Source organism: Candidatus Accumulibacter necessarius (assembly GCF_036625085.1).
In genome coordinates, this window is record NZ_JAZKUM010000004.1 from 229,632 (window position 1) to 285,295 (window position 55,664).

Annotated in this window: 53 protein-coding genes and 5 pseudogenes (2 of these 58 cut by a window edge); 25 read left to right on the plus strand and 33 right to left on the minus strand. The window is 64.1% G+C overall.

The window, feature by feature from the left end:
• The 10 genes and pseudogenes from V5B44_RS12175 to V5B44_RS12220 all read right to left on the minus strand — a co-directional run.
• Positions 1-162, minus strand: the 5' portion of a protein-coding gene (locus V5B44_RS12175) for an arylsulfatase (protein ID WP_434735441.1). 1,476 nt of this gene lie to the left of the window's left edge; 162 of the gene's 1,638 nt are visible here — the first part of the coding sequence; its start codon is at positions 160-162; the stop codon falls past the left edge of the window.
• A gap of 13 nt (positions 163-175) precedes the next feature.
• Positions 176-673, minus strand: a complete 498-nt coding sequence (locus V5B44_RS12180; protein ID WP_332359293.1) for a hypothetical protein — start codon at positions 671-673, stop codon at positions 176-178.
• A gap of 278 nt (positions 674-951) precedes the next feature.
• On the minus strand, positions 952-1,437 hold the full coding sequence (locus tag V5B44_RS12185; RefSeq protein ID WP_332359294.1) for a DUF1269 domain-containing protein: 486 nt from the start codon (positions 1,435-1,437) through the stop codon (positions 952-954).
• A gap of 101 nt (positions 1,438-1,538) precedes the next feature.
• The gene (locus tag V5B44_RS12190) at positions 1,539-2,402 is read right to left on the minus strand and encodes a peptidylprolyl isomerase (protein WP_332359295.1); all 864 of its coding nucleotides are present in this window, start codon (positions 2,400-2,402) and stop codon (positions 1,539-1,541) included.
• A gap of 106 nt (positions 2,403-2,508) precedes the next feature.
• The gene (locus V5B44_RS12195) at positions 2,509-3,543 is read right to left on the minus strand and encodes an HAD family hydrolase (RefSeq protein ID WP_332359296.1); all 1,035 of its coding nucleotides are present in this window, start codon (positions 3,541-3,543) and stop codon (positions 2,509-2,511) included.
• A 120-nt stretch (positions 3,544-3,663) separates the two neighbouring features.
• Positions 3,664-5,318: pseudogene (locus tag V5B44_RS12200) on the minus strand (arylsulfatase).
• The gene (locus V5B44_RS26665; RefSeq protein WP_434735442.1) at positions 5,243-5,545 is read right to left on the minus strand and encodes a response regulator transcription factor; all 303 of its coding nucleotides are present in this window, start codon (positions 5,543-5,545) and stop codon (positions 5,243-5,245) included. The pseudogene V5B44_RS12200 and the gene V5B44_RS26665 overlap by 76 nt, the downstream one beginning before the upstream one ends.
• Positions 5,542-7,386 carry a sensor histidine kinase gene (locus V5B44_RS12210; RefSeq protein WP_332359297.1) on the minus strand — a complete coding sequence of 615 codons (1,845 nt, stop codon included), beginning with the start codon at positions 7,384-7,386 and terminating at the stop codon, positions 5,542-5,544. The genes V5B44_RS26665 and V5B44_RS12210 overlap by 4 nt, the downstream gene beginning before the upstream one ends.
• Positions 7,387-7,571: 185 nt before the next feature.
• Complete coding sequence (locus tag V5B44_RS12215; RefSeq protein ID WP_332359298.1) at positions 7,572-7,967, minus strand: response regulator transcription factor; 396 nt, start codon at positions 7,965-7,967, stop codon at positions 7,572-7,574.
• Positions 7,968-8,084: 117 nt separating this feature from the next.
• A complete protein-coding gene (locus V5B44_RS12220) occupies positions 8,085-8,291 on the minus strand; it encodes a hypothetical protein (RefSeq protein WP_332359299.1) in 207 nt (68 codons plus the stop codon).
• Positions 8,292-8,587: 296 nt separating this feature from the next.
• Here V5B44_RS12220 and V5B44_RS12225 point away from each other — a divergent pair, with 296 nt between their 5' ends.
• The 7 genes and pseudogenes from V5B44_RS12225 to V5B44_RS12255 all read left to right on the plus strand — a co-directional run bounded on the left by V5B44_RS12225 (position 8,588) and on the right by V5B44_RS12255 (position 17,018).
• Entirely contained in the window at positions 8,588-8,722 is a 135-nt protein-coding gene (locus tag V5B44_RS12225; RefSeq protein WP_332359300.1) for a hypothetical protein, read from the plus strand.
• A 55-nt stretch (positions 8,723-8,777) separates the two neighbouring features.
• Positions 8,778-10,487 carry a cation:proton antiporter domain-containing protein gene (locus V5B44_RS12230; protein WP_332359301.1) on the plus strand — a complete coding sequence of 570 codons (1,710 nt, stop codon included), beginning with the start codon at positions 8,778-8,780 and terminating at the stop codon, positions 10,485-10,487.
• Positions 10,484-11,401 carry a universal stress protein gene (locus V5B44_RS12235; protein ID WP_332359302.1) on the plus strand — a complete coding sequence of 306 codons (918 nt, stop codon included), beginning with the start codon at positions 10,484-10,486 and terminating at the stop codon, positions 11,399-11,401. The genes V5B44_RS12230 and V5B44_RS12235 overlap by 4 nt, the downstream gene beginning before the upstream one ends.
• Complete coding sequence (locus V5B44_RS12240) at positions 11,398-12,321, plus strand: sodium:calcium antiporter (RefSeq protein ID WP_332359303.1); 924 nt, start codon at positions 11,398-11,400, stop codon at positions 12,319-12,321. The genes V5B44_RS12235 and V5B44_RS12240 overlap by 4 nt, the downstream gene beginning before the upstream one ends.
• A gap of 11 nt (positions 12,322-12,332) precedes the next feature.
• Complete coding sequence (locus tag V5B44_RS12245) at positions 12,333-14,996, plus strand: cation-translocating P-type ATPase (protein WP_332359304.1); 2,664 nt, start codon at positions 12,333-12,335, stop codon at positions 14,994-14,996.
• A 331-nt stretch (positions 14,997-15,327) separates the two neighbouring features.
• Positions 15,328-15,639 (plus strand): annotated as a pseudogene (locus V5B44_RS12250) (cation:dicarboxylate symporter family transporter); the annotation flags it as partial.
• A 101-nt stretch (positions 15,640-15,740) separates the two neighbouring features.
• Positions 15,741-17,018 (plus strand): glycerate kinase type-2 family protein, encoded by a 1,278-nt coding sequence (locus V5B44_RS12255; protein ID WP_332359305.1) that lies wholly within the window; start codon positions 15,741-15,743, stop codon positions 17,016-17,018.
• A gap of 131 nt (positions 17,019-17,149) precedes the next feature.
• Here the strand turns inward: V5B44_RS12255 and V5B44_RS12260 are convergent, their stop codons facing one another.
• The 3 genes from V5B44_RS12260 to fabR all read right to left on the minus strand — a co-directional run bounded on the left by V5B44_RS12260 (position 17,150) and on the right by fabR (position 20,204).
• On the minus strand, positions 17,150-18,604 hold the full coding sequence (locus V5B44_RS12260; protein ID WP_332359306.1) for an SPOR domain-containing protein: 1,455 nt from the start codon (positions 18,602-18,604) through the stop codon (positions 17,150-17,152).
• 269 nt (positions 18,605-18,873) lie between these two features.
• Complete coding sequence (locus V5B44_RS12265) at positions 18,874-19,503, minus strand: NAD-dependent dehydratase (protein WP_332359605.1); 630 nt, start codon at positions 19,501-19,503, stop codon at positions 18,874-18,876.
• A gap of 17 nt (positions 19,504-19,520) precedes the next feature.
• Positions 19,521-20,204 carry an HTH-type transcriptional repressor FabR gene (gene fabR / locus V5B44_RS12270; RefSeq protein ID WP_332359307.1) on the minus strand — a complete coding sequence of 228 codons (684 nt, stop codon included), beginning with the start codon at positions 20,202-20,204 and terminating at the stop codon, positions 19,521-19,523.
• Positions 20,205-20,435: 231 nt separating this feature from the next.
• Between fabR and V5B44_RS12275 the strand changes: the two genes are divergently transcribed.
• Positions 20,436-22,259, plus strand: coding sequence for an acyl-CoA dehydrogenase C-terminal domain-containing protein (locus tag V5B44_RS12275; protein ID WP_332359308.1), 1,824 nt, complete (start codon positions 20,436-20,438; stop codon positions 22,257-22,259).
• 127 nt (positions 22,260-22,386) lie between these two features.
• Entirely contained in the window at positions 22,387-25,050 is a 2,664-nt protein-coding gene (locus V5B44_RS12280) for a bifunctional acetate--CoA ligase family protein/GNAT family N-acetyltransferase (protein WP_332359310.1), read from the plus strand.
• A gap of 41 nt (positions 25,051-25,091) precedes the next feature.
• On the opposite strand, the gene V5B44_RS12285 is transcribed toward V5B44_RS12280, so the two are convergent.
• The 5 genes and pseudogenes from V5B44_RS12285 to V5B44_RS12305 all read right to left on the minus strand — a co-directional run bounded on the left by V5B44_RS12285 (position 25,092) and on the right by V5B44_RS12305 (position 30,245).
• Positions 25,092-26,333 carry a hypothetical protein gene (locus V5B44_RS12285; protein WP_332359311.1) on the minus strand — a complete coding sequence of 414 codons (1,242 nt, stop codon included), beginning with the start codon at positions 26,331-26,333 and terminating at the stop codon, positions 25,092-25,094.
• Between the two features lie 185 nt (positions 26,334-26,518).
• Positions 26,519-27,121, minus strand: a pseudogene (locus V5B44_RS12290) (L-serine ammonia-lyase, iron-sulfur-dependent, subunit beta); the annotation flags it as partial.
• A 290-nt stretch (positions 27,122-27,411) separates the two neighbouring features.
• Entirely contained in the window at positions 27,412-27,807 is a 396-nt protein-coding gene (locus tag V5B44_RS12295; RefSeq protein WP_332359312.1) for a hypothetical protein, read from the minus strand.
• Positions 27,808-27,830: 23 nt separating this feature from the next.
• Complete coding sequence (locus V5B44_RS12300) at positions 27,831-28,496, minus strand: OmpA family protein (RefSeq protein WP_332359313.1); 666 nt, start codon at positions 28,494-28,496, stop codon at positions 27,831-27,833.
• 122 nt (positions 28,497-28,618) lie between these two features.
• A pseudogene (locus tag V5B44_RS12305) lies at positions 28,619-30,245 on the minus strand (hypothetical protein).
• Positions 30,246-31,005: 760 nt separating this feature from the next.
• Here V5B44_RS12305 and V5B44_RS12310 point away from each other — a divergent pair.
• The 6 genes and pseudogenes from V5B44_RS12310 (at position 31,006) to V5B44_RS12335 (ending at position 36,709) form a co-directional block, all read left to right on the plus strand.
• Positions 31,006-32,354 (plus strand): annotated as a pseudogene (locus V5B44_RS12310) (DUF2339 domain-containing protein).
• Entirely contained in the window at positions 32,354-32,596 is a 243-nt protein-coding gene (locus V5B44_RS12315; RefSeq protein ID WP_332359314.1) for a hypothetical protein, read from the plus strand. Before V5B44_RS12310 ends, V5B44_RS12315 begins: the two are co-directional and overlap by 1 nt.
• A complete protein-coding gene (locus V5B44_RS12320; protein WP_332359315.1) occupies positions 32,545-33,282 on the plus strand; it encodes a DUF2339 domain-containing protein in 738 nt (245 codons plus the stop codon). Before V5B44_RS12315 ends, V5B44_RS12320 begins: the two co-directional genes overlap by 52 nt.
• On the plus strand, positions 33,279-34,691 hold the full coding sequence (locus V5B44_RS12325; protein ID WP_332359316.1) for a DUF3999 domain-containing protein: 1,413 nt from the start codon (positions 33,279-33,281) through the stop codon (positions 34,689-34,691). The genes V5B44_RS12320 and V5B44_RS12325 overlap by 4 nt, the downstream gene beginning before the upstream one ends.
• A gap of 243 nt (positions 34,692-34,934) precedes the next feature.
• A complete protein-coding gene (locus V5B44_RS12330; protein ID WP_332359606.1) occupies positions 34,935-35,627 on the plus strand; it encodes a CHRD domain-containing protein in 693 nt (230 codons plus the stop codon).
• Between the two features lie 263 nt (positions 35,628-35,890).
• Positions 35,891-36,709 (plus strand): PEP-CTERM sorting domain-containing protein, encoded by an 819-nt coding sequence (locus V5B44_RS12335; RefSeq protein ID WP_332359317.1) that lies wholly within the window; start codon positions 35,891-35,893, stop codon positions 36,707-36,709.
• A gap of 68 nt (positions 36,710-36,777) precedes the next feature.
• Here V5B44_RS12335 and V5B44_RS12340 read toward each other — a convergent pair whose 3' ends face one another.
• On the minus strand, positions 36,778-38,457 hold the full coding sequence (locus tag V5B44_RS12340; protein WP_332359318.1) for an IS1634 family transposase: 1,680 nt from the start codon (positions 38,455-38,457) through the stop codon (positions 36,778-36,780).
• Between the two features lie 435 nt (positions 38,458-38,892).
• On the opposite strand from V5B44_RS12340, the gene V5B44_RS12345 reads away from it, so the two are divergent.
• On the plus strand, positions 38,893-39,528 hold the full coding sequence (locus tag V5B44_RS12345; RefSeq protein ID WP_332359319.1) for a sterol desaturase family protein: 636 nt from the start codon (positions 38,893-38,895) through the stop codon (positions 39,526-39,528).
• Between the two features lie 174 nt (positions 39,529-39,702).
• Here the strand turns inward: V5B44_RS12345 and V5B44_RS12350 are convergent, their stop codons facing one another.
• The 6 genes from V5B44_RS12350 to V5B44_RS12375 form a co-directional block, all read right to left on the minus strand.
• Positions 39,703-39,879, minus strand: coding sequence for a hypothetical protein (locus V5B44_RS12350; protein ID WP_332359320.1), 177 nt, complete (start codon positions 39,877-39,879; stop codon positions 39,703-39,705).
• Between the two features lie 71 nt (positions 39,880-39,950).
• Positions 39,951-40,931, minus strand: a complete 981-nt coding sequence (locus V5B44_RS12355) for a helix-turn-helix transcriptional regulator (protein WP_332359321.1) — start codon at positions 40,929-40,931, stop codon at positions 39,951-39,953.
• A gap of 19 nt (positions 40,932-40,950) precedes the next feature.
• Positions 40,951-42,240, minus strand: coding sequence for a type II toxin-antitoxin system HipA family toxin (locus tag V5B44_RS12360; RefSeq protein ID WP_332359322.1), 1,290 nt, complete (start codon positions 42,238-42,240; stop codon positions 40,951-40,953).
• On the minus strand, positions 42,237-42,551 hold the full coding sequence (locus V5B44_RS12365; RefSeq protein ID WP_332359323.1) for a helix-turn-helix domain-containing protein: 315 nt from the start codon (positions 42,549-42,551) through the stop codon (positions 42,237-42,239). The genes V5B44_RS12360 and V5B44_RS12365 overlap by 4 nt, the downstream gene beginning before the upstream one ends.
• Before the next feature lie 181 nt (positions 42,552-42,732).
• Positions 42,733-43,689, minus strand: coding sequence for an HNH endonuclease (locus V5B44_RS12370; protein ID WP_332359607.1), 957 nt, complete (start codon positions 43,687-43,689; stop codon positions 42,733-42,735).
• Between the two features lie 119 nt (positions 43,690-43,808).
• Positions 43,809-44,198: an HIT family protein gene (locus tag V5B44_RS12375; protein WP_332359324.1), complete on the minus strand. Its 390-nt coding sequence runs from the start codon at positions 44,196-44,198 to the stop codon at positions 43,809-43,811.
• A 129-nt stretch (positions 44,199-44,327) separates the two neighbouring features.
• Between V5B44_RS12375 and V5B44_RS12380 the strand changes: the two genes are divergently transcribed.
• The 3 genes from V5B44_RS12380 (at position 44,328) to V5B44_RS12390 (ending at position 45,655) form a co-directional block, all read left to right on the plus strand.
• Positions 44,328-44,600: a hypothetical protein gene (locus V5B44_RS12380; protein WP_332359325.1), complete on the plus strand. Its 273-nt coding sequence runs from the start codon at positions 44,328-44,330 to the stop codon at positions 44,598-44,600.
• A 108-nt stretch (positions 44,601-44,708) separates the two neighbouring features.
• Positions 44,709-45,077 carry a hypothetical protein gene (locus tag V5B44_RS12385; RefSeq protein ID WP_332359326.1) on the plus strand — a complete coding sequence of 123 codons (369 nt, stop codon included), beginning with the start codon at positions 44,709-44,711 and terminating at the stop codon, positions 45,075-45,077.
• A 212-nt stretch (positions 45,078-45,289) separates the two neighbouring features.
• Positions 45,290-45,655, plus strand: coding sequence for an AAA family ATPase (locus V5B44_RS12390; protein ID WP_332359327.1), 366 nt, complete (start codon positions 45,290-45,292; stop codon positions 45,653-45,655).
• A 52-nt stretch (positions 45,656-45,707) separates the two neighbouring features.
• Here V5B44_RS12390 and V5B44_RS12395 read toward each other — a convergent pair whose 3' ends face one another.
• Complete coding sequence (locus V5B44_RS12395) at positions 45,708-46,388, minus strand: DUF4239 domain-containing protein (RefSeq protein ID WP_332359328.1); 681 nt, start codon at positions 46,386-46,388, stop codon at positions 45,708-45,710.
• Here V5B44_RS12395 and V5B44_RS12400 point away from each other — a divergent pair.
• The 3 genes from V5B44_RS12400 to V5B44_RS12410 all read left to right on the plus strand — a co-directional run bounded on the left by V5B44_RS12400 (position 46,381) and on the right by V5B44_RS12410 (position 48,281).
• Positions 46,381-47,112 (plus strand): hypothetical protein, encoded by a 732-nt coding sequence (locus tag V5B44_RS12400; protein WP_332359329.1) that lies wholly within the window; start codon positions 46,381-46,383, stop codon positions 47,110-47,112. The genes V5B44_RS12395 and V5B44_RS12400 overlap by 8 nt on opposite strands.
• Positions 47,113-47,211: 99 nt before the next feature.
• Positions 47,212-47,691 carry a mobile mystery protein A gene (locus tag V5B44_RS12405; protein WP_332359330.1) on the plus strand — a complete coding sequence of 160 codons (480 nt, stop codon included), beginning with the start codon at positions 47,212-47,214 and terminating at the stop codon, positions 47,689-47,691.
• A gap of 5 nt (positions 47,692-47,696) precedes the next feature.
• On the plus strand, positions 47,697-48,281 hold the full coding sequence (locus V5B44_RS12410) for a mobile mystery protein B (protein ID WP_332359608.1): 585 nt from the start codon (positions 47,697-47,699) through the stop codon (positions 48,279-48,281).
• On the opposite strand, the gene V5B44_RS12415 is transcribed toward V5B44_RS12410, so the two are convergent.
• Positions 48,212-48,817, minus strand: a complete 606-nt coding sequence (locus V5B44_RS12415; protein WP_332359331.1) for a helix-turn-helix domain-containing protein — start codon at positions 48,815-48,817, stop codon at positions 48,212-48,214. The two genes, V5B44_RS12410 and V5B44_RS12415, sit on opposite strands and share 70 nt — an antisense overlap.
• Before the next feature lie 92 nt (positions 48,818-48,909).
• Between V5B44_RS12415 and V5B44_RS12420 the strand changes: the two genes are divergently transcribed.
• Positions 48,910-49,218: a nucleotidyltransferase domain-containing protein gene (locus V5B44_RS12420; RefSeq protein ID WP_332359332.1), complete on the plus strand. Its 309-nt coding sequence runs from the start codon at positions 48,910-48,912 to the stop codon at positions 49,216-49,218.
• Positions 49,219-49,279: 61 nt separating this feature from the next.
• On the opposite strand, the gene V5B44_RS12425 is transcribed toward V5B44_RS12420, so the two are convergent.
• Complete coding sequence (locus tag V5B44_RS12425; protein WP_332359333.1) at positions 49,280-50,059, minus strand: DUF4239 domain-containing protein; 780 nt, start codon at positions 50,057-50,059, stop codon at positions 49,280-49,282.
• 163 nt (positions 50,060-50,222) lie between these two features.
• Positions 50,223-51,557, minus strand: a complete 1,335-nt coding sequence (gltA, locus tag V5B44_RS12430; protein ID WP_332359334.1) for a citrate synthase — start codon at positions 51,555-51,557, stop codon at positions 50,223-50,225.
• A gap of 309 nt (positions 51,558-51,866) precedes the next feature.
• On the opposite strand from gltA, the gene V5B44_RS12435 reads away from it, so the two are divergent.
• Entirely contained in the window at positions 51,867-52,247 is a 381-nt protein-coding gene (locus tag V5B44_RS12435; protein WP_332359335.1) for an antitoxin Xre-like helix-turn-helix domain-containing protein, read from the plus strand.
• Positions 52,207-52,932 carry an RES family NAD+ phosphorylase gene (locus V5B44_RS12440; RefSeq protein WP_332359336.1) on the plus strand — a complete coding sequence of 242 codons (726 nt, stop codon included), beginning with the start codon at positions 52,207-52,209 and terminating at the stop codon, positions 52,930-52,932. The genes V5B44_RS12435 and V5B44_RS12440 overlap by 41 nt, the downstream gene beginning before the upstream one ends.
• Positions 52,933-53,051: 119 nt before the next feature.
• Here the strand turns inward: V5B44_RS12440 and V5B44_RS12445 are convergent, their stop codons facing one another.
• The 4 genes from V5B44_RS12445 to V5B44_RS12460 all read right to left on the minus strand — a co-directional run.
• Positions 53,052-53,471, minus strand: a complete 420-nt coding sequence (locus tag V5B44_RS12445; RefSeq protein ID WP_332359337.1) for a putative toxin-antitoxin system toxin component, PIN family — start codon at positions 53,469-53,471, stop codon at positions 53,052-53,054.
• Positions 53,471-53,710 carry a ribbon-helix-helix domain-containing protein gene (locus V5B44_RS12450; protein WP_332359338.1) on the minus strand — a complete coding sequence of 80 codons (240 nt, stop codon included), beginning with the start codon at positions 53,708-53,710 and terminating at the stop codon, positions 53,471-53,473. Before V5B44_RS12450 ends, V5B44_RS12445 begins: the two co-directional genes overlap by 1 nt.
• 199 nt (positions 53,711-53,909) lie before the next feature.
• Positions 53,910-55,544, minus strand: a complete 1,635-nt coding sequence (locus tag V5B44_RS12455) for an ATP-binding domain-containing protein (protein ID WP_332359339.1) — start codon at positions 55,542-55,544, stop codon at positions 53,910-53,912.
• 32 nt (positions 55,545-55,576) lie between these two features.
• Positions 55,577-55,664 carry the end of a 2-phosphosulfolactate phosphatase gene (locus V5B44_RS12460; RefSeq protein WP_332359340.1) on the minus strand. It continues 689 nt past the right edge of the window, so 88 of the gene's 777 nt are visible here — the last part of the coding sequence; its start codon lies beyond the right edge, outside the window — the gene reads right to left on this strand; the stop codon is at positions 55,577-55,579.

Genomic DNA, 55,664 nt, shown 5'->3' on the forward strand with positions numbered 1-55,664 from the left:
GCCCCAGATGACGAGGATGTTCGGCTTCCTGGTCGCCGTCTGCGCAAGAGCCGAGGCGGAAAGGGTGACGGCGACGAGGATGACCAGCAGACCAGCGAGATGATGGGTGACCGATCCAGTGCTGATGCCGCGGCCGACGAAGAATTCCTTGCGATAGTCCATGGGACCTCCTGGGTTACGGATTACTTGAAGCAGTCCCCGCCTGTGGCTGCAGCGGCTGATTGATGACGTGGACACTCTTCATGTGGCGCGTCGTGCAGTAGCCGGCGAAGCGGTCGCAGATGAGCCTGACGCTACCGAGGATGAACAACCAGGCCATCAGGTCGACCCAGACCCAGGCGATCAACTTCCACGGGATCGGCGGTACCAGCAGGCCGTAGCCGCACATCAAGGCCGCGGTCACCTGGGTGGCGACGATCGCCCAGAATAGCGGTGCTGCCGGGAATGGCCGCATGAAGAACCAGCGCTCGGTGCGCGTGACGAAGAGTAGCAACTGGCCACCGCCAACGAGTTGCAGGAACATCATCGTCTGCTGTTGCGCATGCGTCGCCAGGCCAAAGGACTCCTGCAGTTGCGGTAGCGACAGCACCTTGACCCCGAAGAGGAGCAGGCCGAACGACTCGGCGACGAGAAAGAAGCCGAGAACGCTGGCGACGCCTAAGATGCGTGGCATGTCCCAGCGCACCGGCTTGGGACTCACCGGCGTGTTGTCGTAGGCGATGGTCAAAGAGGTGCAGTACGCGCACGCCGAAGAGCGCCGCAAGAAGGAGAATGACCAGCACCGCCGCAGCCGCTTTCGTCGCGTCGGCGAGCTGGACCTTTCGGTCCTGGCGGTCATCGATGCGCGCGAACAACGCCCCGCACATCAGCGGATTCACCAGGGCGAGCGGGGTGACGAGCGCCTGCAGATGTTGTTGCAGCAGCGCATCCATCCGGAGCTTTCCACGCCGGCTAGGCGTCGAGCGCCGTCTGCAGCTTCTCTTCCATCTCGTGCAGCAGCGTGGTCTGGAGAACCGTGCCGCCGGTACCGCGCAGTTCGGCCAGGACCTTCTCGGGTGAGGACGCGTCGCGGACCAGTGCGAAAAGGACGGAACTGCCATTCTGGAACGTCGCGGTGAGGTCCTTCAGGAAATCCTCGTCAACACCGACCTCGGTGAGGGCACCGCTGACGGCATCCGCTCGCCGGGCGGTGGCCATGCCGAGTACCGGGTTCATCAGGACCAGACCGACCAGGGTGTTCCAGAAACCCCGGTTCGACCGTCCCGTGACAACCGGTTTGTAGGTCTGGAGCAGCGATACCTCGCCGTCTTCGTCCTTGACCGCGACCAGCACTTCCTCGATATCGATCGCCTGGTCCTTCTGCAACTTGCGAAGCTTGCCGCGGACTTCCGCCGCCTTGTTGGGTGTGTCGTAGGCAATGACCACTAGCTTGCTCATGAGACTTTCTCCTCTTTCTTGATTGCGAACCACAGCGACCAGAACGTAACGTGAATCCACAGCCACGCCATGGCGCGGCACACGGACGATGCGGCTGGTGTTTACTTGGCTGCCGGTGCAACAGGTGCTTCCACGATCTCGATCTTGGCCTTGGCCTTGAGGTCGTCCATTTGTTTCTTCACGCTCTGTTGCTGAAGGTGCTGAGCCAATTGGGGTTTGACCTCCTCGAAAGGCGGCGCCTCGATCGGCTTCGAGTCTTCGACCTGGATCACGTGGTAGCCATACTGGGTTTTCACGGGTTCCTGCGTGATCGCGCCCTTGTCCAGTTTACTGACCGCAGCGCCGAATTCGGGCACCATCCGGCTCAGGTCGAACCAGCCCAACTCGCCGCCGCTGGCCTTGGACCCGGTATCCTTCGATTTATCCATGGCCAGTCTTGCGAAAGAAGCCGGATCCTTCTTGAGCTTTGCGATGATCTCCTTCGCTTCTCCTTCCTTCTCGACGAGGATGTGTCGTGCCTTGTATTCCGTGCCGCTGATCGTTGCCTTGATTTTCTCGTATTCGGCTTTCAGTGCTTCTTCGCTGGCCGCACTGTTCTTCAGCAGATCCTGAACGTAGGCATTGGCGAGAATCGACTGCCGCGTCAGGTCGATCTGGTCGAGGACCTCGGCGGACTTGTCCAGCCCCTTTTTGACTGCCTCTTTCGCGATCAGCGTTTGCATGGCCAGCTTGTCGATGATGCTTTTTCGTAGTTCCGGGCTGTCCGGCTGTCCGGACGCAAGGCCTTGCTTGACAATCATGTCGACGCGGTTCTTGCTGATGGCGATGCCGTTGACCGTGGCCGCGGGCGGCTCTTTCGCTGCCGGCGCAGCAGCCGATTTCGCCTTGTCGTCGGGGTTACAGGCGCTCAGGACCAGCATCGAAGCGGCGCAGGCCAGCAGGATTCGGGATTTGCTTGACATCATATTTCAGTAGAGTCCGGTAGATTGCGTCGTACTGGCTGCAAAGCCAATACCGACGCGAGGTTTGAGTGATTCATGCGGTACGTGCTGCGAAAAAGCTTTGTCCGTATTACTCGAACGAGAAAATCCTCTTCCAGTCGTTCTTCATGCTGATGACCGTCCAGCCCTGTTTCAGCGCTTCGTCGTGGAGTGCCTGCGTGAAGGTGCCGACCTTGGTTGCCGGCAAACCCTGAGCCGGTCCGTAGGCGTATTCGCGCTTGGCATCGTCGTGCAACACCAGCATCGACAGGCGTGCGCCGTCACCGGCCTTGGTGTATTCGAGCATCTGCTGGTCGCCGGTCGAGTTGCCGACTGCCATGGCGGGCCGCCGCCCGATCATCAGGTGAATGCCTTCCGGTTTGCCGGCGTTGTTGTCGTTGAGCAGCAGCTTGGGTTCCTTGGTCAGGAAGGGCTTGCCGTCCCTGGCGTAGCCGTATTTTGTTCCGCCGGCGGTGCCAATCACCTGCTCGGGCGGGATGCCATAGACAGCTTCGGAATACGTACGCACGAAGTCCTGGCCGCCACCGGTGACGATGTAGGTCTTGTAGCCGTTGGCGCGCAGGTACTTCAGCACTTCCTGCATCGGCAGGTAAGTCAGTTCGGTATAGGGCTTCTTCCAGCGTGGGTCCTTCGCCTCGGCCAGCCACTTCTTGGCCTGGGCGTTGAAGGTGTCCACCGGCATGCCGGTCAGCGTGGCAGCGGCCAGCTTCTCGAGGTCGGGCATGGTCAGCTTGGCGATGGCCGCACGATCGCCTTTCAAAATCTCCAGCACCGTCGAGAACGGAGCGACTTTGGCCAGTTCGGGCTTGGCCTTGACCAGCGCCGGAACGCTCTCGAGGATGTACATCACCTGCGAATACATCGGGTGCTCGACCCACAGCGTGCCGTCCTGGTCGAAGGTGGCGATGCGCTCGGCCGGCGGCACGAATTTCGGGCTGCCTTGCGTGGTGGTGTCCTTCACAAAGGTGACGATCGCCTGCTTGGCCGGGCCGTCGTTCCACGAGGGCAGCGGGTCGGTTTGTGCTTGGGCGGGCAGACCCAGCGTCAGCAGCGCGCCCAGCGCAAAGGTGCGGGCAAGCGCTAAAACAGAACGAGTACTCTTCATGATCCAACTCCCTGTAGTCATGGTTAGCCATCCATTGTCGAATGCAAACGGGCGGCTCTTTCGTGCCGCCCGCCTGGCTGTGTCACAAACGTTTTCCCACTCGATCCGACGGGCTACGTCTTAGTCTCCCCGGGCGCGAGTCCTCGCCATCTGTTGCTTCACCTCCGTGAGAACCTGCGCCAGGCTGTAGGACGCCGGCGACTGCAGCGCAGGGAAAGGCCCATAGGACTCCAGTTCCTGCAGCCAGAGTGCCTGGCCAACGGGAATGATGTTCCAGTCGTAGATGTATGCGGTCATCGGTGCGCCTATTGCGCCGCCCTGGCCGAGAAGCGTTGACGGCTGGAAGCCGACCGAACCCTCGAAGGGATCGCGCCTGATGTTGTTGACCAAAGGCCAATGAAAGGTATGGACCCCCATCAGGCCACCGGTGTTGGCCTCGGACGCCATCGCGAAGTAGATCTTCCAGTTCTTGTAGCGCACGGCCGAAGGTACCGGGCCACCGTAGTAGAAGAACGTATCGCGTGCCGACGTCGCCGACTTGCCGGTCAGGTAGTCGAGCTGGTTCACCCCGTTGAGTTTGGTCTTGACGATGCCGGGATACTTGCCCGCCATGATCTGCTCGTTCAGCTGGTTGCCTTTCGCCCCGCCGGCAATCTCGACAAAGGTCGGCATCCAGTCATACGACGCGAACATTTCGTTCAAGACGGTGCCGGGCTTGATCTTCCCCGGCCAGCGGATCAATGCCGGCGCGCGCATGCCGCCTTCCCAGGTGGTGAGCTTGCCACCCTTGAACGGCGTATTGCCGCCATCGGGGTAGGTGATGACCTCGGCGCCGTTGTCGGTGGTGAAGACAATGATGGTGTTGTCGAGTTCGCCCATTGCCTCCAGCTTCTTCATCACCTCGCCGATGTTGTCGTCCATCTGCTTCATGGCGGCTTCATTGGTGCCCCAGTCCTTGCCGCCCTTGGTGCCCACCATGTTCAGGTACTTGTCCGACAGCATCGTCGTGATGTGCATGCGGGCCGGGTTGTACCAGACGAAGAACGGCTTGTTGGTCTTCTTCGGGTCGTTGCGGTCGAGGAAGTCGATCACCTTGGCCGAGATTTCCTCATCCACGGTTTCAGAGCGCTTCAGCGTCAGCGGCCCCTGGTCACTGCAGGTCTGGTTCTTCTCGGTGCCATCTTTGGACGTGCAGGCGATCACCGGCCGCGGCGGCGTCATGCAGAGGGTCGTCTTCGGATCCACCGCGCCGGGAGGGTCGCTGAGGCCGCGGACCGGCGTGTTCTTGCACGGCGGCACGATGGCCTGCACCGTCGGAGAACTGTTGATGTCGGGGAAGCTCACGCCCTGCATCGCGTCCAAGGTGATAGAGGTAGCCCCAGAACTCCTGAAAGCCGTGCGCCGTCGGCAACGCCGCCGTATGGTCGCCGAGATGGTTCTTGCCGAACTCGCCGGTGGTGTAGCCGAGATCGAGCAGGAACTTGGCCAGCGACGGCGTGCCCGGCTGCAGGTAGGACGGGCTGCCCGGCAATTGCGGCGGGATCATGCCAGCGCGCAGCGGCGTCATGCCGGTGAAGAAGGCGGTGCGACCGGCCGTGCAGCTTTGCTCGGCGTAATAGGTCATGAATGTTGGGCGTTTCGCACCTTCCTTGCCGATGCGTCGTCGATGTTGAGCGAGCGCAGGCGTTTCTGCCGACCATCAGCTTCCCTGATGGTAGCTGGACATCAACGCTCGGCTGCATCCAGCCGATGTCGTCGCCCATGATGAACAGGATGTTGGGCGTTCGTTGATTGCCGCGTGCTGGAGGTCCAGTCCGTCCATTCCCGGCATCCGTAGATCGGTGATGACACACCCCGCGCCGTCACCCAGTTTCGCAAGAAAATCGGCCGCCGATGCGTACGTCTGGACGGCGTAGCCTGCGGCTTTCAGCAAGCGTGCAAGCGCGACGAGGAAAGATGCGTCGTCGTCAACGACATGCACCACTGGCATGGTTGTGCTCATGAGGATCTTGCCACCCCTGCTTGCGGCAGCGTAAAGCGGAACGTTGCGCCTTCATCGGCATTATTCTCCGCCCAGATGCGCCCGCCGTGGGCCTCAATGATCGTGCGCGAAATCGAGAGCCCGATGCCCATCCCCTTCGCCTTGGTGGTGAAGAAGGGCTCGAACAGGCGCTCAAGTCGTTCTGGCGCGATGCCGGATCCGCTGTCTTCGACAGCCACCTCGATCTCACCCTCACTGTTGGACCGCGCTCGCACGGTTACCTTTCGCCTTGCGGCGGGTGCGTCTTCGACAGCATCCATCGCGTTAAGAATGAGGTTCAGCAGCACTTGCTGAAGGTGTACCGGATCGCCCATCACCAGCGGCAGGTTGGGGGCATCGTCGATTACCAATGCCACTTTGCGTGTGGCTGTATCGCCGCGCGCCAGGGCCATCACAGTCGCGAGTTCGTCGCTCACCGAAAGGGCGCTTCGGACGAAGCTGCGGCGCTTCAGCAGCGCCCGCAGCCGGTCGATCACGCCGCTGGCGCGCCGTTCGTCCTGGCGGATGTCGGCCAAAATCGCCCGCACTTCTTCGATGTCCGGCGGGTCGTGCGCAAGGAATAGTTCGGCCGCCTCGGTATTGCGCAGGATGGCGCCAAGCGGCTGGCTCAGCTCGTGCGCGAGCGCTGATGCGAACTGCCCCATCATCGAGACACGATTGGCATGGGTCAGTTCACTGCGCAGTTGTTGCAACTCGAGTTCGGAACTGTGCCGTGCGGAAATATCGAGTACCACCCCGCGCAGTACAATCGGCTTGCCGCTACCATCACGTTCGACCTGTCCGTGCGCTGCCATCCAGCGAATTTTCCCTCCACGGAGGAGTACGCGGTACTCGACTTCATAGCCACCTCCGGTAGCCAACGCATCTTCGAGAGCCTGGTCGACGGCTTCTCGGTCCTCGGGATGCAATGAGCCAAGGAAACGCGCGCGATTGATGTGCTCCGATTCCGAAAAGCCGAATAGTTCGCGGGCGTGTCTGGTGGCCCAGATCGTGTCGTGACCAATGTCCCATGTCCACATGCCCAGATCAGCCGCCGCACTGGCCAAATCCATGTGGCGTTCCCGGTCCTTCAGCTGGCCGGCAAGTCGTGCTCCCGCCAATACATCGGCATTCAACTCGATGGACATCGCCATCAGGACGGCGAGATAGGCCCAACTGATCATATAGGGTGTCTTGAGGATATCGAGATCCACCAAAGCTGCTTGCAAGCCGCCGCCCAGAAGGAAGAGCACGACGGCCCCTCCGACAAGCACGGCACGTCGGCCGCCGTCCAGGCGCCTCAATCGTAAGGAAGCATCCGCCACAAACACGATCTGCGCCAGGACCGCCAGATACGGGAACACATTCCAGGGATTTGGCACCCCTTCGGCCACATGGAAGGTCGCTCCACCGGAGGTCTCGACCGTTCGGAAACCAATGAACGCTTGGTAAGTCATGCCCACACCAGGTGGCGTTCCGGGAAAGAAGTCGAAACTCAACCCGATGGCGTAAATGAACGGGATCGCTAGAGCCAGCCATTTCCGCCCAGTGCCAAAATAGCTCCAGATGAACGCAGTCAGCGACACAAGCAGTATTCCTACCGCAGCGTCCAGCAAACGCGTCGCTAGCCACCACTCCGCCAGAACATCGGTTTGCATCAACGCCAATTCCAGAGCAGCGACGCAGGCGACAGTGAAAGCGCTGACTGCAAATAGCAGGCGGGGCGCACGTGGACGCCGCGAGAGGCCGATGCTCAGCTCGATCAAGCCCAGCGTTAGGCAGGCCGCGGCCACCATGGGCCAGGTAATGGTCATCCAGTTCATGGGAAAGTATCGATGGCTCCGCTGCCCTCAGTCTCCCCAAGGGGTCGCTACCAACGAGCCCTGAAAGGCACGATTCTATGTCAGCCAGGGGCGAATGAGCGGGTTTCCGGAAAGCCTCTGAACTTCCGCCTTGCAGTCCTGCTGACAGCGGCAGGGTCAGCGGCTGGAAGATTCACTGCAAGACGTCACTGCCTGGTTGTGGATACCGAAACCACGCCGCGAATCGCGTTCAAGAGTTTGCTACCAGCATCGGTCTTGCGAAAATAACCGACACACTGGCCAGCCATTGCTGCCGCACGTGCCCTGGGGTCGTCATGAGCGGTGACAAAGAGAACTGGCGTTGCAACGCCCTCGGCGGCCAGCTTGTTTCGCAGATCAATCCCGGACATGCCGGGCAACTGGATGTCGAGGACAAGGCAAACAAATCGCGGCTGCTTCTCGTCCGCGCAGAGCGCTTCGGCTGATCCGTAAGTGATCGGCTGCATCCCTGCCGCGCGCAACAGTCGAGCGACCGAGCGCCGCAGACTTTCGTCATCGTCGACGATACCTACATAGAGATTGCCTACGCCGCTAACCGCCATGGAGACAAGATTACGGGGCACACGGCGCTAGCGCTACTGCCCTTTAGGGAAGCTGATTCATGCCCGGGTCTGAAGTCGGACAGGAGGAGTCAGGCTCACGCGCCCTTTTCCGGGCGTTCAAGCCGAGAGGTAGCCAAACAGCACATTCTCGATCGAAGGCAAGTATTCCGAGGAGGCCGGTAACGCAGGGCACAAAGGCAGTTCGTGGCCCGTCGTTGGACCGTAGGCCAGCAGCCCGGTAAGTGCCAGGCCACCAACCAGAGAGGTCATGCTGCCGAAGTTGATGAAGCCATGTTGCCTGAAATTCAGGATTACCTCCTCCATGCTCTGATGACCGCTCCTGCCGTGCCCGCGTGCTCCGCCACCACGACAACTCAGTGGCCGCTTGTGGTCTGGCGCGGCCAGCCAGACCAGCTGCTGCTGAAGCCGAGCGCGAAGGGCCGGATCAGATTGACAGCAGTCAGAGGTGGGAGAGCGGTACGGGAAACATCGTAAAAGCCGACGTCAGATGTCGTTAAATTCGATTTGTAAGATGTATGTATTACCCCTACCATGGTTCTCGTGGTCAACTACCGAGGGCGCATGTCTCATGCCGAGGCCATCCGGGTACCTGGACGGCCATGACCGTCAGCAGGATGGCGGTGCTGACCTTCGTCGTTCTACCGTTCATCGAACTGGTGACCTGGATATGGGGTCCATCCGAAGACCGCGCAACGTTGTCGAAAGACAGCAGGCAGCACGAGGCGACAGAGTGAGGTATAACCGACACCTCGCACTCGTGCCAGGACGCGTAGCGAGCAGATAAGCCACATGGGTCATCTGATTCAGATCATTCTCCTTCTGGGCGTGACTGTGGCGATCATGGTCACCTTTCAGCGGCTGCATATCCCCTCCAGCCTTGGTTACCTGCTGGTCGGGCTGATCCTCGGGCCGCATACGGTCGGCCCGACGGTGCATGTCCCGGAGTTCAAGGTACTGGCCGAGTTTGGCGTGGTCTTCCTGCTGTTCTCGATCGGACTCAACTACTCGCTGCCGCAACTGCACGCGATGCGTCATCAGATCCTGGGCCTCGGTACCGCGCAGGTTGCATTGACCACGGCTGCCGTCGCCACGTCGCTATGGCTGGCCGGCCTGAGCCCGGCGGTGGCTTTCGTCATCGGCGCCGTCTTCGCACAGTCCTCGTCCACCATCATCGGCCGGCAACTGGCCGAGCAGGGCGAGGACGCCTCCCCGCACGGCCGGCTCGGACTGGCGATTTCGGTGTTCCAGGACGTCACCGCCGTGCCGTTCCTGATCCTGATTCCCGTGCTGGGCGCCGCTACCGGCATGAACGCACTCGCCGGGGAACTCGGCATGGCAATGGCCAAGGCCGTGCTGGCGTTCGGCCTGGTCTTCTATGCCGTGCGCTGGGCCCTGCGCCCACTCTTCCACATGGTCGCCGAGCGGCGTTCCGCCGAGCTGTTTACCCTCACGGTGTTGCTGGTGGTGCTGTCGGCTGCCTGGACGACCAGCAGCCTCGGGCTGTCGCTCGCCTTTGCGGCCTTTCTGGCGGGAATGATGCTTGGCGAGACCGAGTTCCGTCACCAGGTGGAATCCAGCATTCGTCCGTTTCGCGATGTGCTGCTCGGCCTGTTCTTCGTGGGCATCGGCATGCTGTTCGACCCGGCTACGCTGCCCCGGATCTGGCATTGGGCGCTGCTGGGCGCCTGTCTGCTGCTGTTGAGCAAGATCGTCGTTGTCGCCGTGATCGTGCGCCGCAGCGGCATGGATGCGCTCGTCGCCTGGCGAACCGCCCTGCTGCTGGCGGTGGGGGGCGAGTTTGGCTTCGCGCTGCTCGCGATCGCGCTCGATGCCAGAGTGATCGATCAGGAGATCGGCCAGATTGTGCTGACCGCGGTCCTCTTCTCGATGATCGCGGGCGTCCTCCTGATCCGTTACAACCAGGCGATTGCCACTGGCCTGGCCAGGCCAGCCGCCAAGGCTTCCCCGCCGGCGGAGCAGCTTGCCGGGCTGGCCGCGCCTCAGGTACTGATCGGCGGCTATGGCCGGGTCGGCCATACCATCGCGGTACTGCTGAAATCGAGCGGCGTCAATTTCGTGGCCTTCGACACCGATCCGAAGCGGGTGCAGCAAGGCCAGGCCGACGGGCATGCGGTGCTTTACGGCGACATTGCCGATCCGGAACTGCTCGCAGCGGCCAGGGCCGAACGTGCCAGTCTGGCAATCGTCACCGTCGACTCCCACGTCATCGCCTTGCGCGCGATAGCGGCGCTGCGTCAGCATTGTCCGCAGGTGCCGGTGATCGCGCGTGCCCGCGACCTGGACGCCAGTTCGGCGTTGGTCAATGCCGGCGCGATCCATGCCTATCCCGAGGCGATCGAATCCAGCCTGCGTCTTGGCGCGACCGCCTTGCGGATGTTGCGGATTCCCACCGTCGATATCGACCTGATGCTGCAGGACATACGTGACTGGGACTACCAGCCCGTGATTGAAACCCCGGCGAAGGAGGAGGCCAAATGACAAGCGCCCAGACGATTCTCGTCGCCACTGATCTTTCCGCGCCGGCCCGCCATGCCGTCGAGCGCGCCTTTCACCTGGCTGCCAGCACCGGCAGCGAACTTTACATTCTGCACGCAATGGAACTGGATGCCCTCGACAGCCTGCGCGAGATGTTGGGGGACGACGTGTTCGCGTTGCGGGCAGCCTTGAGCAGCGATGCCCACAGCCACCTCGACCAGTTGCTCGGCGAGGTGGGGACCCATCGTGGCATCGCTGTGCGCACGTGCGTCGCCGAAGGGAACCCGCTGGCCACGATCGCTGCCGAGGCCGACGCGCTGGACGCGTGTCTGGTGGTGCTCGGGGCACGTGGCGAGTCTCTCCTGCGCCGCGCTTTACTGGGACCGACGGCAGCCCGTCTGGTGCGCAAGTCGTCGCGGCGGCCGGTACTGGTGGTGAAGCAAGCGCCGCATGCGGCATATCGCTGCGTTCTGGTTGCCGTGGATTTCTCGCCGGTATCGCTTCAGGCGATCCGCCTGGCAAGGCAATGGGCGCCAAAAGCCGATCTGGTTTTGTTGCACGCCTTCGAATTGCCCTACGAGGGCAAGCTACGGCTCGCGGGCGTCGAAGAGCAGGAACTCGAGCAGTATGTCACAAGCAGCAGCAAGACCCGCCGCAAACGGTTGCACGATCTGGCGGCTACCGCCGGATTGGCGCCAGCGGAGTATCGGGGCCGGGTCATCCATGGCGATCCTGCGCAGCAGATCGTCGCCGTGGAGCAGGAGCTTTCTTCCGACCTGGTCGTCATCGGCAAGCACGGCTCGCACGTCGTCGAGGAACTGCTCCTCGGTAGCGTGACCAAGCAGGTGCTGGCGGAGTCGCAATGCGATGTGCTGGTCATTTGCGACCCGCGCGAGGCGCCCCACGAATCGCCATGACCGATCTGGCACTCATCCTGGGGGCCGTGCTGCTGGCAGCGGCGGGTGGCGAGGCGTTCCTCAGGTCCATCCTCGGCGCGGCACTCCATCTGCGCGTACCGAAGGTGGTCGTGGCCACGACACTGGCGGCCTTCGCCACCTCCAGCCCGGAACTTACCGTTTCTACCGTCGCCGCGCTCGCCGGCCAGCCGGAGATCGGGTTGGGCGATGCGCTGGGCAGCAACGTCGTCAATATCGCGCTGATCTTCGGTCTCGCCTTGCTGTATGGTGGCGTGCAGACCTCGCGGCAGGATTTCGGCCGCGACTTCTACCTTGCCCTCGCAGTCCCGGCGCTGAGCTTCTTCCTGATTGTCGACGGACGGATCGAGCGGGCCGAGGCATTGCTGCTGTTGGCGGTATTCCTGGCCTGGCTGGTCTGGACCGTACGCCATGCTCTGCGCCAGCGAGCAGTGGCGGTCGACCTTGAGGCCAGCGAACTGTCTGCCGGCAAGAGCCTGCTGCTCGGTGTGCTCGGTCTCGGCGCGCTGATCGCTGCCGGTCGCCTGTTTGTCAGCGGGGCAACGGGCATCGCGGCCGTCTTCGCCGTCGACACTTACGTGATCGGGGCGATCGTGGTCGCAATCGGAACATCGCTGCCAGAACTGGTGACGGTGATCCTGTCTCGCCTGCGTGGCCACGACGATGTCGGCGTCGGCACGTTGATCGGCAGCAACCTGTTCAACGGGCTGGCCATCGTTGGCGTAGCCGGCACGATACATCCGATCGCCGCGCCAATGACCGAGGTGGCGCTGACGCTCGCCTGCGGCATCTTCGCGCTGTTTCTGCTGCTGCCCAACCGCAGCGGCCTGATCGTGCGTGGTCGCGGTTTCCTGTTGCTGATGCTCTACGTCGGCTTTGTCTGGGCAACGCTCACTTCCTGATCTCACTTACTATGTCTCCTGATCCCGATACTGCATGGCATGCTCGCTCCACTGCCGAAGTCCTTGACCAGATCGGCTCAGACCCCTCTCGTGGTCTGACCGCAGAAGTTGCGCAGCAACGCCTTGCCAGCCACGGCCCCAACCGGCTCGCCGAAAAGCCGGCCCGCCCTGCCTGGCGCAAGTTCCTTGACCAGTTCAGGAGCCTGCTGATCCTGATCCTGCTCGGTGCCGCAGTCCTCGCCGGCGCCGTCGGCGACCTCAAGGATGCCATCGTGATCGCCGTGGTAGTACTGCTCAACGCCACGCTGGGCTTCTTCCAGGAACATCGTGCCGAAGCGGCGCTGACGGCGCTGAAGAACATGCTCGCGCCGACGGCGCGGGTGCGACGCGACGGCGAGGTTCGCCTGGGCGAGGCGGCCGATCTCGTGCCGGGCGACATTCTGCTGCTTGAGGCCGGCGACCGCATTCCTGCCGACGCCCGCGTGCTGTCGGCGCACAGCGCCGAGGTGGCGGAGGCGGCCTTGACCGGCGAATCGCAGGCGGTCGCCAAGTTGCCCGATGTCGTCGATGAAAGGTCAGTGCTGGCGGAACGGCACAACATGGTGTTCATGAACACCGTGGTGACGCGCGGCCGCCTCGAAGCCGTCGTCACCGCTACCGGCATGGGCACCGAAATGGGCCGTCTTGCCGGGCTGCTCGCGGCAACCGCCGAGGGCGAGACGCCGCTGCAACAGCAACTCGACAGCTTGGGCAAACGCCTCGCACTGATTGCCAGCGGCGTCGTGGCGCTGATGTTTGTCTTCGGCCTGCTGCGCGGCGACCCGCTGGTGCAGACGGCGATGACCGCGATCGCACTCGCCGTCGCGGCGATTCCCGAAGGCCTGCCGGCAGTAGTGACCGTCACCCTCGCGCTCGGCATGCACCGCATGGCCAGGCGCAACGCCATCGTCAAGAAGCTCGCCGCCGTCGAGACGCTGGGCTGCACGACGGTGATCTGTTCCGACAAGACCGGGACCCTGACGCTCAACCAGATGACGGCGCGGGCGATCTATCTCAATGGTCAACGCCATGCCGTCACTGGCGAGGGCTATGGCAGCGACGGCTGCATCGTGGGTGCGGGCGATGTCCGTCACATTCTGTTGCCGGCAGTGCTATGCGTCGATGCCCGTATCCGGGACGAGCAACTGATCGGCGACCCGACCGAAGGCGCGCTGCTGGCACTCGCCGCCAAGGCCGGGCTCGACGCCGCGGAGGCGGTCGAACACCTGCCGCGCATCGCCGAGATTCCCTTCGATTCAGCCACCAAGTTCATGGCCACCTTCCACCACGAAGGCGACCAGGTACGGCTGTGCGTCAAAGGTGCCCCGGATGTCCTGCTGGCATTGTCCACTGGCCATTTGCATCACGACGTGGTGATGCCGCTGGATGAGAGAAGTCGCGACCGCTTTGCCGCCGAGAACGAGGCCCTGGCCGAGCAGGCGCTGCGCGTGCTGGCGCTGGCTGGGCGAGTGATTCCGGCCGAGCAGTTCGATCCCGTTGGCGACCTGCTGCCATGGGTGCGGGAACTGACGCTGCACGCCCTGGTCGGCATCATCGACCCGCCCCGCGCCGAGGCACGGGCGGCGATCGCCACCTGCCGGGAAGCCGGCATCGAGGTCAAGATGATTACCGGCGATCATCGCGCCACCGCGGCGGCTATCGCGCGTGAACTCGGACTGCACGGCGAGGCGCACGAGGGGCGCGAACTCGATGGCCTGAGTCTGGACGAGATCGCTGCGCTGGTCGAAAAAAGCGCCGTGTTTGCCCGTGTCGCGCCCGAGCACAAGATGCGCATCGTCGAGGTATTGCAGGCCAGGGGGCATGTCGTGGCGATGACCGGCGATGGCGTGAACGACGCGCCAGCGCTGAAGGCCGCCGACATCGGTGTTGCCATGGGTATCACCGGGACTGAGGTCACCAAGGAAGCGGCTACGCTGGTGCTCACCGATGACAATTTCGCCTCCATCGTGCGCGCGGTGGAAGAAGGACGGACGATCTACGACAACATCGTCAAGTTCGTCCGTTTTCAGCTCTCGACCAATATCGGCGCCATCCTCACTGTCCTCGGCGCGCCCTTGCTCGGCTTCGCCACGCCGTTCACGGCGATCCAGATCCTCTGGGTGAACATCATCATGGACGGTCCGCCGGCGATGACGCTGGGCGTTGAACCTGCCCGTCCCGGAATCATGCGCGAGCGCCCGCGCAGCAAGGAGGCGGCAATCCTCTCGACGCCGCGCCTGTGGCGCATCGGGCTCTATGGCGCAACCATGGCGGTGGGCACCCTGGGCACCTACGCCTGGGCGACGCAGTCCGGCGATGCCGCCAAGGCGATGACCTTGGCCTTCACCACTTTTGTGCTGTTCCAGTTTTTCAACATCTTCAACGCCCGCGCCGAACACGGGAGTGCTTTCAACGCGCAGTTTTTGAGCAACGGCAAGCTGTGGCTTGCCCTCCTGGCCGTCGTCGCCCTGCAGATCGTCGCCGTGCATTGGGGACCGGCGCAGGCCATCTTCGACACCGTCGATCTGACGCTGATCGAGTGGGCGGTGGCGGTGGCAGTCGCCTCGTCGACGCTGTTCCTCGAAGAGGCGCGCAAGCTGCTATTGCGCTTGTACAAGCGCATCATGGCCGCATAGGAGTAGGGCATGTTTGCGATCTAGGGGCCGGTATCCAGCGGCACGTTGATCGTTCTGAATCCTGTCGTGCTCGGACTGGAAACCTGGCCGACGGCGATGGCGAGCGGCGGAGATCTCACCATCACAACGGATGGCGTCATATCGGGTCTTCGTGGTCGAGCTGATAAAGCTGGCCACCGTGAAACGGCGGCCAGGCTTTCCGCCGCCTTTCTAGCGCAAGGAATCCTGCACCGACTGGAACTGGCGCACCCACGGCCGGTAGGTACCTCCGCCGCCTGCAGGTAGCGGTTGATCAGTGCCCGGCCGATACGCGCTTCCAACTGGGCAAGACATTTCCCGACTCTCAGGCTTCAGCCTCTGGAAGTTTCTGAAATACATCAAGGACGAACTTTTTACCGTCCTCGGTACCAGTTCGTCCGGGTCGGTCGTGCTGCAACTGATGCGCAAGCTGGAGTTTGCTGGCGTCTCGAAGCCGGTGGTCGGCGTGATCGTACGCTCGGGGCTGACCTTCAACCAAGATGGACAGTGCATCCATTACACTATGGCGGCGATCTTCATCGCCCAGGCCACTGACACGCCACTGACCCTGACCGACCAGTTGCTGGTGCTGGGCGTGCTGCTGCTGACTTCGAAGGGCTCGGCCGTGCAGGCCTTGTACGACGGCGACGAGGCCGCAAGCAGCCTGGAAGAGGCGGCCCTGCTCACACAGCGCCCGAAGTTGGCGACCTGACTGGGAGATGAACGATGAAGACCAATGAAGCCCGTAGCCTGCTGCGCAACATGTTCGAGGCGGCAATCACCGCTGCGCAGCCGGCGCACTGCGTCCCCCTGCACCTGCCGGAGCCACCTCGCGGCCGGCTCATCGTAATCGGTGCTGGCAAGGCATCGGCGGCGATGGCCAAAGCGCTGGAGGAGAGCTGGCCGGGCGAGTTGTCCGGACTGGTAGTGACCCGCTACGGCTACGCCGTGCCCTGCCAGCGTATCGAGATCGTCGAAGCGGCTCACCCGGTGCCGGACGCCGCTGGAGTTACCGCCGCGGAGCGCATCCACGCTCTGGTCCAGGGACTCAGTGCCGACGATACCGTGCTGTGCCTGATTTCGGGTGGTGGCTCCTCGCTTCTCGCTCTGCCGCTGGAAGGGCTGAGCCTGGCGGACAAGCAGGCCGTGAACAGGGCCTTGCTCAAGTCCGGCGCCTCGATCGCGGAGATGAACTGCGTCCGCCGCCACCTCTCGGCGATCAAGGGAGGGCGTCTGGCCGCAGCCTGCCATCCCGCGCGCGTGTTGAACCTCATGATCTCCGACGTGCCCGGCGACAACCCGATCGACATTGCCTCCGGTCCGACGGTTGCTGACCCCTCCACCTGTGCCGATGCCCTGGCGATCATCCGCCGCTACGGCATCACCGTACCGCCAGCAGTACTCGATATCCTCGAAAGCGGTCGCGGCGAGTCGATCAAGCCTGGCGATGCGCGCCTGGCCAGGGTGGAGACGCGCCTGATCGCGACACCACAGATGGCGCTCGAAGCTGCCACCGCAGTGGCGCGCAAGGCGGGGGTGGCGGCGCACATCCTCGGCGACGCCATCGAAGGCGAAGCGCGCGATGTGGGCAAGGTGATGGCCGCAATCGCGTTGCAGGTCGCTGGCCGTGGTCAGCCCTTCACAGCGCCCTGCGTCCTGCTCTCCGGCGGGGAAACGACGGTGACGGTGCGCGGCAACGGGCGCGGCGGGCGCAACGTCGAGTTTCTACTCGCGCTTGGTGTAGCGCTGAACGGGCATCGCGGCATCCACGCCATCGCCGGCGACACCGACGGAGTAGACGGCCAGGAGGAGATCGCCGGCGCCTGGCTTGCGCCGGACAGCCTGGCCCGTGCCTGGGCCAAGGGCATCAAGCCGCTCGGCAGCCTGGACAACAACGACGGTCACGGTTTCTTCGACGCTTTGGGCGATTCGGTCATCACCGGCCCTACGCTGACCAACGTCAACGACTTTCGGGCGATCCTGGTTACCAACGAACCCCTCTGATAGCGTGGCGGATACTCAGCAGTCCGCCGGATGGTAGTTCACCGAGCCACAAACAGGGACCCCTGGAGACATTTGTTGGGTACAAGAAGCCTGGCCACCGTGACACGGTGGCCAGGCTTTCTGCCGCCTTTCTAGCGCAAGGAATCCTGCACCGACTGGAACTGGCGCACCCACGGCCGGTTGGCGCGCAATTCTGCCGGCAGGGCGGCAATCGCAGCGCGCGCCTGGGTCACCGTATCGAACACGCCGAAGAACAGGTTGTAGTGCTCACGCTGGTCGTGCTCGGTCACCGAGAAGGCCAGGGAATTCAGCGCAAGCTGCTCGGCGTTGCGGTCGATGAAGCGCGCCATGTCGGCCTGGCTCGGCGACATCACCAGCTGGACAGTGTAGGCCTTGGGGTTTTGCCCGAGTAACCACTGGCTGTCGTGCACCACTCCCGATCCCGCACTTTGCACTCGCATCTTCCGGACGACGGCGCGCAAGTCGCCGAGGCTTTTCTCCAAACTGGAAACCTTGCCTGAAACCTGATCAATGCGCGCTTGCTGCTGGGCATCGTTCTCCTGCCGGGCCACTTCGCCCGCAGCAATGGCGGCGATCTGACCGCTGACATCGGTGATCCGGGCCTCGCTCCTGGCGATTGCCGATTCAGTGCTTGCGGGGGCAAAGGCAGGTACCCACTTGACCAGGGCGAAGCCCAATGCGGTCAGCAGCAGCAGGCCGGCGATGGCGAGATGGGTCCATTTGAACCTGTCCCTGGTTGTCTCCTGATGGTCCGCCAGTGTCGCGGCGAGCTCGCGGATTGCCGCGTCCAGGCGCTGCGTCTCCGCCTGCAAAACGCCGACCAGACCTTGCAAGGTCCGGACCTCGGCATGGTGCTCGCGCTGCAAGGCGCTCAAACCCTCGACCCGCGCCTCGACGATGGCGTGTTGCTTTTCCGCTTGCGCACGCACCTCTTCGATGCGGCGCTTGTTGCCGCGCGTCGCGGTATCCAGCAACTCGTAGGTGACGTCAAACTGATCAAGCCGCACACGCTGCTCGGCAATGATTCGCGCCTGCGTATCCAAAAGGTCTTCCAGCGAACCGATGCCGGCATCGAGCCGCGCCACGTCTGCGCTGATGCGCACATTGTTGCTCGCGAGTCGAATCTCCCAGCGCTGCTCGGTATCGGCCAGCCAACCACGAGCTTCTCCCCGAACCGCATCGACCCGCTGTTCGGTCGCGGCGGCATGCGCAGCCAATGACCGGCTCTGCTGCTGCAAATCGGCGCCGAGTCGGTGCACCTCGCTCGATACCGCGCCACCGGACTGTCGGAGTTCGGCCAGCGCACTGTCGATACGGCGGTTGTTTTCGGCGTACAGCGCGGTCAGCTCGTCGTAGTCGCGCAGTACACGGTCAAGCTGCGCGTTGATCTCCTTTGGCGTCAGGCTGGAATCGTTTGCCCGTGCGAATTCCAGCAGCCGGGCCATCTCCGGTTCGATGTCGGGAATTGGGGTCACCGCTGCGCTCAGCGGTTCGGTGGCCAACGCGGTAGGTACGGTCTCCGAGTGCGCATCCCCCGGAAGCGCCAATCCTGCGGTCTTGGTCATAGTCGCCCTCCTATGTAGTGGTTTCACAGAGTTGCGCCGGAATTCTGGCAGCGCACCCAGGAACATCGTACCCGAAGTTGACCGATTTTGTCGTCTTCTCCTGGAACACTGTTGCGCCGGGTGTCATAAGTGCTCGGCAGCGAGAGCCTTGTCCAGCGTCGTGCAAACCGGAACAGGACGCGCATTTCCTCGCGTCGACTCGCCTGCGTGAGGCGTGGGTTGATCATCGCGAGACCCATCCCCTGGCATCGCGCAGGATGCGGTCGTCGTCAGTCCTGCAACTCATCGGATTCGATGATGCGCTCGCCGGGCTCACCCTGCAGCACGCTTTCCAGCAGGACGCGCGCGATGGCCTCAGCGGTCACTGGCCGGTAGCGACGGGGGATCAGCGGTCGCAACAGGCGCGCCGCGATCAGCGCGATCTGCTCGCCGGGCCGCACCGCGTCGCGCTCGGTGTCGATCAGCGACGGTCGCACGATCGTATAGCTCGGATAGCCGAGTCCACGGATGCCTGCCTCGGCCTCCGCCTTGGTACGCAGGTACAGGTTGCCGGCAAGGCTGGCGCCGAGCGACGAGTTGAGCGCATGGCGGGTGGCGCCTGCCTCTCTTGCCAGGCGGCCGATCAGCACTGGCAGGTCGCGGTCGATGGCGGCAAAGGCCGCTGGCGAACCGGCGGCCCGGATCGTCGTGCCAAGAGTACAGACGACACCGTCGACCTGCCACCACGCTGCGCCGGGCGGCAAGTCGGCGAAATCCAGCACGGGGTTTTCCAGTTTCGGGTGGGTCGGCAGCGGTCGCCGGCTGGGTGCAATCACCCGCCCAACGCGCGCATCCGCCAGGGCGAGGCGCAAGACCTGCTGGCCGACGGCACCCGTGCTGCCAACGAGAAGCAGGCGCAGGGGAGGGGTCGGGGTGCTCATGCCGACGCCGCAAACGACTCGTTCAGGCGTGTGGCGCCATACAGGATGATCTTGAGCTGTTGCACGAAGTTCTCCGACATTTCGGTTTCGAGCAGGGGTTGGCCGGGGGGCAGGTCGAGAATGTCGGTAGCCGCCGCGAGCATGGTCATCACGATCATGCCGCAAACCATTTGCAGGTTCGCCGTGGGCAGGTGGGTGTACAGGCCACGCAGCCGGAAATCCTGCGCCATTTCGTTGGTGAAGTGGGTCACGTCATTGCGGATCGCCAGGCGCAGGATGCGGCTGCCCCCTGATCGCTCGCTCGAGATGAACACGAACTGCAGGCGGTTGCGCTTCACGTGTTCCTGGTAGACCTGGACCGAACGGCGCAGCATGTCGCGCGGCGCCACCTCCATCTTGCGTGCCTCGCGCAACAGACGGCGCAGGGTGATTCCCGCTTCCTCGACCAGCACCAGGCCCAGTTCATCGGTATTGCGAAAGTGACGATAGAAGGCGTTCGGTACGACGCCGGCTTCGCGCGCGATTTCGCGCAGGCCAAGACTGGTGAAGCTGCGTCCCTCGCCCATCAGCGTCAACGCCGCCTGCAGGAGACTGGCGCGCGTCAGATCCTTGCGCGCACTGCGAGACAGTGTCTCGGGATTCTTCGATGGGCGTTTTCCGGGTGGCTGGGTAGCGTTCATGGCCTGGCATTCTAGAACAGTTGTATTTAAAAGGACATCGGTTTGACAGTGGCGCGTGTTCTGCACAATGGTGTGGCTTGCTCTGACGAGAAAAAACCGAGTCACCTACCTATTTATTCAGTGGACACTCGTACACAGACTGTCGTATCCTGAAAACACTGAGCAGTCGCCGTTGACCGCCATTGGCGGGCGGTGCCGAGACCCTCTGTCCCTTTCCCGAAAGACCGCACCATGCCAACCTACAAAGCTCCCCTGCGCGACATGCGCTTCCTGATGAACGAGGTGTTCGACTATCCGGCGCACTATGCCCGGCTGGCGAACGGCGCCGAGGCAACGCCCGAGATGGTTGAGGCGATACTCGAAGCTGCGGCAAGCTGGTGTGAAGAGGTACTTGCACCCCTGAATCTGTCCGGAGATCAGGAGGGTTGCCACTTCAATGCCGGCAAGGTCAGTACCCCGGCCGGATTCAGGGAAGCCTACCGACAGTTCGTCGACGGTGGCTGGCAGGGCCTCTCGTTTCCGGTCGAATACGGTGGCCAGGGCCTGCCGACCTCGCTCAGTGTCTTCAAGGCCGAGATGATGGGTGCGGCCAACTGGTCGTTCAGCATGTATCCGGGGCTGAGCCTGGGCTGCATCAACACGCTGCTGCGCTACGCCAGCGAGGCACAGAGATCACAGTATCTGCCCGCTCTGGTCAGCGGCGAGTGGACCGGCACCATGTGCCTGACCGAGCCACAATGCGGCACCGATCTGGCGCAGATCAGAACGCGGGCTGAACCGCAGCCCGATGGCAGCTACCGGATCACCGGCACCAAGATGTTCATTTCCGCCGGCGATCACGATCTGGCCGAGAACATCGTGCATATCGTTCTCGCCCGCCTGCCCGATGCACCGGCGGGAACCCGCGGCATCTCGCTGTTCGTCGTACCGAAATTCCTCGTCGATTCGGACGGTTCGGCTGGCCAGCGAAACGCGGTCAGTTGCGGATCGATCGAACACAAGATGGGCATCCGCGCCTCGGCAACGGCCGTGCTGAATTTCGATGCCGCGGTCGGCCACCTGATCTTCGAGCCCAACAAGGGGCTGGAAGCCATGTTCACCTTCATGAACACCGCGCGCATCGGCATCGCGCTGCAGGGCATCGCGCACGCAGAGGCCTCGTTTCAGGGTGCGCTGTCCTATGCCCGGGATCGCCGCTCGATGCGAGCGCTGTCGGGGAAAAAGGAACCCGACTCGATTGCCGACGCCTTGATCTGGCACCCCGATGTACGGCGCATGCTGCTCACCCAGAAAGCCATCGCGGAAGGTGGCCGAGCGATGATTTATGCGGCCGCTCAGACCGCCGACCTGATGTTCAATGCGGTGCTCGAAGACGATCGTGCGGCGCAGGCGCAGTACGACAACATGCTCGGCTTCTACACGCCGATCCTCAAGGGCTTTCTGACTGAAATGGGTCTCGAGGCGGCCAACCTCGGCATGCAGGTGTTTGGCGGCCATGGCTACATCCACGAGCACGGCATGGAGCAGATTGCTCGCGATGCACGCATCGCCACCCTGTACGAAGGCACCACCGGCATCCAGGCACTTGACCTGCTGGGCCGCAAGGTATTGATCGGCAGCCGGGGAAAATGCGTCCGCGACTTCACGCGCATCATGCTGCGCCTTGCCGGGCCGCATCTGGCCGCACGCGGGTCAAAGGGCCGCATGGCCCGCTCGCTGACCAGGCATGCCATCCAGTGGAATCTACTCACGCTGAGAATCATGTGGCGGGCGGCCAGGGATCGGGACCTCGTCGGCTCGACGAGCGTCGACTACCTGATGTATTCGGGCTATGTGATGATGGGCCACTTCTGGGCCCTGCAGGCCGAGCAGGCCCGTCAGCGTCTGCGCAGTGGCCAGGGGGCAGAATCAGCCGACTTCTATCGTGCCAAGATTCAGACCGCAGAGTTCTACTTTGACCGTCTGCTGCCGCGTGCCGAGGCCCACCGAAGAAGCGCGTTGGCGCCGACGCGTTCGCTGATGCAGATGGATAACGGCAATTTTGCGTTTCCCTGATGCAGCGACCCGAGTGTGGCGAACGCAACGCTTTCAACGCCTGGGCATTCCCGCAACTGGGGCGCGACGCTGCGGAGAAAATCAAGCATACTGTTGGCCGAAATCCTGCCGTGCTGACGAGACCACAATGACTGTCCGAAACCTCGAATTCCTGTTTCGTCCCCGGTCGGTCGCGGTTGTCGCCGAACCCGACGAGCCGAGTCGCTATGCCGAGGTGGTGATTGCCAATCTGGTTGCCGGCGGATTTGCCGGTCCGGTCATTTCCGTGGGCGCCAGGAAACGCTCGCTGTTCGGCATCGGTACCGATGTCCGCCTGGACGAGTTCGAGGTCGTGCCCGACCTGGCGATCATCTGCGCGACGCTGGACAGGGTGCCGTCGATCATCACGCAACTGGGTGCACGTGGGACGCGCGGCGTGATCGTTGGGCCCTGGCTATGGCACAGGATGAGCAGCAACGAGATCGCGGCGGCGCGCAAGGCCATCCTTGAGGCGGCGCGACCGTACCTGATCCGCATCCTCGGCCCGGGCAGCGGTGGCCTCGTCGTTCCGGCGCGAGGTCTCAACGCCAGCGCCGCCCCGGTTTCGATCAGGCCGGGAAAGGTTGCCCTGATCACTCAATCGACGGCCATCACCGCTGCCGTGCTTGATCGTGCCGGTAGCCGGGGCATCGGTTTTTCGACGGTACTGCACCTCGGCGCCAGTATGGATGTCGATCTGGCCGACGTGCTCGACTGGCTGGCGGTAGACCGGGACACCCAGTCGATCCTGGTGCAGTTCGACGAAATCTCCGGCGGACGCAAGTTCATGTCAGCGGCACGTGGCGCCGCGCGCAACAAACCGGTTGTCGCCATTCGCGGCGGACCGGTGAAGCCACGGCACCCGGTGACCACGCCATTCAATGCCGACGACGTCTACGAGGCGGCCCTGCAACGCGCCGGCTGGGTGCGCATCGACACCCTGGGCGATGTGTTTGAAGCCATCGAGGCGATGGCGCGGGTGCGCCCTCTGCGCGGCGAGCGCCTGACCATCCTGGCCAACGGCCACGGCCTCGGGCGGATTGCCGGCGACACGCTCCTACGTTCCGGCGGCGAGCTGGGCAGCCTCTCCCGCGACACCGTCAAGCACCTCGAGGAACTGCTGCAGACCCGTTCATCGCTGTCCAACCCGCTGGCGCTGCCATCCGATGTCAGGCCGAGCCACTGGGCAGCAGCGCTCTCGGCCGTGCTCGCCGACAGCAATACCGACACCGTGCTGACCGTCTGCTCGCCGTCGCCGTTCGCCGCCAGCGCCGACGTTGCTACGGCGATATGCGAGGTGTCCGGCACAGCCGAGCGCAGCGTCTTCACCTGCTGGGTCGGCGGCGCCGCAATGCTCGAAGCGCAACGGATTGCGGCGGCGAACGCGGTGTTGAGCCATGACTCGCCGGAAAAGGCGATCGCGGTCTTTCTCGGTGTCGTCAATTACCGGCGCAATCGCCGGTTGCTCCAGCAGATGCCGCCGTCGCTGGCGGAGAGTTTCTCGCCGGATGTCGACGCCGCCCGCAGCGTGCTCAGGGAGGCGATCGATGGCGGGGCAGGGGCCTTGTCGCCCCGCCAGGCGCGGCGTCTGCTGCAGGCCTACGGGATTGCGGTCGCCGACTCGCCGCTGGCCGGCAGCATCGATGCGGCGATCCTGGCTGCCGGCGATCTCGGCTATCCGGTCGATCTCGGGCTGCTGCTTGCCGATGGGGCCGAGTTTGCTCAGGTCGCGTCGGGACTGCGCTCGCCGGCCGAGATCCGGATCGCCGCCCGCGGGCTGCGCAGCAGTGCGCGGACGCAGCGCCCGGGCAGCCGGGTCAGCCGCTATCGACTGCGATCGAGCGTCGCCCGCAGCGGCGCGCCGGCAATGCGCCTCGGTGTGGCCGACGATCCGGTGTTCGGTCCGGTGATCTTCCTTGGCCTGGCGTCGGCCGCGGGCGGCCGCATGGGACGCCTCGTCGTCGCGCTGCCGCCGCTCAACCTGGTACTGGCCCGCGATCTGGTCACGCGCAGCCGCTTTGCCGAAGGGATGCCCGAAGACGATCGGGAGGCGCTGCAGGCAGCGGTCAGCAATGCGCTCGTTCGCTTGTCGCAACTGCTCACGGACCTCGACGAGCTGACCGGTGTGACGCTCGATCCGCTGCATGTCGAGACCTCGGGTGTGATCGTTCTGGAAGCGCACATCGGCATCGGCCGGGCGGCTCGCAGGACGGGCCTGCGCCGCTTTGCGATTCGACCCTACCCGAAAGAACTTGAGCAGCCAGTGGAATGGTGTGGCCGCACGCTCCTGATCCGGCCGCTTCGACCGGAGGACGAGACGACCCTTGGTGAACTCCTCAACTCGCTGGATCCCGAAGATTCCCGCATGCGCTTTTTTGATTCGATCCGGAGCCTGCCGCGTGCCCGCCTCGCCCGCTTCAGTCAGATCGACTACGATCGGGAGATGGCGCTGGTGGCGATCGAGCGCGACGGCGACGGGGTCGAGCATTCGCTCGGCGAGGTGCGCGCGGTTGCCGAGCCGGGCAATGCCTTTGCTGACTTTGCCGTCGTCGTCCGATCTGCTCTCAAGGGCCAGGGACTCGGACGGCTGTTGATGCAGAGCCTGATCAGCTACTGCCGCCGGCGCGGCATCGGTGAGTTGCGTGGCGAAGCGCTCGACGGCAACCTGCGCATGCAGCGGTTGGCCAAGCACCTCGGTTTCCAGCTCACGACGGGCGCCGATCGCGGCACGGTTGACCTTCGGCTGCGGCTCCGCGAGCCGGAGAAGGTCTAGCCGCAGCGCGAGCCGCCGCTGTTGGCCAACGTCAACAGATCTCACCGCAAGGCAGCGACCCTGGCGGCGAAGCCCTGCAGGTCTGCGTCGCGCAAGCCGAGCAGAACCGGTCGACCGGCGCGGCGATGGATGTTGATCTTGGCGTTGAAGACTCGATGCGGCTGGCCGTGCTTGTCGGTGAGCTCGTACTCGCGAATATGGTAGGCATCGCCGAGCTGGCCTTCGGCGGCGCGGATCGGTGGTCCGGTAAGGTAGCAGGTGATGGAATCGATCTCGGCTCCAGCCAGGCTGACACCGTTGAGCTGCCGCGTCAGCTCGCGCGCACGCTGCACAAAGTCGAGGCTGTCGAGAGTGACGGTGCGTCCGTCGGCTTCGTCGATCATCTGCGTCTCGAACTTGCCCACCAGAATCTGTCCTGGCAGTGCACGCTCGATCATGCGCGCCAGCTCGATCGTCACCGGACCGACCAGGTAGCTGAACGACGTCGGGTTCAGTCCCTCGGATTGGTGGAACTCGTAATGCGACCCGACGTGGAAGCAGGCGCGCAGTTGTGGCACCGCGCCCGGCAGCGAGGTTCGCTCGCTCGCCAGCGCGTTGTCGGCAAGAATGAACTGCATGAGCTGATAAAGCTCTACGTTGGCGGCGACCCCGCGCATCCGGTTCCAGATGTAAAAGCCGTCACCTGTCGTCGTCCGCGCGAAGTTGATGTTGATTTCGCGATCGAGCAAGCGGGCGTACGCAGCATTGACCGAGCACGACAGACTGTTGAGCTGGACCACCTGGTGTAACGGCGGCCGCAGCGAAAAGCCCACGGCATCAAGCAGGATCACTGCACGGTCTTCGACCAGGCGGAGTCCGTAGCGCTCGACCAGCGCCGCCAGCAGTGGCAGGCCGAGGTCTTCGAGCGGCGAGAATGGAAGCTCGACCGAATGCGGCGTCACCCTCAGTTCGCTGGCGATCTGAGCGAAGTCGTCTGGCGGCAGATGCGTCCGTCGCGCCAGCAGCTCCTGCAGCAGGGCCGATCGGCGCCGGGATTCGCCTTCATCGCTCGCCTCGCCGACGAACTCGATGAGCAGCGTATGCGGCGCGAGCAGCACCAGCAAGCCGCGTGGCAGCAAGGTCCATGCGTAGATCAGATTCTCGCCAAGGTTCCACAACGAATAAAGTCGCTGATCAAGGTGCGATACGTTGCGCCGTACCTGGGCTTCGGCCGAGCCAACCGGCATCGGGTAAGCCATGAATCCGTCGAGCCAGGACTTGCGCTGGCGGGTATCGTCGATCACTCTCAGTCGCCCCCTCGTTAAGACTGCCCCCCTCACGCATTGTAAGGGAACTCAACGCGGCAACCGCGATCTGTTGGATCTAGTTCGGGGACAGTATATTTAATTGCCAGATTTCCGCCTCTCGGGGAGAGTCAGTCCAACTTTGCAGCGGTCGTCACCCACAAGCGTCGACCCGTCGACAGCGCTCAACTTCCCATGCCGTGGAAGCTTCCGGCGTCCTTCCTGCGCAGGGCGTGGACCCTGGCCAGGCCACCGCGCGCGGTCTCGCGGTAACTCGCCTTGAGGTCGCAACCCGTCTCCCACATGGTACGAACCACCTCGTCGAAGGAGACGATGTGGTGGCCGTCGGAGAGCAGGGCGTAGGCCGCGCAGTCGACGGCGCGGACGGCGGCGATTGCATTGCGTTCGATGCAGGGAATCTGAACGTAGCCGCCGATCGGGTCGCAGGTGAGGCCCAGATGATGTTCCAGACCCATCTCCGCCGCGTACTCGATTTGCCGTACCGAACCCCCCAGGAGTTGCGCGGCGGCGGCCGCCATCGCGCAGGCCGTCCCGACCTCGCCCTGGCAGCCGACTTCGGCTCCCGAGATCGACGCGTTGCGCTTGACGATGTTGCCGATCATCCCGGCCGTCGCCAACGCGCGGTGGATCTTCTCATCCGGCAGCCGCGCATTCTGTTGCAGGAAGAAGAGGACGGCGGGCAGCACGCCGCAGGCACCGCAGGTCGGCGCGGTCACCACTTCGCCGCCGGCGGCATTCTCTTCCGATACCGCCAGCGCGTAGGCAAACTTCACGGCTGTCGTCGTGGTCCGAAGTCAGCCGACGCCAGCGTGTATCGGTATCCGCTATAAGGTGAGTCTTCGCGCGCGGCCGCAAGTTCAGGCTCGGCGAGAAATTCTGCAAACGCGGCGCGCCCTGGCACCCTGGCACCCTGGCACCCTGGCACCCTGGCACCCTGGCACCCTGGCACCCTGGCGCTCAGGCTCGCCGATCGCAGAGGCGCGTGTTGTGGTCAGCGCAACACTGTATTTACTATACTGTCCCCGAAATGCATGGAAATGCAGTCCCGAAATGCATGCTATCGGGAGAGGTCCCGCATGTGCGCAGCAACCTGCAGCAGCTGGGTCTGATTCATCCCGACGAGGTATTTGCGGCTGACGGTACTGACGAGTTTGACCGCGCCGGCCATAGCGAGGCGTGCTGACTGCTCGGCGAGCATGCCGACTTGGGCACGCCTGAGCGCCTTCAGGAAGTAATAGTCCATCCCCGCCTGGGTGAGTTCGGCGACCAGTTCGGCGACCGCCGCGCCATGCCGCGTATCGGCGGGGGTGTTTTCAAGCGCCGCCAGCACGGCATCGGCTTTATCGCGCAGCGCCTGCGAATGATGGAAGCGCATGTGGGGCCCGGCGCTGGCCGAGGTCTCGGCAGGCTTCGTCGTGCCCGTGGTTACGCTCTTTTTCGCTGCAGTGGCCATGATGTTCCGATCAACGTGGTTGCTCAGCGAGGCGGTTCCGCGATGAAAATCTCGACGCGACGGTTCATCGCGCGACCAGCTGCCGTTGCATTGTCGGCGATTGGTTGACGCGAACCAAGACCGTCGATCGCCATGCGACTCGACGACACGCCACGCATGGCCAGGTAGTCACGCGTCGCTGCCGCCCGGTTGACCGACAGGGGATTGTTCACCGCATCGTTGCCCGTGCTGTCGGTATGGCCGATGATCCTGATCGTCGTCACCGGGTGCTGGTTGAGGCTGTTGGCCAGGCGATCAAGCACCGGGCGCATGTCCGGCTTGATGTCATAGCGGCCGACATCGAAGGAGATGTCGCTCGGGATGTCCAGTTTGAGCTGGTTATCGGCCGTTTGTGACACCTGCACCCCCGTGCCGGCAGTGGCCTGCTCCATCGTCGCCTTCTGTTCCTGCATACGCTGCGACCACAGATAGCCCCCGGCCGCCCCGAGCGCCGCACCGACGGCAGCCCCGGTGGCGGTACTCTTGCCCTTGCTGCCGCCCGCCGTCGCGCGGCCGACCACTGCACCGGCCACAGCACCGATTGCGGCGCCGGTCGTGGTGTCACGCTGGGTTTCGGTCATGCCGGCGCAACCTACCAGCGAGCTGACCGCGAAGCTGGCGGTCGTCAGGGTAAGGATGATTCTGTTCATGTCCCGGGTCTCCAGGGGTGAGAAAGTCAATGTGGTGTCAGCAAGTATGGCTGGCGATTGGAGCCATAGTCAATTCGGGATTTCCTCGCCTGAGGCCGGGCCCGCGCACGCGGTCCAGACGATCAGGCGCTGCGCAGCTTCAGCAGCCGCGTCACCCAGATCGCGGCGAAGGGCAGGATCAGGCCCAAGGCAATCGCTACCATGAAGAGCGCACCCAGGTCGCCGTAGTCGGCGGGCACCTTGATCGCGTTGGTCACCGGGTCGCGCACCTCGCGGGTGACTTCGAAGATCTGGTTCAGGTACTTGGTGCCGAGTTGGGCGGCCGACAGCGCCAGGTTGGTGAACGAGGCCATCACGGCGAAGTAGGTGGCTTTCAGGTTGGCCGGCGCCGAATTGGCGATCCATGCCAGCATCGGCACCATGGCGATCTGCCCGAGGGGTGATTCGAGCGCGGTATCGATCAGCGCAATGAAGCGCGCGTCGACGACGCCACCGGTATGTGCCGCGGTCCATTCGTGCAGGCCGTAGTACATGCCGAGCGTCGGCAGGCTGAGCAGCGTGCCGGTGAGCGTCAGGAAGCCGACGATGTAGGCGATCGAACGCTCCCCCATGAAGCGGCGGAAGAGGAACAGGCCGAACAGGGTCAGCACGCTGCCGATCAGCGAGAGCTGCGCGAGGAAGGACTGATCGAAGCCCAGCGAGTCGATCATCCACCAGGTCGAGCCGGCGCCGGGACCGGGCATGGCACGGAAGACGAAGATCACGATCGCCGTCCCGAGCAGGGTGCGCCGCGCGTCCTCGTCCAGTTCCCGGAGCAGCTTCGCCATCAGGAAGGTGATGACGGCGAAGGAGCTGACAAAGACGATCTCCTGGCTGAACTCGACCTGCGCGAGGCCGACCGAGAGGCTGATGGCGACGAAGACCAGGCTGCCGCCGAGGATCCACCAGTTGGGCCTGACCGGGTCGAGAGCGGGCTGAAGCATGGTGCGCAGCGCGGCCTCGTCGAAGCCGCGGGCGCGCAGCCGCCGGGCGTCGCGCCGCCTGAGCAGCGCCGCCAGCAGCACGCCGGCGACCGAGATCGCGGGGATGACCAGCGCCATGCCATAGACCTGGGCGTAGACCGCCGCCTTGGCCGCCTTCGGCAAGTTCTCGACGCCCTGGAACATGACGACGTTGACCAGCGAGACGAGCAACCCCGCCACCGATGATCGCCACGCGGCCGAGCGTCTGCAGCGTGGTGTTCATCAGCCGTCGCTGCTCGGGTGGCAGCGGCTGGCCGTGCTCGTCCACCCGTGGCACGGCTTCGACGGTCATCGCATCGGCGACCACGTCCTGCAGGACGTAGCCGACCGGCGAGAGCAGGGCGGAGAGCACGAACCAGGCTTCGAGCGACATCCACTCGCCCATGCGCAGCGGGTTGGCCACCAGTCCGAGCATGATCAGCAGGCTGGCCGCGATCAGTGCCGCACCCAGCCATACCAGTCCGGCCTTGTGCCGCCAGATCAGGTCAACGAGATGGCCGAGCGGCATCTTCAGTGCCCACGGAATACCGGCCCAGAAGCCGAGTGCCGCGAGAAAGGCCGCCGAAAGTCCGAGATACTCCTTGACGAAGAAGGTCCCGACGATTCCCGTCAGGCCGGACACGCCGGCCGCGACATAGACCATCAGCGGCGGCAAATAGGAAAGCCGCATTTCACGGCCGAGCTCAAGGATGTTGTCGGCAAACCAGCGTTGAAGGGCGGCGAGCAAGACGGGACTCCGGCAGTTGGTTGGGTGGCGTCATTGTGCCTGACGCGGGCCAATTGCGCGCGGGCCATGTTCGCCAGCGCCAGCCGTCCGGCGAGCAGGACTGGCGCTGGCGCAGGACTGAGGAAGCGGGCAGCGCTCCCCCGGGCATGGGCTCCGGCCGATCGATCAGAGGCGTTTCGCTGCTAGACTTGGCCTTTGCGACCAGCGTCGAGCGGGTAGCAGGCATCGGGGGAGGGCAGCGCAGATGTGGTTCTTGTGGGCAGTACTGGGGGCGCTTCTCGCCGGGCAGATCTGGTCCGGCCTGTGGATCATTGGTGCGCTGCTCGGCGGCATACTCGGCTGGTCGCTGGGCAGCCGGGCGCGGCAAATCGAGAATGAGCGTTTCCGGCTGATCGACGAACGCCTGCGGCGGGTCGAAGCCCAGCTCGATCGCCTCGATCAGCGGCCGGCGGCACCTGACGGGGTCGAGCCGCCGGCAACGGTGCCGGTGCCGTCGGTTCGATCCCCGGCGCACGACGCGGTGCCGGTGGCCACGGCCGAGGCCGTTCCAGCGTCTGCCGCGGCGTCGGTCAGCGGGCTGCCGGCAGCCGTCGAACAGCCGGCAGCGGCAGACACCGGGCTTGCCGAGTCCGCCGCGGCAGAGCAGGCGACCCCGCCACCCTCGCCACCCGCACGGCGACCACCTTTGCGCGCTCAGGAGTCGGCATTGCCGGAGAGCCGGCCCTCGCCGGTCCGGGATTGGTTGCTGCGCGGCAACCTGATGGCCCGCGCCGGCGTCGTGATCCTGTTCTTCGGCGTCGCTTTCCTGCTCAAGTACACCTACCAGCACGTGCACGTCCCGATCGAACTTCGCCTGGCCGGGGTGGCGCTTGCCGCCGTGGCGCTGCTGCTCATCGGCTGGCGCCTTCGGCTCAGCCGGGAAGGCTACGCGCTGGCGCTGCAGGGAGGTGGCGTCGGCCTGCTCTACCTGACCATCTTCGGTGCGCTGCGGCTGTTCGGGCTGCTTCCGGCCGGGCCGGCCTTCGCTCTGCTGCTCGCCGTGGCGGCGCTGTCGGCGATGCTGGCGGTGCTGCAGAATTCGCTGGCCCTGGCAGTGCTCGGCGCCTCGGGCGGATTTCTCGCGCCGATCCTCGCCTCGACCGGCGAGGGTAGTCACGTTGCGCTGTTCGGCTACTACGCCGTGCTCAATGCCGGCATCCTGGCGATCGCCTGGTTCAGGGCCTGGCGGCTGCTCAACCTGGTCGGCTTCGCTTTCACCTTCGGCATCGCCACGGTCTGGGGCGTGCTGAGTTACCGGCCGGACCTCTATGCGTCCACCGAACCCTTCCTGGTTCTGTTCTTCCTGATGTACGTGGCCATCCCGGTGCTGTTTTCGCGCCCGGATGCGGGTTCGGTCGAGCGGCACCTCGATACCACGCTGATCTTCGGCGTGCCGCTGATTGCTTTGGTCTGCAGGTCGCCCTGGTGCGCGAGTTTGCCTACGGATCGGCGTGGAGCGCGCTCGCCCTGGGCGCTTTCTACCTGCTGCTGGCGCGCACGCTGTGGTCGCGCCGCGGCGAGGGACAACGCCTGCTGGTCGAGGCATTTCTCGCCCTCGGCGTGGTGTTCACGACACTCGCCATCCCGCTCGCCTTCGACGGGCGCTGGACCTCGGCGGCCTGGGCGATCGAGGGAGCGGCGATGCTGTGGGTGGGCGTGCGCCAGCAACGGCTGCCGCCGCGCCTGTTCGGCATCCTGCTCCAGTTCCTTGCCGGCGCCTTCTACCTGCACGACCTGCCGACGGCGACGGGCGAGTGGCCGCTGCTCAACAGCGCCTGCCTCGGTGCCCTGCTGCTGGCGCTGGCCGGGCTGTTCTGCGCCTGGTTGCTGCAGCGGCGGCGGCACGAACTGCACCCGGCAGAGCGCTGGCTCGCCCAGCTGCTGTTTGCCTGGGGCGTCGCCTGGTGGGCTGCCGGCGGCCTGCGCGAGATCGATCGCCATGTGCGCCACGCGCTGCAGGCAATGCGGCACTGGCCTTTTTCACCGCCTCGTGCCTGGCTTTCAGCGCTCTCGAGCGGCGCCTGCACTGGCCGCAGGCGCGCTACCCGGCGCTGGCGCTGCTGCCCCTGATGATCCTGCTGGCGCTCGCCAGCAGCTTCCAGGATGCCCATCCCTTCGCGCATCTCGGCTACCTCGCCTGGCCGCTGGCCTTCGCCGCCCACTTCTTCCTGCTCTACCGGCATGAGGCGCCGGGCAAGCGCCACCTGGCGTGGCTGCATGCCGCCGGCTGTGGTTGCTGGCGGCGCTGGGGGCGTGGCAGGTGGCCTGGACGATCGACCACTGGGTGGCCGGGCGGGCGGCGTGGCCGCTGATCGCCTGGGCGCTGGTGCCCGGTGCGCTGCTCGCCCTGCTGGCGCTGCGTGGCGAGCGTATCCGCTGGCCGGTGGCGGCGCACCTGGCGACTTACCTGGTGTCGGGAGCGGCGCCGCTGGCGGCCTTTCTCGCCGCCTGGTTCGTTTTCGGCAACATCGTTTCGGACGGCAATCCCTGGCCGCTGCCCTACCTGCCGGTGCTGAATCCGCTCGACCTGGCGCAGGCGGGCGCATTGCTGGCAGTCGGCACCTGGTTCGTCGAAGTGCGCCGGCGCCGGCTGCCGCCCGTCGCCGCGCTGTCACTGCCGGTGGCCTGGAGCGTGGCCGGCGCAGCGGCGTTCCTGTGGGCGAACGCGGTACTGCTGCGCACGCTGCACCACTGGGCCGGGGTACCGCTCGACCCCGGGCCGATGTTGCGCTCGGATCTGGTGCAGGCTTCGTTGTCGCTGTTCTGGACGCTGCTGGCGCTGGCCGCAATGGTCGTCGCCACCCGCCGTGCCTGGCGCCCGCTGTGGCTGACGGGGGCCGGGCTGATGGCGGTGGTCGTGGGCAAGCTGCTGCTCGTCGACCTGTCGAACGCGGGCACGATCGAGCGCATCGTGTCATTCCTTGGCGTCGGCGTGCTGATGCTGGTCATTGGCTACCTGGCGCCGGTACCACCGATCAGGGAAGGACGTGCGGAATGAGATTACCCGGGACATGGGGTGCATGGGGGTTGCTCCTGCTGACTGGCCTGGCGGTTGCCGAGGCACCGGCCGACTTCGCCTTCGGCGTCCCGCTAGAGGTCAGCGGCCCGCAGGCGCTGTTTCAGGTCGAATTGCCGCCGGCCGTGTACGAAGGCGTCGTGCGCGCCGACCTCGCCGACCTGCGGGTGTTCAACGCCGCCGGCGAGCCCGTGCCGCATGCCTTCCTGCCGCGGCCGGTCGCCGTTCACCAGAAGCAGCCGCTGTTGCCGCTGCCTTTCTTTGCCCTGCGCGGCGACGCCGGCAGCGGTGTCGAGGGGCTCGAGGTCCGCATCGAACGGCAGACGGGGAGGGCGGTGGTCACCATGCACGGCGGCGAGCTGCGGTCGCAGCGCGAAGCCTCACTGCTCGGTTACCTGGTCGATGCCGCGGCGCTGCAGCAGCCGCTGCAGGCGCTGGTTCTTGAACTGCCGCGCGGCGCCGACAACGTCGTCAGCAGGGTGCGCGTCGATGCCAGCGATGACCTGGCACGCTGGCAGATGCTGGTAGCGGACGCGCCGGTGCTGCGGCTGGTGGCGGCAGGGCAAAGGCTGGAGCAACTGCGGGTGGAGTTCCTGCCACGTCGGGCAAAGTACTTTCGGCTGTCCTGGCCACCGGCCGCGCCAGCCGTGGAACTGGTCGGTCTTGCTGGCGAGCCGGGCGAGGCGGTGGTCGAGGCGCCACGGCAGTGGAAACAGGTGCCCGGGAGCGCGGTCAGCGACAAGGCCGGCGAATACGCTTTCGACCTCGGTGGCCAGTTCCCGGTGGACCGCCTGCGTCTGCTCCTGCCGCAGCCCAATACCGTCGCCTCGGTCGAAGTCCTGTCGCGCGCGCGCAGCAACGATCCCTGGCAGCGGGTTGCGCTGAGCAGCGTTTACCGGCTCGGCGCGGCTGATCAGGAGGTGGTCAACCCGGACCTCGTCACCGCCACAGTGCCCCATCGCTACTGGCTGCTGCGCGTCGATCAGCGCGGCGGTGGCCTCGGTACCGGGGTACCGGTTCTGGCCACCGGCTGGGTGCCACAGCGCCTGGTCTTTACCGCCCGGGGCGCGGCACCGTTTCAACTCGCCTATGGCAGCAGCAGCGCCGGGCCGGCCGCCTACCCGATCGCGACGCTGGTACCCGGCTACCGCGCCGGGGACGAGGACAAGGCTGGCGCTTTGCCGATCGGCCGAGCCAGCAGCGGCAGCCCTCACCGGCTGGCCGGCGAGAGCGCGACGCGCGTGGCGATCGACTGGCAGCGCTGGAGCTTGTGGGGCAGCCTGCTGCTCGGCGTGGCCCTGCTGGCCTGGATGGCCCTGCGGCTCGCGCGGCAGGTCTCGCGGTCGGAGCCTGAGCGGCCCGGCAACCAGCCGGGCAAGAACGGCGACTGATCTTCCCCGGCGCTACGCGGAATCGGATCCGGTTCGGCCTGACCGCGACCCTCAGCATCCCCCCGACGATTCACCGCGATGGCGTTGCCATCGCTTCGCATGCCGTTGCGGAGCCAGCCCACGAGCAGAAGCGAGTCCAGTCTGTCGGAATTCTTTACAGTTGCCGCAGTCGGCAAATGGCTCGCCGCGCCAAATACTTGAATGATATTGTCAACTTAAAGTGAGCACGAGTCTTGCTTGTTAATGATCGGCAGCTCCTTGCCTGACAACCCGCACTGGGTGAAACCGGAGGAAACCATGACCAAATCTCGCTCGGTTCCTTCTGCCTTGACGGCAGTCGTCCTCTCACTACTGACTCTCGGCGCCGTACCATCGGCGTCGGCCACACCAATTGCCTACCAGGCCGTGCTTGACGGTCCGTCGGAAAGTCCCCCCGTTGCTTCATCCGGCCAGGGCATGGCGTACGTAGTCTACGATAGCACTGCCCAGACGCTTTCGTTGGACGTCACGTTCAGCGGCCTGACTGGCACGGTCACGGTCGCGCATATCCACTGCTGCACCGCGATTCCCGAAGCGGGCACGGTAGGTGTGGCCACCACGACGCCGACTTTCCCGGGTTTCCCTGCCGGGTTTACGGACGGCACTTATGATCGAGTCTTCGACCTGACAGATCCGCTATTCTTCAACGCACCGTTTCTGGCCGCCAATGGCGGCACGGCAGCAGGTGCGGAAGCCGCCCTCGCCCTGGGGCTTGCTGAAGGCAGGGCGTACCTGAACATTCATACCACTTTTGCTGGCGGCGGTGAAATCCGCGGCTTCCTGAACGAGCTGCCGGAACCGGCCTCCCTGGCACTGCTGGGTGCCGGCCTCCTCGGACTCGCCGCATCACGCCGGCGCACCCTGCAGCCGAAGCCTACTCTCGTTGGTACGGTTTGATTCCCTATCCTTCGATCACGAAGGCGATCACGAACAAGCTGAACAAACCGGAGTTGCTCGAAAACAGCAGCTCCCGACCCATCCTCTTACCACCGATTTGCATTGCCCGTCTTCGAAGCAGTAGATAAACAAAGAGCCGCAAGTAAGCACGGTTGATTTTAACTTTAGTGAGAATAGTCAATCGATTCGGCTAGTTGATTCATCATTCCTCAGGTTGGCCCCATTGATTCGCTTTGGGAACTTTACTTGGAAGGACCAATTAGATGAAGATCAAATCACTGATGCTGGGTATCGTGGTAGCAGCAAGCCTGGGCAGCACCGCGGAGGCGACAAACCTGGTCCTGAATGGCAGCTTCGATAAACCAGGCGACACTAGTACCGTCAACTTTTTCTGCAATAGCCCATTTTTTTGTGGCAACCCTTATCCAGCAGCCGGTTACATCCCGAATTGGGATGTTCACGGGGCGAGCGGTAGTACCACATACAATGTTGTTTATATCTACGACAACCTCGCCGATGCAAGCTTACCCCCATTCATGCCGCGATCGTATTATTGCAATCCGGCATTAGGTTTTGTAAGCGGAAACAATTGCGTGAACCCAGACGGCACCGGCCATTTCATTAATCTGGATGGTGATCCCAGTTTCCAGGGAGCCATTAGTCAATCGATCAATGGTTTGGTGCAAGGTCAGCAATACAAGCTAAGTTTCAGTTGGGGGGCCGTGCAACGTGATAATGAAACTGGTGCAATAACGGATAATTATCTGGACGTAAGTCTGGGCGATCAGCACTTTTTCACTCAAAACATACCTCCAAGTTTGGTTGGCGTAAATCTCCCGGAGCAAGGGTTTTCTGGCTGGTTTACTACGAGCCATATCTTCACATGGAATGGTACCGGAGGTAACGTGCTGAACTTTCTGGCTCATGGAAAGCCCGGTGGTCACCCTCCCAGCATAAACCTCGATGGGATTTCGCTGACTGCGGTTCCCGAACCGACTACCTGGGCACTGCTGATCGCCGGCGGCTTCGGCCTGCTGGGTGTCGGCGCGCGTCGCCGTCGCCAAACGGCCGTTGCCAACTGAGCACCCGAGTTCGACAAAAATACGGCTAAGTGATTGTTTGTGCGCAATTCACGGTTCCCGAATTGGCACTACAGGCGTCTGGCGGAGGGCTCGGGCAGGGCGACGGTTTCGAACAGCTCCTTCTGCTGAGGGGTGATGGCGGACAGGCCGGACGCGGACTGGCGTTGGTGCAGCGTGACCTGGTGGTACTGGATCCGGCGAGCGATCTCCAAGGCACGCTCCGGTGAGAAAGGGCTGGCCTTGGCTTTCAGGCGCAGGCGCAGCACGCGATAGAGGAGCAGTGCCAGGAAGCAGATCAGGGCATGCGCGCGGATACGATCCGGCAGGCGGTGGAAGACCGGCGCGATCTCGATCTCGGACTTCAGGACACGAAATCCCCGTTCGATGTCGGCCAGCGCCTTGTAACGGGCCACGAGCTCAGGCGGAGGAGAGTCCGGAACGTTGGAGACGAGGATCAGTTTGCCATCCATCAGCCGCGCGCGTTGCAGCGCCCGTTGGTCGATCTCGTAGGTGAACACCGCGGAGGACAGATTCACCTTGATGATGTGCGCCAGATGTGCGTCAGCGACCGCCTTGTAGAAACGGGCGATCGTTCCGGAGTCGGACAGTTTCCTGCCCGGACGGGTCTGGCCGGCTTCCTGGGCATCGAGCTTCTCGGCCCACTGCGCGGCATCGGCCTCGAGCGCCGCGAGGCGCTCATCGCGCACGCGACCCTGTTCGCTGGCCTGATCCGGGCGGTGGGCGACGATCAGACGGAACCCCTGCCACTGCTCCTCACCGAACACCTCTTCCGTCGCCAACCGGCAGCTCTTCTCATGGAAGGAAGCGAGCAGGCGGTCAAAATCCCCGTAGCGCCGGGCTGGCACGGCCAGAATGAACTCCAGCGGCTGATCGCCGACCCGCAGCGCCCGGATGGCTTCGAGATTGTCGAGACTCAGCAGGCCGCGATCAGCAACCAGTACCACGCGCTTGATCGGGTAGCGCGCCAGCACTTTCTCGATGGTCGGCACCAACGTCGTCGTCTCGCCGGTATTGCCGGCAAAGACCTCGTGATGGATCGGCAGGCCGTCCGCCGTCTGCACCACCCCCAACATCACCTGGCGCACCGTACCGCCCTCCTTGGCATGACCGAAGTGCCGCAGGTCTTCGGACTCCTCGGTGCCGCCTTCGGTACGGATCGTCGTCAGGTCGTAGAAGACGATTGCCAACTCTTGGTCGATCAACGGCCGCAGGAGACCCGTCAAGGTGTCGTCTACCCGGTCGGCGCAGTCCGCCAGAGTATCCATCGTGCGCAGCAGGTGCTGGTGGATCACCGACTCGGCGCTCACCTCGGGAACCCGGGTGCCCTCCAGCCAGCGCAGGATCCCCAGCTTGGATTCCGGATCACACAGCCGGTTGAAGACCATCACCCGCAACAGGCGCTCGGCGTCGAACTGGTGCCGGTTGCGCAGCAATCGGCGAAAGGCGTCGGCAAAGCCCAACTCCTTCCACAGGGCGGTCAGCAGCCAGGTATCGCCGACGCAAAGCGCCGGCGCAAAGGCGACCTCGCCGGTTCCCTCCTCCAGCGAGGGCTTGCCAGCCGCCCGCAGCAGCCCGTTGAGCAGCGAGTCGGCCTCGCCCGATCGGACCGCTTCGATGCGCCCGAGGGTGGCGATGACCCGTTGGCGAGGTACCCCGGAGGTGTCCCGGTAGGACTCGACGAGCTTGACGTACTGCCTCGGGCCGGACGTGGTGATCTTCACGAACATGTCGCTACTGTATCCAGATATCGTCCTGATCGCAATGGCTTCCTAGGCCAGACGTGTCACTACAAGAAATTTTTCGCCGCGCGCTAACCCATTGTTTTTATTGTACCCGCAACCTCATTTATGCATTTGGCACGCAAAAAGTGTCGAACTCGGGTGAGCAGCGTGGATGGGTAGATCGTCCCGGGCGCGGAAAATTGCGCCCGCGGTTTTCCTTGACTGCGTGAAAGGCTGATGACCCTGCTTTCCAGCTTGCCTCCTGAGATCGCCCGCTTTGTCGTGGACGTCTTCCGGTTGTGCCTCTGGCTGATGCTACTGATTGCCCTATTTGTGCCTCTGGAGCGACTGTTTGCGCAGCGTCCGTCGAAATTTCTGCGGCCGCAGATCGGCAATGACCTGGCCTATTACTTTCTCAGCAGCCTGGTCCCGGCGGCATTGATGAGCGTGCCGCTGGCGGTGCTGGCAACGCTGGTGCAAAAGGTCTTGCCCGCAGGCTTCCATGACAGCGTACATGGACTGCCGCTGTGGCTCACCATTTCCGCCGGGCTGATCGTCGCCGATATCGGTTCCTATTGGGGCCATCGGCTCAGTCATGAAATCGGGTTTTTGTGGCGGTTTCACGCGATACACCATAGCGCGGAACATATCGATTTTCTGGTCAATGGCCGAGCCCATCCGATCGACATGGTGGTGACGCGAATGTCCGGGCTGCTGCCGCTGTATATCCTGGGGCTCGGGAGCGCCGGGCCGGCGGGCAGCATGCTGCCGATCGCGATCACGTTGATCGGCACCTTCATGGGTTTTTTCCTGCATGCCAACGTGCGCTTGCGATTTGGACCGCTGGAGTGGCTAGTGGCGACACCGGCGTTCCACCATTGGCATCACAGCAGGACTGACCATATTGACCATAACTACGCTGCGACCTTCCCATGGATCGACCGGATGTTCGGCACGCTCTATCTGCCGGAGCATTTCCCGGCGGACTATGGAATCCAGACGCCAATGCCAGCAACGCTGATCGGGCAGTTGCTATCGCCGATGGAGAGCCCAACGGTGGTGCAGCCACGAAAGTGACTGGGTCCGGCGTTGCGCACAGGACGCTCGTTGCCTGCACCCCGTATTGGCTGCACCGCGCAAGGGCACCCGACTAGGCGAAACTTCCTTGTGCGTTGACACTCACGAAACCTTGCACTTTTAACCTTGCCCTTTTGCGCTCACCAGGCGAGATGGCCGCTGGCCGGAGTGCGCCTACCGCACCCGCCGGGCCCGCCGCCAGATCGCCGGGCGCTGCAGGGCCTCCGGGTCAATCTCCCAAGGCGCCGGCTCGCGAAAGGCATACGGTAGCGAACGCGTATCGGTGACGCCGACGAGAACGTTGAAGACTGCCTGCAGGCGGTCGAAGAAGGGGGTGTCGTGAGAGGGCATGGTAGGCTCCGTCAGGGTTGATGGCAGCCAGTGTGCGCCCTCCCGGGCTCACAGAGTGAGCTTGAGACGCGCTACGCCAAATAATTTTCCAGTCCGCGCTGCAATTCCTCGGCCACTCTCGCCTTGAGCGCTGCCGGCTCAATGACCGTGCAGTCACCGCCGTACTTCAGGATGTCCATGATCAGTTCGCGGTCGTCGGCGTAGGGCACACGCAGCTCGTAGTCGCCACCGTCGAGCAGCCTGCCTTCCTGCTTCGGGTGCCAGCGCTCGGCGGCCACCCAGCGCGCCCTCTCCGGCGTGAAGCGCAGCACGGCCCAGGAGACCTGGTCGCCAGAAAAGATGCCATAGCCGGATCCGAGCACCTCATCGAGTCGCTCATCGGCAATGTCGATCGCCCGCGTATCCAGGATTTCGGCCTGTTCGATGGCGTCGACCGAGAAGGCGCGCAGGCCGTCGCGCAGATGACACCAGGCGTCGAGATACCAGTTGTGGCGGTAGTGGTTGAGTCGCTGCGGCGAGACTTCGCGTTCGGTCACCTCGTCGGTGCCGCGCGCGTGATAGCGGATGAGCAGGCGCTTCCTTCGCAACAGGGCCGAGCCAACCGCCTGGAAGTGATCGAGATGCAATTCACGCGCGCCGACCGCCTGGATGCGAATGCGGCGCTGCACTTCCTCGACCGGGTTGTCGGCGGCGCCGAGCAGGCCGGTCAGGCGGGCGAGCAGGGGCTGGATCTGCGGCCCGAGCAGGCCGCCGGTATCCAGGCTCGAGAGCAGATGCTGCATGGTCAGCAGGGCATGGATCTCCTCGGCGGCGAACCACAGGCCGGGCAGCTCATACGGTGGGCCGAGCCGCTGTTCGATCTTCGCGAAGCGGTAGCCGCCCAGCGCGCGGTCGAAAACGACCGGCGCGTTGAGGCAATCGCGCATGTAGGCAATATCGCGCTTGAGGGTCGCCCAGGAGACGCCGAGGCGTTCCTGCAGTTCCCCGCGGCTGACGATGCGCTGTGCGCCAAGCATCTGGTCGATCTGGTAGATGCGTCCCATGTTGCTCATCGGCGTCTCCCGGAGTTTTTCATAACACTTCAAACTCGCAGCGGACAGCGGCGATCGTTGGCTCGGCGAGGCCGGCCTGGCGGGCGAATTCGGGCCAGGCGTCGAGGGCGGCGCGCACGTCGGCAAGGGCGTCGAGCGGGCGGCGAACGCCGAAGCGGTCCGCCTCGAGCAGCAGGTCGGCACGGGTGATGCCGCTGAACCTGCCGTTGACGCCCAGCAGGTGCTGGTAAGTCCACTGGCCTTTGGGATTGTGCGCGTAGGTCACGTCGTAGGCCGGCGCCAGTTCCCAGCTGCCGCCTTGCTTCAGGCGGAAAGCGAAGTTCTTGGTATGGTCGTCGCAATTCCTCGCCATGACGTTGAAAGCCATCCGCCGGAACGTCTGCCCGATCGCCTCGTCGCCCAGCCCGAGCCGGGCGACGGCCATGAAGAGCTGGGCGTAGGCATGGGTGGCGCGCTGCTTGTAGTCGACATGGCTCATGGCGCAGAGCGTCTGCACATGGTGCCTGACGGTGATGCCATCGACGACGTCGCGGTCGAAACGGCGGGTCATGAAGTGGGCGCGCCCGCTCTCTTCGAGCAGGCGGCAGGGCGACATGCGGATACCGGCGGCCGTCGCCATCAGGTGGTAGGCGTACTCGATGCGCCCGTAATCGGCGCTGCCGCCGAGCTCAGCATCCTTGCCGACGCCGTCGAACTTGAGCAGCCAGTGCTCGAAGCCGGGGGCGGCGTCGAACTGGCCGCTGCGCAACTCGCCGGTCTGCGGATGCCAGGCGACGACGGCCTTGGCGCGCGCGCCACCGGCCGAGGTACCGACGCGGATGATGTTGGCCAGTGCCGCCTGCGCCTGCAGGTCACCGGACGGGTCGGCGCGGATGATCCTGCGCGCGCTCTCGACCAGGCTCTTCATCGCCAGCGGCTCGGCGCTCTCGCGGTGTGCGCCGCGCGCCGGCTTGAATTCGAGGGCCCCCATGCCGCGCCGGCCCATGTAGGCCAGGCGGTCGAGGGTGGTGATGGCGCGCCGCTCGACGCCGCGAGCACTCATCCATGCGTCGATCAGCGCGTTGCCGAAGTCGTCGGGCAGCGCATCGGCGAGCAGGCCGGGCAGGCGCTTGTAGCCCGCGTCGCTCAGCTCGGGAAAGGCAAAGCTCGGGCGCGGGTCAGCCAGCGGCATGGTCAGCGGCGCCAGCTCGATGCCGCTGCGCCGCCAGGCGGGGTCGTAGGCGAACACGTAGCAGCCGAGGCGCGGATCGGGAGCGACTGCGCCGACCCGCTGGCCCCAGCTGCGGACCTCGATCACCGGCGTGTTCATCCGCTCTCCTTCTCGCGCCGGCGCGCCCGCTGCGGCAGCTTGGGCTGGCGCAGCAGGTCAAGCGGATTGACCGTGGCCTCGGGTGCGAGCAGGTCGATCCCCTGCAGCGAATCGAGCGCCTTCAGCACGCGCAGCAGCGTTTCGACAGTCGATCCCCGGCCGGCTTCGAGATTGCGCAAGGCCTTTTCCGAAACGCCAGCCTTTTCGGCGGTCGTCAGCTGATCGAGGTTGCGGTTTAGACGCAGACGCCGCAGCCGCTCACCGAGGAGGATCTGGAGTTCGTGCGGGGTGGTAAAAGACAGGGTGCTCATTGATGAACTGAACGGTACATATACGGCGGTTAATGGCTTGTGGCAGGAGTAAGCGGTATCTTTAAGCCGATAATCTACCGCCCAACCGGGCCGGCCGCCAGTTTTTCGAGGACGAGGCTTCTGGCCTCGGCAAAAATCGGGAGAACACCACTCGGTGGCGTTGTAGGCGAGTACTGCAAGATCAACTCGGCTGGAGACACCCGCCTGGACGCCGAAAAACCGAAAGGCATTCATCCACCAACGGCTCGGTGTGGCCTTGAGCAATCCATCCGATGCTGCCTGTCTCAACGCCTTGCTCGTACGCCCAGAGAGCGACACGAATCGAGCATTTTGAGTCCGCAACAAAGCCTAGCTGACGTAGTTGTCCTCCGATTTCACCGCCCTTCTTCTGAAGATGGCTCATCCATGATTCGAGATGGCGCTGCCCGGCCAACATGTCACGTTTGGCGTTGTTACATCCCCGGTGGGCCAGCACGAAATTGTGTGCCGTATCCCTCGGGTACCGCACCCAAGGGACGAAGTGATCGACTTCGGCACGCTGGTCGATCCTCTCGCGGCAGTAGAAGCAGAGATGGTCCTGCAGCGGTGCGAGAACGCTTGCGACATCGCCGAGCGCAGCCCTCGCCGATCCGAACATGAAGCTTTCCAGATCGTCGAGCTGACCAAGCATCGGCGTATTCTGCTTGTTGCTGCGGATGTGCTCGACCCAGCCTGCGCGCGCCAACTGCTGGATTAGCCCTTGGTACCGGCGAAAGTTGAAAGCGACGCCAGGATTGAGGTCAATGAAGCCGGGTCGGCACGGGTAGCGGTAGAGGAACGGCTCAAGCTTGCCGCCGAGAACCTGCAGGTAGCGGAGTGGCATTGTGCGAACCGTACTAGCCACAGCCCTGACCGTATCGGCCCACGCGTCGTGCACTCTTGCGAGGCTGAAGTTACCGGCGGTGGCGCGGTAGATCGTGCGGAGGCTCCGAACAACTGCGGCCTGCGCACCATGATTCTGGTGCAGAACACCACTGGTGGTATCCGGCAGGCCAGCGCTGTACTCGGCGAGTTGGCGCCAGTAAAGCTCGGCGAATTTCTCGCCGACCCACGGCATTTCTAGGGGAAGGGCGTCCCCTGAATCGTCTCCGTATTCCACCGCCAACTCCGCGAGACTCAGCAGTAGTGCAAACTTGTAGGTAGCGGTGAACTCGCCTTCAACAAACAGGCGCTGAATCTGCTGGAGAAAGATGATCTGTTCTTCGGGGGCTGGTTGGTTCATCGAGACGACCAGTAATCCGCTTTCTCAGGGATGATCCAACGAACACCGCCTCGCGGATCCTCGCGATCGCCATGAAACCTGGGGATGAGATGGATGTGTAGATGTGGGACGGTTTGCCCCGCAACTGAGCCGTCGTTGATCCCGATGTTATAGCCATCCGGCCGGAACTCTTTGTCAAGGCGCCACTTAGCGTCCTCGAGAAGGGAGAGTAGCGAATTTCGCTCGGTTTCCGATAGATCAAAAAAGGAGCCCATGTGTCGCCGTGGGATGATCAGCGTGTGGCCGGGAGAGATTGGAAAACCGTCATCAATGACCATGCCATCGACGTTTTCCCGCAGGATGCGATTCGCGGGAAGGGTACAAAATGGGCAGGTACTTTCGGACATCAGCGAAGCATATAGCTATCACGCGCTGCAGTCATCATCCGCTTCCGCTTTCGCGGTACGCCTAGATACGTGCGTTGGTTTGGCCAGCGTGTCCTATTCAGTTTGGCGTGCGCTATTGGGGGATCTGGGATGCCGCCTATCTTCGCGGCGTACCTGCGCCTTGCCGGCCGGGGCAAAAGCCTGATCCGCGAGCGGGAAGGCGAGGATGGCGGACTCTCCCGTTACCTCGCCATCGACATCGATGCCCTCAACGTCGAATTTCTCAGTGACCTGAACTTCGGCGCCTTTCCCGAAGCAGTCACCAGCCGGGGCGTTAGCCGCGACATGGTGCGAACGGTCTTGCGCGACGAACAGAAGCAAGGTCGAGTCGAGTGTCTCGGGCGAGGGCCAGCCGCCGCGTGAAGGAAGAAAGGGTAATTCCCCTTTCATCGAGGTAATAATGGGGGTAACAAGTGAGACGAAGGGACCGGGCGGCTCGGGCGGCGGCGCGTCCCCGTCTGCTGAAGGTTCGTGGGTGCGGCATGCCTGCGGCTGGACGGGCTCTCCAGACAGTTGCAGACGCTGCCCGGTGTCGATGGGTATCCATTTGCTGGAGTGATGCACATGAATAGCTCGGATGAGTTCATTGAAGTGGATTTACATGCCGATGAAAAGAAGCTCATCCTGGAGCTTGCCGGTTTCTGGGTGACCGATGAAATGACACAGGCGGACCTCAAGAACGGCCGGAAGAAGTGGATCAGATTCAGACCGCATGTGGCTTCCGATGTCATCGGTGAGTTGTCGTATCACTATAACCGGTGCAGGAGTGCCCATAAATCACAACTCCTGGATGAGCTGATCAGCCATCTTGAGGTCACGCTTTCAGCCAGTCGGAGATAGTCACAGCGATGTTGCCATCGCTGCTTGCCCGCGAGATTCAAAACGGTCTGAAGCGCTGATCGCAGCCATCGTGCTTGCGGCCAACAAGCACCGAAGCCTGCCGCGTCCTGATGAAAAATGAAACCCGTGGATTTGGCCAATGCCGTACCCGCCGCCCAGCGCTTGCGGCGTGGGATGCGCTGCATGATGCGGACGGAACGAAAGGAACCGTCATGCTGACCGGGATGCAGATTCAGAACTTCAAGGCGTGGAAGGACACGAAAGTGGTCCCGCTGGCGCCGTTGACCGTGATCTTCGGCAGCAACAGTTCCGGCAAGTCCAGCCTCGGCCACCTGCTGCTGGCCCTGAAGCAGACGGTACAGCTGGCCGACCGCAAGCGCGCCTTGCACTTGGGAGACGAGAATTCCCTGATTGACCTTGGCACCTTCGCCGATTGCGTCCATGGGCACGATCTGGGCCAGCAGATCATGTTGGTCGCGATGAATTCGAGCGACGACTCAAGGATTCTGCGCACCCTATCGTCGGCCGCGCTCTCCGGGAAGGAAAGGTCTTGCATCAGCGGGCCTGATCCAGCCTAGGAATGGCGTTGGGTTCATCCTGGCCCTGGCGCAAGACTCGGAGCCACGAAAGTCAGTTCATGCTAGCGCGCAACTCAACCAGCGCCTCGTCGAAGGCGTCAACCCGGATCAGGCCAAGGCGCGGATACTCGATGTCGATGATGATGTTTACCGCCAGCGCCATGGTTGCGGCGAAGCCGATCATGTGAATCCAGCTGCGCTTCTTGCCGCCGGCCATGCCGTAGCCGGCGAGCAGCGCGGCGACCAGTGCCAGTCCGAAGAGCAGGACGAAGATGACCATCGGCGGGTGTACCTGTGCGGCCATGGTGCGGGTGGTGGTGATGTCGATCATCTGGTTGAGCGCGGGCAGGAGCAGCATGTTGGCTGCCGGCGGCGCCTCGCTCATCCGGCCGGCGGCCACCGCCTGACTCCAGATCTCGCCCTGCAGCTGGTTCGAACGGACCAGCTCTGACCTGGCGGCTTCGATGTCCGGCAGCTTGCGATAGACTTCGAGCCGGGAATCGACGTAGCGCCGGAAGAGATCGCGCAGCGCCGGCTGCGAGCTGGCGGGCAGGAGGTCGAGCCGCAGGTAGGCGGTGCCGATGTCGTTGGTTTCCTGGACGATCAGGTTACGACGTTCGTCAAAGCGCGTCGCCGCACACGAGAAAGTGAAGGCGATGAGCAGGCCCAGCAGGGGGCAGGATGCGGTCGACGCCCTCCTTGCCGTGCTTTTCGCTGCCGGCCAATTGCCCATCGTCAACGCTTCGGGTGCGCACCGGCCGGCCGGCCGCTTCAACCGCCGTGACGTGACCGCCAGCACCGTCTCGCGCGAAACCGCACCCCTGTCCGCGGAGGAAAGGCGCGCCATCGCCCGCTTGATGCGCTGCAGGCCCGATGATGCCGAGGCGAAGGCCCCGGAATTCGTAGCCAAGCTCAAGGACGCCCAACGCCGGGCAACCGGTGCCGCACCACGCCCGGAGGGGCGACCGAATCCACTGATCGATGAGTTCTCCGGCCTCTCAGGTCGCGACCTGGTCAAACGCTTGGCCGAAGAAGAAAAGGGTGCCACCCGTCTTCTCGCCCAGGTCTCGGCCGCGTACCGTCAGGAGTACGACCAGTGCCACAAGGAACTCGACGCATCGGCCGAATGGTGTAAGTTGGCGCCCGAAGATCGCGCCGCCATACTGCGCGATGTCCAGCTCTCGTCTCCAGAAAGCCCGCCCGGGGTTGGCACCCTGAGGGAACTGATCGATTCGCTGGCCGCCTGCTCGCCGCAACGCTGGACCGAGAAGCGCCACGCCCTGTGCGGCCAACTCTCCCGCGCCCTCACTGCGGCGGCGCGGAAGCTGGAACCCACCGTGCAGCCAATCGCACCACCCCGCCGCATCGTGCGTAACGAAGCGGACCTTGACGCCTGGTTGTCCGAGGTACGAACGAGCGTCCTGGCGAAGCTTCCTGCCGGACCGGTTCAGCTATGAGACAAGCTATTTATTGCGCCATGATGCAATTTGGCATTTACGCATTTTGCGCTTTAATGCACAATTCAAAAACGCCGTTGTGCATTATGGTGCAATCAAATGAAAACAAACTTTCCCAAACTCAGGCTTCGCCAACTCGACGCCGCACTGGAACGCTGGCGTAGCGCGGATTTGCCGCCGCGTCCGCCGTCCGGCTGGATCAGGGCCATTCGCGATGGGCTGGGCATGTCCGCGACCTATCTCGCCAGCCGATTGAGCGTCGCCCCTTCCACGGTCATCCGGTTGGAGAGTTCGGAAGCTGACGAAACCATCAGCCTGGCCACCCTGCGCCGGGCCGCCGACGCCTTGGGCTGCGAACTACGCTACGCCCTGGTGCCCCGGAGGCCGCTCGAAGAAACGCTAGAGGCACGGGCTGCTGCGCTGGCGCTCGAGCAGATGGCAGCCATCAGCCACACCATGGCCCTGGAAGCCCAGGCCACGTCGCCGGCAGCCCGCGAGGAGCAGACCCGCGCCCTGATCGAAGCCCTGCGCTCCGGCTCCCAGCGTGCGCTGTGGAAGACCGACCGGCGGACTCGTTGAGCGACATGCCGATCAACCTCGACTACGCACCCGGCGCCACGCCGCTCGATGCTGACGAACTGGCCAGCCTGATTCCCGGCCACATCACCACGCAGGGCGAACTGAACGAGTGGGAGCAACTCAACATCGTTCAAGGCGACACCTGGGCGCGCAAGCGGCGCAAGGAAATCCTCGACGAAGGCTTCCTGCGCCGCCTGCACCAGCAGATGTTCGGCGAAACCTGGCGCTGGGCCGGCAGCTTCCGCAAATCGGACAAGAACATCGGCGTCGACTGGCTCCAGATCGGTGTCGAGTTGAAGAAGCTTCTCGACGACGTCCGCTTCCAGGTCGCGAACGGCAGCCTGCCGCTCGACGAAATCGCCGTCCGCTTCCATCACCGTCTCGTCGCCATCCATCCCTTTCCCAACGGCAACGGGCGCCACGCGCGGCTGATAGCCGATCTGCTCATCGAGCGCCTGGGCCGCCCCCGCTTCACCTGGGGCAGCGCCAGCCTGCCCGATGCGAATGAAACCCGGCAACGCTATATCGCCGCCCTGCAAGCCGCTGACGCGCGCGACATCGCCCCCTTGCTCGCCTTTGCCCGTAGCTGACCTCCCGAGACCATAACAATGAAAACCAACCTCTCCCGCGAACACCGCCGCATCCTCGAAGCCACCGCCGGCCAGGCGCGGGCTGCTGCCGAAACCGGCTTCAGGCGTTTCATCCCGCACTTCTCTTTCAGGAAAAGCCGCACCTGCGTCGGCGAGCGGCTCAAACCCGTAAGCGTTCTGATCGCATCCACTGCTTCATTGATCGAAGCCGGCGGATGGGCTAGAAGAGAAGCGGCTATCGTCTCCTGATGCGCCACCAGTTCGCTCTGCGGCCGACGAAAATGCAGTTCCTTCAGCCCTGCGACGCCGCCCTCCACATACTGCTGGAGGCAGGTACAAAGAGTCTTGCCGCTCACGCCCGCGAACCGCGCGATGTCTTGGTGTGCAAGCCCTTGGCTTTTCAGCCACAGCGCTTCCATCTTGCGCCGCACGTGTGGATACGGGTGCTGAAAACGCTCGTTTTCTAAGGCTTCCGCCGCCGCCTGGGTGGTCAGTCTCAGCATCGCAGCCTGTCTCTGCAGGAAGAACTTATTCAATTCTACAGCCAGTTAAGATCAGTAGTTAAAGTCGTTTGTGACCTGTATTGGTATACCTGGCCTGGCATCGTCGGGAGACATTCCGCAGATGAATGAAACAGCGGAGCGCCACAGTTCGTGAAGCCAATCCCGACACCGTGATCCTGTTTGGTTCGCGAGCACGCGGTGACTCTCGGCCGGATTCCGACGTCGATCTCCTGATCGTCGAGCCTGAGCCTTTCAGCCCACAGCGCAGTCGCTGCCAGGAAACTGCGCGCCTGTACCTGGCCCTGCGCAAGCTGGCGATGGGCAAGGATTTGGTCCTCTATGGTCGCGATGAAGTCGAGCGACTCAAGGATTCTGCGCACCCTGTCGTCGGTCGCGCCCTCAGGGAAGGAAGGGTCTTGTATCAGTGGGCGTGATTACGCGCGGGACTGGCGGTGGGTCAAGCAGGCCCTGGCGCAAGACTCGGAGCCACGGAGATCAGTTCATGCTCGCCCGCAGCTCGACCAGTGCCTGGTCGAACGCGTCAACCCGGATCAGGCCAAGGCGCGGATACTCGATGTCGATGATGATGTTTACCGCCAGCGCCATGGTTGCGGCGAAGCCGATCATGTGAATCCAGCTGCGCTTCTTGCCGCCGGCCATGCCGTAGCCGGCGAGCAGCGCGGCGACCAGTGCCAGTCCGAAGAGCAGGACGAAGATGACCATCGGCGGGTGTACCTGTGCGGCCATGGTGCGGGTGGTGGTGATGTCGATCATCTGGTTGAGCGCCGGCAGCAGCAGCATGTTGGCTGCCGGCGGCGCCTCGCTCATCCGGCCGGCGGCGACTGCCTGTCTCCAGATCTCGCCCTGCAGCTGGTTCGAACGGACCAGCTCTGCCCTGGCGGCCTCGATGTCCGGCAGCTTGCGATAGACCTCGAGCCGGGAATCGACGTAGCGCCGGAAGAGATCGCGCAGCGCCGGCTGCGCGCTGGCAGGCAACAGGTCGAGCCGCAGGTAGGCGGTGCCGATGTCGTTGGTTTCCTGGACGATCAGGTTCCGCCGTTCGTCAAACCGCGTCGCTGCGCCCGAGAAAGTGAAGGCGATGAGCAGGCCGAGCAGGGCGAAGACCGCCCCGTCCACCGCTCCGGTCCCGGCCTGCGCGCCTTCGGGATCGTTGGCGATCCGGCGAACGCCGATCCGTCGGCCGAGTTCGAGCAGCAGCACCATGCCGACGAACAGGCCGAGGGCGAGCAGCGAAGTGAGGGCGGCGTAGTCCATGGGAAGTGTCTCCTGGCTGATGAGTGCCGGCCATTGTCGTGGAAAAGCGGTGCCGCTGTATAGAGCAGGCCGTTACAGCAGGGGTGCTGACGAGCCGGAGCGCGAGCAGTGAGTCGATGACGACCGCCGGGCGCAGCGCGCCAATGCCCGGCGGTCGGCGAGATCAGCGATCGGCCAGCGGCACGTAGGCGCGCACGGGCTCGCCGGTGTAACGCTGGCGCGGCCGCGCGATGTGCTGGTCGGATGCCTCGATCATTTCCTTCCACTGGGCAATCCAGCCGATCGAGCGGCCAAGCGCGAACAGCGACGGGAACATCGCGGTCGGGAAGCCGATCGCCCGCAGCATGATTCCCGAGTAGAAGTCCACGTTCGGAAAAAGTTTGCGCTCGATGAAGTACTCGTCATCGAGGGCGATCCGTTCGAGCTCGAGCGCCAGTGCGAACAAGGGCTCGTCCTCCTTGCCCAGTTCGGCCAGCACCTCATGGCAGGATTCACGCAGCACTGCCGCCCGCGGATCGTAGTTCTTGTAGACCCGGTGGCCGAATCCGGTCAACCGGAAGGGATCGTTGCGGTCCTTGGCGCGTTTGATGTAGAGGGGGATGCGGTCCTTGCTGCCGATCTCCTCGAGCATGTTCACCACCGCCTCGTTCGCTCCGCCGTGATCGGGCCCCCACAAGGCCGTGATGCCGGCTGCGACGCAGGCATAGGGATTGGCACGGCTCGAACCGGCAATGCGCACCGTTGCCGTGGAGGCGTTCTGTTCGTGATCGGCATGCAGAACGAGGAAACGGTTGATGGCTCGCGCCAGGACCGGGTTGACCACGTATTCCTCGGCGGGAACGCCGAACGACATGCGCAGGAAGTTCTCGGCGTAGCCGAGATCGTTGCGCGGATAGAGAAACGGGCGTCCGAGCGAGTACTTGAAAGCCATGGCGCAGATCGTCGGCATCTTGGCGATCAAACGATGCGTCGCCACCATCCGTGCTTCCGGGTCGGTGATGTCGATGCGGTCGTGATAGAAGGCGCTCAGCGCGCCGACCGTGCCGACCATCACCGCCATCGGGTGGGCATCCCGGCGGAAGCCCTCGAAGAAGCGCTTGAACTGCTCGTGGACCATGCTGTGGTGCACGATCAGATCCCTGAAGCCGGCCAGTTCCGCGGCCGACGGCAGCTTGCTGTAGAGCAGGAGATAGCAGACATCGAGGAAATCGGCGTGCGCCGCAAGGTCTTCGATCGGGTAACCGCGGTGCAGGAGGATGCCTGCCTCGCCATCGATGTACGTGATCGCCGAATCGCAGCTGGCGGTCGACATGAAGCCCGGGTCGTAAGTCAGATAGCCCGTCTCGGCATAGAGGCGCCGGACGTCGATCAGCTTCGGACCATGGGTGCCGCCGAGGACGGGCAGCTCGTACTGTTTCCCGTCGGCGTGGAAGGCGATGCTTACCTTCTCGCCTTCTACCGGCGGCGTGACTTTCAGATCGGGAAGTTCGCGTTGCATGTCCGGGCCTCCTTGCTGCGCGCAGCTCGTGGTCACTCGTTGGTGCGGCGCCCGCCTGAAGAGTCGATCCTGTGGTCCGGCGTCCGCCCCCGCATGTTTCGGTCCTCTCGCGAATCGCCCTGGGGATGGCCGATCCGGTGGTTCCGTGGCCAGTATAGGCAGCCGCGGCGAGCGGCGTCAATGCCGCCAGCAACGGCCAGAGACCGCCAGGGTACCTCGAGTGCAACCCACGGCCCCTTCGCGAGACCCCGGTCATCACTTCCCACAGAAAGAACGGTCCGCTATAATTTCCCTGGAAAGGAGAACGAGATGTCCGGAACAAGCATTCAGGCGGTGAGCAAGGCCGAGCCCGCGGCCGTCCTGAGCAAGGCGGTGACGCGCGCAGCCGATCACCTGCACATCCAGCGCTCCCTTCTGGCCAAGGTACTCGGCATCAGCGCGGCCACGGTCAGCCGACTGTACTCCGGCGCCTACCAGCTCGACCAGAAGCGCAAGGAGTGGGAGCTGGCGGTGTTGTTCGTCCGCGCCTTCCGGTCGCTAGACTCCATCGTCGGTGAGCAGGAGACCGCGTGCAAATGGCTCGCCAGCAACAACCGCGGGCTCAACGGTCGCCCTGTGGACCTCATCGCCAACACCGAAGGACTGGTACGTGTCGTCCATTACCTGGACGCCTCCCGCAGTCTCGTCTGAGGCGCGCGACTGGCGCGGCTGGGTCTGGCGCATCGTCGAGGCGCAGCATGTGGCAGCGACGATGAAGATCGTCGATGACGCCGCCGAGCAGGAAGTCCTCGAGGCGCTGCTCGAAGCCAGCAAGCCGGCGGTACCCGAGGCGGCCAGCGGACTCGACTACCTGTTGGCGACCCCCTTTCGCTATCCGCCCGCGGCACACGGCTCCCGCTTTCGCGCCGTCACCGATCCCGGCGTCTTCTACGGTGCCGCAACGATCCGCACCGCCTGCGCCGAACTCGGCTACTGGCGCTGGCGCTTCCTGCAGGATGCCGAAGACCTGGCGCGCATCGGCCCGGTCGCCCACACTGCCTTCCGCGCCGAGTTGCGCACCACGGCCGTCGACCTGCGCGACGCCCCCTTCCGGACAGACGCCGCCGCCTGGACGCACCCCAGCGACTACGCGGCGACGCAGTCCTTCGCTCGCGTCGCCCGGGACGGTGGCGTCGGGGCGGTCATCTATCGCTCGGTGCGGGCACCCGAGCCGAGCTGGTGTCTCGCCGTTCTGACGCCGGCAGCCTTCGCCGGCCGGAAGCCGCATCCGGCCACGCAAAGCTGGTGGCTGGTGGTCAATCGCGCCGAGGTCATCTGGCGGCGCGATCACGAGCTGATCGCCCTGGCGATGCCTTTCCCGGCGACGACGACGTAGCCGCTGCCGGCGCGCCAGAGCGCCCCGGCAGATTCCGCCAGCTCGTCGGCAGAGAGGGGGTCGGGAAAGCGCCCGTAGCGTTCGATTGCCTGGTGGACAGGAAGCCGACCGGCCTGGCCTCAAAGCGCCTCGGCGCAGAAGGCGGCGGGGGTGACGATGCGTCTGCGGCCGATGCTGCCCGATTGCAGCAGCCCGGCACGGCGATCACCCGTTACCAGGTAGTCTGCGTCGCCGGCCAGTGCCATCGCGAGCAGGAAAGCGTCGTTCGGATCGCTCACTTCGTCGCCCTCCGGCAGGGTCGGCAGACGCTCCAGGACGATGGCGCGCTGCATGTTCTTGACCATCGTGCCGATGCGGTGCGCGGGCAGAATGGCCTTGAGCTTTGGGTAACGGCTCACGCGCCGCAGTTCATCGAGCTGCGCCAATGATGTCACCAGCTCGAAGCGCACGGCGCGCCAGGCGCGATAGATGGCGTCAGGCGGGCCGTGCGGCGAATTCAACGCGCCAAGCAGCACGTTGGTGTCCAGGATGACGCGCATCAGTGCTCACGTGCCCATTGCACCGCCTCCTCGATGAGGTCGGTCAGTTCCGGCTCGCTCATGCCAGCGGCGGCGGACTTGGCCTGATCAACGGCCCGCTCCAGCAGGAAGGCGCGCACGGCCTCCTCGATGAAGCGCGATAGGTCGCCCTTGCGGCCGCCCCCCTGCGCGGCGATGAACATGCGCACGGATTGATCCACGTCCGGCGACACGGCGATGTTCCAGCGAACAGTGTTCATGATGTCCTCCAAAAAGGTGTTTGAGCGCATAAGTGTTTATGCACCATTCGACGTATCCTGCAATCGGTTCGATAGAACATTGCTTTTACAAGACTCCTGGAGCCCACGCGAGCCTACCATCTCGCTGGGGGACTTCTCAGAAAGTGCTCCAGCTTATGCTTCCAGGTAGCTGTTAACGTTGCTTAAATGTTCCGACTGCTCAGCCGATGCGTTCGATCAGTCTGGCCGCTGATTTCTCGTGCAAGACGAGGATCAGCTTCAGCGAGCTGCGCGTGGCGCCGACGAAGAGCTTGCGCACGGCCTGGTCGTCGAGTACGTCGAAATCGATCTCGGCCAGGATGATCGCCGGTGCCGCCTGGCCCTTGAAGCGGTAGACCGATTCGACGAGGAGGTCGCCCTGACTATACACCGGCTGTCCGAAGAGGTCGTAGTCGCCGGTGAAGTGGCGCAGACTGGTCTGGCCCAGGCGGTCGAGCGCCAGGAGCCGTGACTGCTCACGGCCATGATAGCTGACGATGGCGACGTCGTGCTTCCTGAAGCCGGCGGAGTAGCAGAGCCGGATGGCCTCCTTGACGCGGGCGAACAGGCCCGGCGTGTCGGTATAGTCGAGGAATTCGATGTCGTCGGCAGCGATCGGCGAGGCCGCCTCGATGTCGAGGTCGCCGGGCAGCAGCTGGCGCAAGAACTCGACGATCGGCCGCGGGCTGCGGTAGTTGCTCTGCGCGCGCAACGTCACCCAGCCGGGCAGCGGCGTTGGCGGGCGTCCGTAGAGGTTCTGCAGCGGGTCTTCGAGCCACAGGAGGCGCGCATCGGCGCGCGCATGGCGAAAGATGAAGTCGCGCCATTTTGGCGAGATGTCCTGGCCCTCGTCGACGATCACCGTGTCGAACAGGAAGGCCGCACTGACCGGCAGCTCGGCGGCCCTCTTCTGCAGGTGCTCGAAGGCGTCGGATGCGGTGAAGTCCGGCGTTTCGCCGGCGTGGCGCAGGCGCTGGTCGCAGAGCTGGTGGTAGGTGCAGGCGAGGCCGCCGGCCGGGGCGATGCGGCTGAAGTGATCGGCCAGCGGGCGGTTGAAGCAGACGTAGAGCGGCCGCCTGCCGGCTTCGAGGGTGGCGCGGTATTCGGCCAGGGCGAGCTGGGTCTTGCCCGAGCCGGCGGTGCCGGTGACCCGCAGGCGGAAGGGCTCGAAGTCGAGCCGCCGCGCCCAGTGGGCAAGGCCGCCGGAAAGCCGGGTGACAAGTTCGCGGGCGTGCCCCATCAGCGCGCTGACGTCGGTGTCGAGCTGGATCAGGTTGCGCAGGAAAGCGTGCACCTTGGGCGCGGCGGGCGTCTCCTCACCAGCCGGCAGGAGTCGCTGGATGATTCGGCAGATCTGGCCGCGGCGGCTGGCGTCGACGATGCGTTCAGGGACGAGGCCGGCAGTTTCGGGGTTCCTGACCGTGTAGTCCGGGCAGTAGAGGAGGGCGTCGGTGGCGATCGAGGGAATGTCGCCACGCGCCGCGAGCTTGCCACGGAGGTTGCCGACCATGCGCGAAATCTGCACGGGAACGCTCTTCGACTTGCCCGGGTATTGCTTGACCAGGCCCGCCGCCGTTTCATCGAGAAAGCCGCTCTTCTGCTCGATGAGCAACAGGTCCCCGGCAAGATTGACGACGGCGAAGTCGATCTCCCCGTAGATCGCATGGCCGCCGTCGATACCGGTCCAGTGCACCGCGTGGTAGACCGTATAGTCGTCGGGCAGGCCGCTGGCGAGGCGGGCGAGGGTTTCGATCTCGCGTTGCGCGGCGCCGGTGACGGCGAGTTCGCGCCAGCCGTCGGGAAGGATGCGGGCCATCGTCAGTCAGGGCGGGGCAGGGGACGGAACAGCTACTTTTCCTGCAACCTGAGGCCGTTGCGGAGTTGACCCTTGGCGCCTTCGCGGCCGCTGCGCAAAGGACTTTCCTGACCGGCGCGT

Excerpts from the sequence above, each read along its gene's own strand:
- V5B44_RS12410 (WP_332359608.1), top strand. The coding sequence starts at position 47,697 with ATGCCGATCAACCTCGACTACGCACCCGGCGCCACGCCGCTCGATGCT.
- V5B44_RS12335 (WP_332359317.1), top strand. The coding sequence starts at position 35,891 with ATGAAGATCAAATCACTGATGCTGGGTATCGTGGTAGCAGCAAGCCTG.
- V5B44_RS12210 (WP_332359297.1), bottom strand. The coding sequence starts at position 7,386 with ATGAACTGGATGACCATTACCTGGCCCATGGTGGCCGCGGCCTGCCTA.
- V5B44_RS12275 (WP_332359308.1), top strand. The coding sequence starts at position 20,436 with ATGCCAACCTACAAAGCTCCCCTGCGCGACATGCGCTTCCTGATGAAC.
- V5B44_RS12315 (WP_332359314.1), top strand. The coding sequence starts at position 32,354 with ATGATCCTGCTGGCGCTCGCCAGCAGCTTCCAGGATGCCCATCCCTTC.
- V5B44_RS12330 (WP_332359606.1), top strand. The coding sequence starts at position 34,935 with ATGATCGGCAGCTCCTTGCCTGACAACCCGCACTGGGTGAAACCGGAG.
- gltA (WP_332359334.1), bottom strand. The coding sequence starts at position 51,557 with ATGCAACGCGAACTTCCCGATCTGAAAGTCACGCCGCCGGTAGAAGGC.
- V5B44_RS26665 (WP_434735442.1), bottom strand. The coding sequence starts at position 5,545 with ATGAGCACAACCATGCCAGTGGTGCATGTCGTTGACGACGACGCATCT.
- V5B44_RS12425 (WP_332359333.1), bottom strand. The coding sequence starts at position 50,059 with ATGGACTACGCCGCCCTCACTTCGCTGCTCGCCCTCGGCCTGTTCGTC.
- V5B44_RS12325 (WP_332359316.1), top strand. The coding sequence starts at position 33,279 with ATGAGATTACCCGGGACATGGGGTGCATGGGGGTTGCTCCTGCTGACT.
- V5B44_RS12280 (WP_332359310.1), top strand. The coding sequence starts at position 22,387 with ATGACTGTCCGAAACCTCGAATTCCTGTTTCGTCCCCGGTCGGTCGCG.
- V5B44_RS12180 (WP_332359293.1), bottom strand. The coding sequence starts at position 673 with ATGCCACGCATCTTAGGCGTCGCCAGCGTTCTCGGCTTCTTTCTCGTC.
- V5B44_RS12245 (WP_332359304.1), top strand. The coding sequence starts at position 12,333 with ATGTCTCCTGATCCCGATACTGCATGGCATGCTCGCTCCACTGCCGAA.
- V5B44_RS12455 (WP_332359339.1), bottom strand. The coding sequence starts at position 55,544 with ATGGCCCGCATCCTTCCCGACGGCTGGCGCGAACTCGCCGTCACCGGC.
- V5B44_RS12340 (WP_332359318.1), bottom strand. The coding sequence starts at position 38,457 with ATGTTCGTGAAGATCACCACGTCCGGCCCGAGGCAGTACGTCAAGCTC.
- V5B44_RS12190 (WP_332359295.1), bottom strand. The coding sequence starts at position 2,402 with ATGATGTCAAGCAAATCCCGAATCCTGCTGGCCTGCGCCGCTTCGATG.
- V5B44_RS12420 (WP_332359332.1), top strand. The coding sequence starts at position 48,910 with ATGAAACAGCGGAGCGCCACAGTTCGTGAAGCCAATCCCGACACCGTG.
- V5B44_RS12355 (WP_332359321.1), bottom strand. The coding sequence starts at position 40,931 with ATGAGCAACATGGGACGCATCTACCAGATCGACCAGATGCTTGGCGCA.
- V5B44_RS12220 (WP_332359299.1), bottom strand. The coding sequence starts at position 8,291 with ATGGAGGAGGTAATCCTGAATTTCAGGCAACATGGCTTCATCAACTTC.
- V5B44_RS12300 (WP_332359313.1), bottom strand. The coding sequence starts at position 28,496 with ATGAACAGAATCATCCTTACCCTGACGACCGCCAGCTTCGCGGTCAGC.
- V5B44_RS12350 (WP_332359320.1), bottom strand. The coding sequence starts at position 39,879 with ATGCCCTCTCACGACACCCCCTTCTTCGACCGCCTGCAGGCAGTCTTC.
- V5B44_RS12395 (WP_332359328.1), bottom strand. The coding sequence starts at position 46,388 with ATGGGCAATTGGCCGGCAGCGAAAAGCACGGCAAGGAGGGCGTCGACC.
- V5B44_RS12230 (WP_332359301.1), top strand. The coding sequence starts at position 8,778 with ATGGGTCATCTGATTCAGATCATTCTCCTTCTGGGCGTGACTGTGGCG.
- V5B44_RS12390 (WP_332359327.1), top strand. The coding sequence starts at position 45,290 with ATGCTGACCGGGATGCAGATTCAGAACTTCAAGGCGTGGAAGGACACG.
- V5B44_RS12240 (WP_332359303.1), top strand. The coding sequence starts at position 11,398 with ATGACCGATCTGGCACTCATCCTGGGGGCCGTGCTGCTGGCAGCGGCG.
- V5B44_RS12260 (WP_332359306.1), bottom strand. The coding sequence starts at position 18,604 with ATGACCAAGACCGCAGGATTGGCGCTTCCGGGGGATGCGCACTCGGAG.
- V5B44_RS12345 (WP_332359319.1), top strand. The coding sequence starts at position 38,893 with ATGAGCGTGCCGCTGGCGGTGCTGGCAACGCTGGTGCAAAAGGTCTTG.
- V5B44_RS12435 (WP_332359335.1), top strand. The coding sequence starts at position 51,867 with ATGTCCGGAACAAGCATTCAGGCGGTGAGCAAGGCCGAGCCCGCGGCC.
- V5B44_RS12375 (WP_332359324.1), bottom strand. The coding sequence starts at position 44,198 with ATGTCCGAAAGTACCTGCCCATTTTGTACCCTTCCCGCGAATCGCATC.
- fabR (WP_332359307.1), bottom strand. The coding sequence starts at position 20,204 with ATGAACGCTACCCAGCCACCCGGAAAACGCCCATCGAAGAATCCCGAG.
- V5B44_RS12450 (WP_332359338.1), bottom strand. The coding sequence starts at position 53,710 with ATGAACACTGTTCGCTGGAACATCGCCGTGTCGCCGGACGTGGATCAA.
- V5B44_RS12365 (WP_332359323.1), bottom strand. The coding sequence starts at position 42,551 with ATGAGCACCCTGTCTTTTACCACCCCGCACGAACTCCAGATCCTCCTC.
- V5B44_RS12380 (WP_332359325.1), top strand. The coding sequence starts at position 44,328 with ATGCCGCCTATCTTCGCGGCGTACCTGCGCCTTGCCGGCCGGGGCAAA.
- V5B44_RS12185 (WP_332359294.1), bottom strand. The coding sequence starts at position 1,437 with ATGAGCAAGCTAGTGGTCATTGCCTACGACACACCCAACAAGGCGGCG.
- V5B44_RS12215 (WP_332359298.1), bottom strand. The coding sequence starts at position 7,967 with ATGGCGGTTAGCGGCGTAGGCAATCTCTATGTAGGTATCGTCGACGAT.
- V5B44_RS12195 (WP_332359296.1), bottom strand. The coding sequence starts at position 3,543 with ATGAAGAGTACTCGTTCTGTTTTAGCGCTTGCCCGCACCTTTGCGCTG.
- V5B44_RS12360 (WP_332359322.1), bottom strand. The coding sequence starts at position 42,240 with ATGAACACGCCGGTGATCGAGGTCCGCAGCTGGGGCCAGCGGGTCGGC.
- V5B44_RS12225 (WP_332359300.1), top strand. The coding sequence starts at position 8,588 with ATGACCGTCAGCAGGATGGCGGTGCTGACCTTCGTCGTTCTACCGTTC.
- V5B44_RS12405 (WP_332359330.1), top strand. The coding sequence starts at position 47,212 with ATGAAAACAAACTTTCCCAAACTCAGGCTTCGCCAACTCGACGCCGCA.
- V5B44_RS12255 (WP_332359305.1), top strand. The coding sequence starts at position 15,741 with ATGAAGACCAATGAAGCCCGTAGCCTGCTGCGCAACATGTTCGAGGCG.
- V5B44_RS12295 (WP_332359312.1), bottom strand. The coding sequence starts at position 27,807 with ATGGCCACTGCAGCGAAAAAGAGCGTAACCACGGGCACGACGAAGCCT.
- V5B44_RS12445 (WP_332359337.1), bottom strand. The coding sequence starts at position 53,471 with ATGCGCGTCATCCTGGACACCAACGTGCTGCTTGGCGCGTTGAATTCG.
- V5B44_RS12235 (WP_332359302.1), top strand. The coding sequence starts at position 10,484 with ATGACAAGCGCCCAGACGATTCTCGTCGCCACTGATCTTTCCGCGCCG.